At 62.8% G+C, this 56,328-nt stretch carries 58 protein-coding genes and 2 pseudogenes (2 of these 60 running past the window's edge); 29 read left to right on the top strand and 31 right to left on the bottom strand.

Features of this window, described 5'->3' with window-relative positions:
• A protein-coding gene (locus BB28_RS05105) for a helix-turn-helix domain-containing protein (RefSeq protein WP_046252724.1) crosses the window boundary here: on the bottom strand, positions 1–168 show its 5' end (the start). The gene continues 342 nt to the left of window position 1, outside the view; the window shows 168 of its 510 coding nt (coding positions 1–168); its start codon is at positions 166–168; its stop codon lies off the left edge, out of view.
• A gap of 129 nt (positions 169–297) precedes the next feature.
• On the opposite strand from BB28_RS05105, the gene BB28_RS05100 reads away from it, so the two are divergent.
• Genes BB28_RS05100 through BB28_RS05090 form a run of 3 tightly spaced genes read left to right on the top strand, consistent with a single transcriptional unit; the run spans position 298 to position 3,132 of the window.
• Positions 298–1,089: an aldolase gene (locus tag BB28_RS05100; protein WP_046252723.1), complete on the top strand. Its 792-nt coding sequence runs from the start codon at positions 298–300 to the stop codon at positions 1,087–1,089.
• Positions 1,086–1,973: a dihydrodipicolinate synthase family protein gene (locus tag BB28_RS05095; protein ID WP_046252722.1), complete on the top strand. Its 888-nt coding sequence runs from the start codon at positions 1,086–1,088 to the stop codon at positions 1,971–1,973. The genes BB28_RS05100 and BB28_RS05095 overlap by 4 nt, the downstream gene beginning before the upstream one ends.
• Before the next feature lie 22 nt (positions 1,974–1,995).
• Positions 1,996–3,132: a GTP-binding protein gene (locus BB28_RS05090; protein ID WP_046252721.1), complete on the top strand. Its 1,137-nt coding sequence runs from the start codon at positions 1,996–1,998 to the stop codon at positions 3,130–3,132.
• Here the strand turns inward: BB28_RS05090 and BB28_RS05085 are convergent.
• The gene (locus tag BB28_RS05085; protein ID WP_046252720.1) at positions 3,129–3,680 is read right to left on the bottom strand and encodes a CGNR zinc finger domain-containing protein; all 552 of its coding nucleotides are present in this window, start codon (positions 3,678–3,680) and stop codon (positions 3,129–3,131) included. The two genes, BB28_RS05090 and BB28_RS05085, sit on opposite strands and share 4 nt — an antisense overlap.
• 80 nt (positions 3,681–3,760) lie before the next feature.
• On the opposite strand from BB28_RS05085, the gene BB28_RS05080 reads away from it, so the two are divergent.
• The 3 genes from BB28_RS05080 (at position 3,761) to ctaD (ending at position 6,876) form a co-directional block, all read left to right on the top strand.
• Complete coding sequence (locus BB28_RS05080; protein ID WP_046252719.1) at positions 3,761–4,255, top strand: VOC family protein; 495 nt, start codon at positions 3,761–3,763, stop codon at positions 4,253–4,255.
• Positions 4,252–5,121 (top strand): NAD(P)-dependent oxidoreductase, encoded by an 870-nt coding sequence (locus tag BB28_RS05075; protein ID WP_075874231.1) that lies wholly within the window; start codon positions 4,252–4,254, stop codon positions 5,119–5,121. Before BB28_RS05080 ends, BB28_RS05075 begins: the two co-directional genes overlap by 4 nt.
• Before the next feature lie 75 nt (positions 5,122–5,196).
• Positions 5,197–6,876, top strand: a complete 1,680-nt coding sequence (ctaD, locus tag BB28_RS05070) for an aa3-type cytochrome oxidase subunit I (RefSeq protein ID WP_064393425.1) — start codon at positions 5,197–5,199, stop codon at positions 6,874–6,876.
• Here ctaD and BB28_RS05065 read toward each other — a convergent pair.
• Together BB28_RS05065 and BB28_RS05060 are read right to left on the bottom strand one after the other, a co-directional pair.
• Positions 6,873–7,307 (bottom strand): pyridoxamine 5'-phosphate oxidase family protein, encoded by a 435-nt coding sequence (locus BB28_RS05065; protein WP_046255545.1) that lies wholly within the window; start codon positions 7,305–7,307, stop codon positions 6,873–6,875. The two genes, ctaD and BB28_RS05065, sit on opposite strands and share 4 nt — an antisense overlap.
• A gap of 48 nt (positions 7,308–7,355) precedes the next feature.
• A complete protein-coding gene (locus BB28_RS05060) occupies positions 7,356–8,204 on the bottom strand; it encodes a TIGR03621 family F420-dependent LLM class oxidoreductase (protein WP_225421997.1) in 849 nt (282 codons plus the stop codon).
• Between the two features lie 86 nt (positions 8,205–8,290).
• Here BB28_RS05060 and BB28_RS05055 point away from each other — a divergent pair, with 86 nt between their 5' ends.
• Positions 8,291–9,343, top strand: a complete 1,053-nt coding sequence (locus BB28_RS05055) for an NAD(P)H-dependent amine dehydrogenase family protein (RefSeq protein WP_046252717.1) — start codon at positions 8,291–8,293, stop codon at positions 9,341–9,343.
• A gap of 23 nt (positions 9,344–9,366) precedes the next feature.
• Here BB28_RS05055 and BB28_RS05050 read toward each other — a convergent pair whose 3' ends face one another.
• The 6 genes from BB28_RS05050 to BB28_RS05025 form a co-directional block, all read right to left on the bottom strand.
• Positions 9,367–10,953, bottom strand: a complete 1,587-nt coding sequence (locus tag BB28_RS05050) for a histidine phosphatase family protein (protein ID WP_225421996.1) — start codon at positions 10,951–10,953, stop codon at positions 9,367–9,369.
• 177 nt (positions 10,954–11,130) lie between these two features.
• The gene (gene ppk2, locus BB28_RS05045) at positions 11,131–12,039 is read right to left on the bottom strand and encodes a polyphosphate kinase 2 (RefSeq protein WP_046252716.1); all 909 of its coding nucleotides are present in this window, start codon (positions 12,037–12,039) and stop codon (positions 11,131–11,133) included.
• 53 nt (positions 12,040–12,092) lie between these two features.
• Entirely contained in the window at positions 12,093–12,842 is a 750-nt protein-coding gene (locus BB28_RS05040) for an SDR family oxidoreductase (protein WP_046252715.1), read from the bottom strand.
• Positions 12,843–12,851: 9 nt separating this feature from the next.
• A complete protein-coding gene (locus tag BB28_RS05035; protein WP_046252714.1) occupies positions 12,852–13,715 on the bottom strand; it encodes an Fpg/Nei family DNA glycosylase in 864 nt (287 codons plus the stop codon).
• 15 nt (positions 13,716–13,730) lie between these two features.
• Positions 13,731–14,480 carry a precorrin-6A synthase (deacetylating) gene (gene cobF / locus BB28_RS05030; RefSeq protein WP_046252713.1) on the bottom strand — a complete coding sequence of 250 codons (750 nt, stop codon included), beginning with the start codon at positions 14,478–14,480 and terminating at the stop codon, positions 13,731–13,733.
• 6 nt (positions 14,481–14,486) lie between these two features.
• On the bottom strand, positions 14,487–15,137 hold the full coding sequence (locus BB28_RS05025; RefSeq protein WP_046252712.1) for a TetR/AcrR family transcriptional regulator: 651 nt from the start codon (positions 15,135–15,137) through the stop codon (positions 14,487–14,489).
• Between the two features lie 109 nt (positions 15,138–15,246).
• Between BB28_RS05025 and BB28_RS05020 the strand changes: the two genes are divergently transcribed.
• Both BB28_RS05020 and BB28_RS05015 read left to right on the top strand, forming a co-directional pair.
• Positions 15,247–16,161: an AurF N-oxygenase family protein gene (locus tag BB28_RS05020; RefSeq protein WP_046252711.1), complete on the top strand. Its 915-nt coding sequence runs from the start codon at positions 15,247–15,249 to the stop codon at positions 16,159–16,161.
• Complete coding sequence (locus BB28_RS05015; RefSeq protein WP_052740106.1) at positions 16,158–16,466, top strand: DUF4873 domain-containing protein; 309 nt, start codon at positions 16,158–16,160, stop codon at positions 16,464–16,466. Before BB28_RS05020 ends, BB28_RS05015 begins: the two co-directional genes overlap by 4 nt.
• On the opposite strand, the gene BB28_RS05010 is transcribed toward BB28_RS05015, so the two are convergent.
• Positions 16,434–18,785 (bottom strand): ATP-dependent DNA ligase, encoded by a 2,352-nt coding sequence (locus BB28_RS05010; protein WP_046252710.1) that lies wholly within the window; start codon positions 18,783–18,785, stop codon positions 16,434–16,436. The genes BB28_RS05015 and BB28_RS05010 overlap by 33 nt on opposite strands.
• Here BB28_RS05010 and ku point away from each other — a divergent pair.
• From ku to BB28_RS04995, 3 genes are all read left to right on the top strand, one after another.
• Entirely contained in the window at positions 18,775–19,584 is an 810-nt protein-coding gene (ku, locus tag BB28_RS05005) for a non-homologous end joining protein Ku (RefSeq protein ID WP_046252709.1), read from the top strand. The two genes, BB28_RS05010 and ku, sit on opposite strands and share 11 nt — an antisense overlap.
• A gap of 118 nt (positions 19,585–19,702) precedes the next feature.
• Positions 19,703–20,902: an Nramp family divalent metal transporter gene (locus BB28_RS05000; protein ID WP_046255541.1), complete on the top strand. Its 1,200-nt coding sequence runs from the start codon at positions 19,703–19,705 to the stop codon at positions 20,900–20,902.
• Positions 20,903–20,979: 77 nt separating this feature from the next.
• A complete protein-coding gene (locus BB28_RS04995; RefSeq protein WP_064393423.1) occupies positions 20,980–21,171 on the top strand; it encodes a hypothetical protein in 192 nt (63 codons plus the stop codon).
• Between the two features lie 67 nt (positions 21,172–21,238).
• Here the strand turns inward: BB28_RS04995 and BB28_RS04990 are convergent, their stop codons facing one another.
• Positions 21,239–21,649 (bottom strand): DUF5313 domain-containing protein, encoded by a 411-nt coding sequence (locus BB28_RS04990; RefSeq protein ID WP_046252708.1) that lies wholly within the window; start codon positions 21,647–21,649, stop codon positions 21,239–21,241.
• A gap of 54 nt (positions 21,650–21,703) precedes the next feature.
• Here BB28_RS04990 and BB28_RS04985 point away from each other — a divergent pair, with 54 nt between their 5' ends.
• The 3 genes from BB28_RS04985 (at position 21,704) to cynS (ending at position 22,905) form a co-directional block, all read left to right on the top strand.
• Positions 21,704–22,198, top strand: a complete 495-nt coding sequence (locus BB28_RS04985; RefSeq protein WP_046252707.1) for a MarR family winged helix-turn-helix transcriptional regulator — start codon at positions 21,704–21,706, stop codon at positions 22,196–22,198.
• A 101-nt stretch (positions 22,199–22,299) separates the two neighbouring features.
• A complete protein-coding gene (locus tag BB28_RS25615; protein ID WP_044104185.1) occupies positions 22,300–22,428 on the top strand; it encodes a hypothetical protein in 129 nt (42 codons plus the stop codon).
• Between the two features lie 36 nt (positions 22,429–22,464).
• Positions 22,465–22,905 carry a cyanase gene (cynS, locus tag BB28_RS04980; protein WP_046252706.1) on the top strand — a complete coding sequence of 147 codons (441 nt, stop codon included), beginning with the start codon at positions 22,465–22,467 and terminating at the stop codon, positions 22,903–22,905.
• A 4-nt stretch (positions 22,906–22,909) separates the two neighbouring features.
• Here the strand turns inward: cynS and BB28_RS04975 are convergent, their stop codons facing one another.
• Positions 22,910–23,899 carry an immunity 63 family protein gene (locus BB28_RS04975; protein WP_046252705.1) on the bottom strand — a complete coding sequence of 330 codons (990 nt, stop codon included), beginning with the start codon at positions 23,897–23,899 and terminating at the stop codon, positions 22,910–22,912.
• Positions 23,900–24,018: 119 nt separating this feature from the next.
• On the opposite strand from BB28_RS04975, the gene BB28_RS04970 reads away from it, so the two are divergent.
• Positions 24,019–24,939, top strand: coding sequence for an MPT63 family protein (locus BB28_RS04970; RefSeq protein WP_046255540.1), 921 nt, complete (start codon positions 24,019–24,021; stop codon positions 24,937–24,939).
• Between the two features lie 63 nt (positions 24,940–25,002).
• Here BB28_RS04970 and BB28_RS04965 read toward each other — a convergent pair whose 3' ends face one another.
• A complete protein-coding gene (locus tag BB28_RS04965; RefSeq protein ID WP_046252704.1) occupies positions 25,003–25,905 on the bottom strand; it encodes a hypothetical protein in 903 nt (300 codons plus the stop codon).
• Positions 25,906–26,038: 133 nt separating this feature from the next.
• Entirely contained in the window at positions 26,039–26,641 is a 603-nt protein-coding gene (locus BB28_RS04960; RefSeq protein ID WP_030094473.1) for a TetR/AcrR family transcriptional regulator, read from the bottom strand.
• A gap of 87 nt (positions 26,642–26,728) precedes the next feature.
• Here BB28_RS04960 and BB28_RS04955 point away from each other — a divergent pair, with 87 nt between their 5' ends.
• Positions 26,729–27,829 (top strand): oxygenase MpaB family protein, encoded by a 1,101-nt coding sequence (locus BB28_RS04955; RefSeq protein WP_046252703.1) that lies wholly within the window; start codon positions 26,729–26,731, stop codon positions 27,827–27,829.
• A gap of 281 nt (positions 27,830–28,110) precedes the next feature.
• Here BB28_RS04955 and BB28_RS04950 read toward each other — a convergent pair whose 3' ends face one another.
• Positions 28,111–30,336, bottom strand: coding sequence for a S9 family peptidase (locus BB28_RS04950; protein ID WP_064393574.1), 2,226 nt, complete (start codon positions 30,334–30,336; stop codon positions 28,111–28,113).
• 325 nt (positions 30,337–30,661) lie between these two features.
• Positions 30,662–31,357 carry a CPBP family intramembrane glutamic endopeptidase gene (locus BB28_RS04945; protein ID WP_064393422.1) on the bottom strand — a complete coding sequence of 232 codons (696 nt, stop codon included), beginning with the start codon at positions 31,355–31,357 and terminating at the stop codon, positions 30,662–30,664.
• Between BB28_RS04945 and BB28_RS25775 the strand changes: the two genes are divergently transcribed.
• Positions 31,358–31,714, top strand: a complete 357-nt coding sequence (locus tag BB28_RS25775; protein ID WP_064393421.1) for a hypothetical protein — start codon at positions 31,358–31,360, stop codon at positions 31,712–31,714. It begins immediately after the preceding gene.
• Between the two features lie 782 nt (positions 31,715–32,496).
• On the opposite strand, the gene BB28_RS04935 is transcribed toward BB28_RS25775, so the two are convergent.
• The 4 genes from BB28_RS04935 to BB28_RS04920 all read right to left on the bottom strand — a co-directional run bounded on the left by BB28_RS04935 (position 32,497) and on the right by BB28_RS04920 (position 37,985).
• Positions 32,497–33,393 carry an SPFH domain-containing protein gene (locus BB28_RS04935; protein WP_064393420.1) on the bottom strand — a complete coding sequence of 299 codons (897 nt, stop codon included), beginning with the start codon at positions 33,391–33,393 and terminating at the stop codon, positions 32,497–32,499.
• Between the two features lie 114 nt (positions 33,394–33,507).
• A complete protein-coding gene (locus tag BB28_RS04930) occupies positions 33,508–34,023 on the bottom strand; it encodes an LpqN/LpqT family lipoprotein (RefSeq protein ID WP_064393419.1) in 516 nt (171 codons plus the stop codon).
• Positions 34,024–34,826: 803 nt separating this feature from the next.
• On the bottom strand, positions 34,827–36,944 hold the full coding sequence (locus tag BB28_RS04925) for a hypothetical protein (RefSeq protein WP_064393418.1): 2,118 nt from the start codon (positions 36,942–36,944) through the stop codon (positions 34,827–34,829).
• A gap of 45 nt (positions 36,945–36,989) precedes the next feature.
• Positions 36,990–37,985, bottom strand: coding sequence for a hypothetical protein (locus tag BB28_RS04920; RefSeq protein WP_064393573.1), 996 nt, complete (start codon positions 37,983–37,985; stop codon positions 36,990–36,992).
• A gap of 665 nt (positions 37,986–38,650) precedes the next feature.
• Here BB28_RS04920 and BB28_RS04915 point away from each other — a divergent pair.
• Together BB28_RS04915 and BB28_RS04910 are read left to right on the top strand one after the other, a co-directional pair.
• Complete coding sequence (locus BB28_RS04915; protein ID WP_225422035.1) at positions 38,651–40,411, top strand: BCCT family transporter; 1,761 nt, start codon at positions 38,651–38,653, stop codon at positions 40,409–40,411.
• A 274-nt stretch (positions 40,412–40,685) separates the two neighbouring features.
• Positions 40,686–42,266, top strand: a complete 1,581-nt coding sequence (locus BB28_RS04910; RefSeq protein ID WP_064393572.1) for a sodium bicarbonate transporter family protein — start codon at positions 40,686–40,688, stop codon at positions 42,264–42,266.
• Between the two features lie 76 nt (positions 42,267–42,342).
• Here the strand turns inward: BB28_RS04910 and BB28_RS24955 are convergent.
• Positions 42,343–42,510 (bottom strand): annotated as a pseudogene (locus tag BB28_RS24955) (SPFH domain-containing protein); the annotation flags it as partial.
• Between the two features lie 212 nt (positions 42,511–42,722).
• On the opposite strand from BB28_RS24955, the gene BB28_RS04900 reads away from it, so the two are divergent.
• Entirely contained in the window at positions 42,723–43,028 is a 306-nt protein-coding gene (locus BB28_RS04900) for an Rv3488 family transcriptional regulator (protein WP_049232775.1), read from the top strand.
• Positions 43,029–43,044: 16 nt separating this feature from the next.
• Here BB28_RS04900 and BB28_RS04895 read toward each other — a convergent pair whose 3' ends face one another.
• Together BB28_RS04895 and chrA are read right to left on the bottom strand one after the other, a co-directional pair.
• Positions 43,045–43,533, bottom strand: coding sequence for a DoxX family protein (locus tag BB28_RS04895; protein ID WP_057966309.1), 489 nt, complete (start codon positions 43,531–43,533; stop codon positions 43,045–43,047).
• A gap of 110 nt (positions 43,534–43,643) precedes the next feature.
• The gene (gene chrA, locus BB28_RS04890) at positions 43,644–44,798 is read right to left on the bottom strand and encodes a chromate efflux transporter (RefSeq protein WP_057966308.1); all 1,155 of its coding nucleotides are present in this window, start codon (positions 44,796–44,798) and stop codon (positions 43,644–43,646) included.
• A 97-nt stretch (positions 44,799–44,895) separates the two neighbouring features.
• Between chrA and BB28_RS04885 the strand changes: the two genes are divergently transcribed.
• Together BB28_RS04885 and BB28_RS04880 are read left to right on the top strand one after the other, a co-directional pair.
• A complete protein-coding gene (locus BB28_RS04885) occupies positions 44,896–46,437 on the top strand; it encodes a multicopper oxidase family protein (protein WP_064393413.1) in 1,542 nt (513 codons plus the stop codon).
• Between the two features lie 38 nt (positions 46,438–46,475).
• Positions 46,476–48,068, top strand: a complete 1,593-nt coding sequence (locus BB28_RS04880) for a multicopper oxidase family protein (RefSeq protein ID WP_064393571.1) — start codon at positions 46,476–46,478, stop codon at positions 48,066–48,068.
• 56 nt (positions 48,069–48,124) lie between these two features.
• Here the strand turns inward: BB28_RS04880 and BB28_RS04875 are convergent.
• Positions 48,125–48,484: pseudogene (locus BB28_RS04875) on the bottom strand (Rv2640c family ArsR-like transcriptional regulator).
• Positions 48,485–48,585: 101 nt separating this feature from the next.
• On the opposite strand from BB28_RS04875, the gene BB28_RS04870 reads away from it, so the two are divergent.
• The 5 genes from BB28_RS04870 to BB28_RS24950 all read left to right on the top strand — a co-directional run bounded on the left by BB28_RS04870 (position 48,586) and on the right by BB28_RS24950 (position 52,312).
• On the top strand, positions 48,586–49,089 hold the full coding sequence (locus BB28_RS04870) for an ArsI/CadI family heavy metal resistance metalloenzyme (protein WP_064393411.1): 504 nt from the start codon (positions 48,586–48,588) through the stop codon (positions 49,087–49,089).
• Positions 49,086–50,189, top strand: coding sequence for an ACR3 family arsenite efflux transporter (gene arsB / locus BB28_RS04865; RefSeq protein WP_064393570.1), 1,104 nt, complete (start codon positions 49,086–49,088; stop codon positions 50,187–50,189). Before BB28_RS04870 ends, arsB begins: the two co-directional genes overlap by 4 nt.
• A gap of 3 nt (positions 50,190–50,192) precedes the next feature.
• A complete protein-coding gene (locus tag BB28_RS04860; protein WP_057966303.1) occupies positions 50,193–50,861 on the top strand; it encodes an arsenate reductase ArsC in 669 nt (222 codons plus the stop codon).
• A 70-nt stretch (positions 50,862–50,931) separates the two neighbouring features.
• A complete protein-coding gene (locus BB28_RS04855; RefSeq protein WP_075874095.1) occupies positions 50,932–51,345 on the top strand; it encodes an arsenate-mycothiol transferase ArsC in 414 nt (137 codons plus the stop codon).
• A gap of 739 nt (positions 51,346–52,084) precedes the next feature.
• Positions 52,085–52,312: a hypothetical protein gene (locus BB28_RS24950; protein ID WP_131825547.1), complete on the top strand. Its 228-nt coding sequence runs from the start codon at positions 52,085–52,087 to the stop codon at positions 52,310–52,312.
• Between the two features lie 264 nt (positions 52,313–52,576).
• Here BB28_RS24950 and BB28_RS04850 read toward each other — a convergent pair whose 3' ends face one another.
• The 3 genes from BB28_RS04850 to BB28_RS25480 form a co-directional block, all read right to left on the bottom strand.
• Entirely contained in the window at positions 52,577–53,284 is a 708-nt protein-coding gene (locus BB28_RS04850; RefSeq protein WP_064393410.1) for an MspA family porin, read from the bottom strand.
• Positions 53,285–53,345: 61 nt separating this feature from the next.
• Positions 53,346–54,053, bottom strand: a complete 708-nt coding sequence (locus tag BB28_RS04845; RefSeq protein WP_064393408.1) for an MspA family porin — start codon at positions 54,051–54,053, stop codon at positions 53,346–53,348.
• A 234-nt stretch (positions 54,054–54,287) separates the two neighbouring features.
• A complete protein-coding gene (locus tag BB28_RS25480; protein WP_225421995.1) occupies positions 54,288–54,551 on the bottom strand; it encodes a hypothetical protein in 264 nt (87 codons plus the stop codon).
• A 21-nt stretch (positions 54,552–54,572) separates the two neighbouring features.
• Here BB28_RS25480 and BB28_RS25610 point away from each other — a divergent pair, with 21 nt between their 5' ends.
• Positions 54,573–54,695: a hypothetical protein gene (locus BB28_RS25610; RefSeq protein ID WP_263854184.1), complete on the top strand. Its 123-nt coding sequence runs from the start codon at positions 54,573–54,575 to the stop codon at positions 54,693–54,695.
• Between the two features lie 115 nt (positions 54,696–54,810).
• Here the strand turns inward: BB28_RS25610 and BB28_RS04835 are convergent, their stop codons facing one another.
• The 3 genes in view from BB28_RS04835 to BB28_RS04825 are tightly spaced (at most 5 nt apart) and all read right to left on the bottom strand, a layout consistent with a single transcriptional unit that may run on beyond the window.
• Entirely contained in the window at positions 54,811–55,581 is a 771-nt protein-coding gene (locus tag BB28_RS04835) for a hypothetical protein (RefSeq protein ID WP_064393406.1), read from the bottom strand.
• Between the two features lie 5 nt (positions 55,582–55,586).
• Entirely contained in the window at positions 55,587–56,297 is a 711-nt protein-coding gene (locus BB28_RS04830) for a fluoroquinolone export ABC transporter permease subunit (RefSeq protein WP_064393405.1), read from the bottom strand.
• Positions 56,294–56,328, bottom strand: the end of a protein-coding gene (locus tag BB28_RS04825; RefSeq protein WP_064393569.1) for an ABC transporter ATP-binding protein. It continues 871 nt past the right edge of the window; only the last 35 of its 906 coding nucleotides appear in the window; the start codon falls outside the window, past its right edge; the stop codon is at positions 56,294–56,296. Before BB28_RS04825 ends, BB28_RS04830 begins: the two co-directional genes overlap by 4 nt.

Here is a 56,328-nt window from a genome sequence, read left to right as displayed (position 1 = left end):
GACATCGACCTCAAGTGCCTGAGCGATGCGTATCGCAACGGATACCGATGGCGTGCTGTGCTCTCGCTCAACCTTCGATAGGTAGCTCTTGGTCAGACCGGTGCGGTTGCCCAGCTCTTCCAAGGTCAGGCCACGTTCCCGGCGCAGCGCACGAACCAGCGATGTCATGGGGCCAGTGTGACACGAAGGTTCCTATTAGCCACCGATGACAAACCCGATACAACACTGTTGACCATATGACACTTTGTGTCATATGGTGGTGATCGAACAGCCCGAGATCAGAAAGGAGCACGGAAAATGGCCACCACACTTCAGGACACCAAGTCAGCTCTGATGAATCGCGCCGAGCGCAGCATGGAGACACACTTCTCCGACTCGGAATGGACCACACGACAGAAGGTCGCACTCACCTGCCGCGCACTGTTCGATCGCGGGCATGATTCCGGCCTCGCCGGACAGATCACCGCGCGCGCCGAAGAGCCCGGCACCTTCTACACCCAGCGGCTAGGACTTGGATTCGACGAAATCACCGAGGAGAACCTGCTGCTGGTTGACGAGGACCTCAACGTTCTCGAAGGATCCGGAATGGCCAACCCCGCCAACCGTTTCCATAGCTGGATCTACCGTGCCCGCCCCGACGTGCAGTGCATCGTGCACACTCACCCGTTTCATGTCGCGGCACTGTCCATGCTGGAGACGCCGCTCGTGGTGTCGCAAATGGATATCGCCCCGCTGTATGACGACTGCGCCTTCCTGCCCGACTGGCCCGGCGTGCCCGTCGGAAACGAAGAGGGCGAGATCATCTCGGCCGCACTGGGAGACAAGAAGGCGATACTGCTCGCCCACCACGGCCATGTCGTCGCCGGCGCCTCCGTCGAAGAATCCTGCTCGCTGGCGGTGCTGATCGAGAGGGGCGCCAAGCTGCAGCTCGCCGCAATGGCAGCGGGCACCATCGCCCCTCTGCCCGACCGGCTGGCCCGCGAGGCCCACGACTGGACGCTCACTCCCCGGCGCAGCATTGCCAACTTCGCCTACTACGCCCGCACCGCACTCGCCAATCACCCTGCGACCCTGAGGAAGACCGCATGACATCCACGCCACAGTTTCACGGAATCATCGCCTACCCCGTCACCCCCTTCTTTCCCGATGACGCCGTGGACACCGATCGGCTCGCCGAACTGGTGTCCCGGCTCGTCGAGGACGGGGTCCACGCCATCGCGCCATTGGGCAGCACCGGCGAATCCGCCTATCTCGAGGAGCGCGAATTCGACGCCGTGGTCGACACCACCGTCGCGGCCGTCAACAAGAGGGTGCCCGTCATTGTCGGAGCCTCGGACCTGACCACGGCCAACACCATTCGGCGAGCCCGGCATGCCCAGCAGGCCGGGGCCGATGCGGTGATGGTGCTACCGGTCTCGTACTGGAAACTGAGCGACCGCGAGATCGCGCAGCACTACGCCTCCGTGGCGGCGGCCATCGACATTCCGGTGATGGCCTACAACAACCCCGCCACCAGCGGCGTGGATATGAGGCCCGAGCTCTTGGTCTCGATGTTCCGCGACATCGACAACCTCACCATGGTCAAGGAGTCGACGGGCGATCTCAACCGAATGCTCGGCATTCAACGCCTCAGCGACGGACAGCTGCCCTTCTACAACGGCAGCAACCCGCTGGTGCTCGATGCCCTCAACGCGGGCGCGTCCGGATGGTGCACCGCCGCACCGTGTTTGGCACCGCAACCGTGCCTGGATCTCTACGAGGCGGTGCGCGCCGGGCGCCATGAGGACGCCACGTCGATCTATAAGGGACTTAAGCCGCTGCTGCAGTTCATCGTGGCGGGGGGCCTACCGACAACCGTCAAAGCCGGACTGGAACTGCAGGGACGCGCCGTCGGCAATCCACGACGCCCGCTACTACCGCTGGATTCTGAGGGGCGCGAGACGTTGAAGGGCATCCTGGCGTCCACCTCTTAATGATAATGGTTATCATTATCATGTGACTACAGCCCAGCTCTTACCCGTAACCGTGCTCTCCGGATTTCTCGGAGCCGGAAAAACCACCCTGCTCAACCACATCCTTGCCAATACCGAGGGACGCCGCGTCGCGGTGATCGTCAACGATATGAGCGAGGTGAACATCGACGCCGCCCTCGTTGCGGGCACCGGACACCTGGACCGCACCGAGGAGCGGCTCGTCGAACTCACCAACGGCTGCATCTGCTGCACCTTGCGTGAGGATCTGATCGAAGCCGTCGGAAACCTGGCCCGACAGAACCGATTCGACCAACTCGTCATCGAATCGACCGGCATCTCCGAACCCATGCCGGTGGCCGCCTCGTTCACCTGGGAATTCGAGGACGGAACGAGCCTCGGGCAGGTGGCCAAGCTCGACACCATGGTGACGGTCGTCGATGCTTCCACCTTCCTGCCCGAGCTGGCACGCGGCGAGGCCCTGGCCGACCGCGATATGGCCGCCGCCGACGGGGATGCCCGGTCCATCGCCGACCTACTCACCGATCAGGTGGAGTTCGCCGACGTTCTGATCCTCAACAAGGTGGACCTGGTGAACGAACGGACCCTCGGGATGGTGGAGACACTACTGCGCCGTCTCAATCCCACGGCGACGATCGTGCGCTCCACCGGCGGCTCCGTCGACCTCGATCTCGTACTACAGACGGGATTGTTCGACCCCGAGTTGGCCGCCCAGGCGCCGGGCTGGGACGAGGAGATCGCCGACGGGCACACACCCGAAACCGAGGAATACGGCATCAGCAGCATGACTTTCCGCTCGGACCGGCCGTTTCATCCCCAACGCCTCAACGCGGCGCTGGAAGCGCTGCAAGGACTGTTGCGCAGCAAGGGATTCTGCTGGATCGCCAGCCGCCCCGACATCGCGGCGATCTGGTCGCAGGCGGGACCGAACCTGACGATCGAACCCGCGCAGTTCTGGCGCAACACCGAGGTCACGCCGGGGCAGGAGATTGTCTTCATCGGCGTGCGGCTGGATCGACCGCGTGTGCAGCATCTCCTGGAATCCGCGCTACTCACCGACGATGAGCTCGCCGGTGGCCCCGAGACCTGGCACAGCTTCCCCGATCCCCTGCCGACCTGGGGCGTCATGCACGCCCACTAACCGCGGCGGCTCATGGCAGCCTTTTTGGCGCGGTTCCCGCAGGTGTTCATGTTGCACCAGCGCCGATTATTGGCGCGGCTGGTATCGACGTAGAGGCCATGGCACTGCTCATCCGAGCATGACTTCACCCGATCGCGATCGGGTCCACCCAGTGCCTCAATGGCATCGGCGGCAATGATCGACAGCGCGTCCGCGACACACTCGCCCTGCCAGATTGCCTCGCCGTTCTCGAACAGCCGGTGCGCCTTTCCGTTTCGGGAGAAGGAGTTCAACACCCGGGCCGCTGCCGGTGCGATCCTGCCGCCGCCCGCGACCTGCGCACCCGCACGGTGGATGGTCTCGCGAAGCTCCGCGGCTGCTGCCAGCTCCGCTTCGGTCAACGGCTCACCCGAGAAACTCAACCCGTTGGCCCGCAACCACAGCCCCAGCCGCCCCGGGTCGGTGAGCCGCTCGCGTGCCGCCCCGGCGCGGTCAAAAACCGTCGCGGTGAAACGGAAGGCCAGTACCGCGTTGTCCAGCCGGAACACCACTCGAGGATCCTCTGCCATGTGAACCACATTAACCGGTTCGACAAGGTATCGATGATGCCCTACGGTAGAACCGGTTAAACCAGTTCAATGGAGGAGAGATGTCCGTCAATCACGTCGGGATCACCGTTCCCGATATCGCTGCGGGAATCGACTGGTATCGCGAAGTGTTCGGATTCGAATGCATCATGGGTCCACGCACACTCGAACCCGGGCCGGCCGGTGAGCTCCCACCGGGGCTGGACAGTCGATTCGGCCAGGCGCGCATGGCTGGTCTACAGACAGGAAACGGGGTGGGCATCGAGCTGTTCGAATTCATCGATCCCGTCACGGATCCACGATCTGACGTACCCGTCGAATACACCCGGCGCGGCACCTGGCATCTATGCCTCACGGTTCCCGACGTAGAGAAACAGACGCACGCCGTTGCCGCGGCCGGTGGACAGGTCATCACCCCGCCGCGTCCCGTCGTGGCGGGCCGACCATGGTCCATGTCCTACCTCACCGATCCATGGGGGACCGTCATCGAACTGATGAGCCACGACTACACCGAGATCTTCACCAATTGGCCTACTGAAACAGGAGCGCACCCGTGAGCACAATAGCCGTCGTCGGACTGGGAGCCATGGGAAAGGCCATGGCACACAATCTTCTTCAGGCCGGACATGAAGTCTCCGTGTGGAACAGGTCTCCCGGCGCCGTCGACGAATTGGCGGCCGCGGGCGCTCGCCCACTCCACTCCCCCGCACGGGCCTTTGACTCCGCAGTGGTGTTCTCTGTGCTGGCCGATGACCACGCCGTAACCGAAACCTTTTTGACAGCAGAGATTCTCGGGGCAGCATCGGGAGCTTTGCATGTCAACCTTGCGACCGTCAGCACGCAGCTGGCCGACCGGGCCACGGCACTGCATGCCGAGTACAACGTGGGATACGTTGCCGCGCCCGTGTTCGGCCGGGTCCCCGTGGCACAGGCCGGCCAACTACAGGTGTTATCGGCGGGCGCCTCGGACCACATCGACAGAGCACAACCATTCCTGGACATCATCGGGGCGCGTACCTGGCGATTAGGCGATGTGCCTCGACAGGCCAATGTCGTCAAGATCATCGGAAACTTCCTGATCGCGTCTGCCATCCAGTCTCTGAGCGAGGCCGTCAGCATGGCCGAACGATCCGGCGTAGATTCCGAACTACTGGTCGACTTGCTGACCAGTACCCTGTTCCAGGGTCCGGCATACAGCAGCTACGGCAATCTCATCGCCACCTCCACCTACCAACCTGCTGGTTTCACAACCACTCTGGGACGCAAAGACGTAGGGCTGGCTCTCGACGTCGCGGCAGATACCGGCTTGCGACTGCCCTTCGGCGAAGTACTGCGAACGGTTCTCGATGAGGCGCTGGCCAACGGGCAGGCCGACTTGGACTGGTCCTCGATAGCCGATCTACAGCGGGCGCGCGACGTGTAGCGACTATGGCATGATGTCCACAGGAAATGCCTCACGTACACAGGCGAATCGGACTGTCTCGTATGGAGGTTTCCTGTGGCTACATCATCTCTCGAACTGACGGCAAGTCGCCCCTTTCCCCCTCGACTAGGGCCCAAAGGCTCTCTTATCTACAGACTTGTTACCACCACCGATCACAAGCTGATCGGAATCATGTACCTCGTCACGTGTTTCGCCTTCTTCATGGTGGGCGGTCTGATGGCGCTGCTGATCCGCGCCGAACTCACCACGCCGGGGCTCGCGTTCCTGTCCAACGAGCAGTACAACCAGCTCTTCACCATGCACGGCACCGCCATGCTGCTGTTCTACGCAACGCCCATCGTGTTCGGCTTCGCCAACGTGGTGCTGCCATTGCAGATTGGCGCCCCCGACGTGGCCTTTCCCCGACTGAACGCATTATCTTTCTGGCTCTTCTTGTTCGGCGCTCTCATCGCGATGGCCGGCTTCATCACCCCCGGCGGCGCCGCCGACTTCGGCTGGACCGCCTACACCCCGCTCTCCGATGCCATCCACTCGCCGGGTGCCGGTGCTGACCTGTGGATCCTGGGCGTTGCCGTCGGCGGTCTGGGCACCATCCTCGGTGCGGTCAACATGATCACCACCATCGTGTGCATGCGCGCCCCCGGCATGGTGATGTTCCGGATGCCGATCTTCACCTGGAACATCCTGGTCGTCAGTGTGCTTGTGCTACTGGTGTTCCCGCTGCTGGCCGCGGCTGCCATCGGGCTCGCCGCCGACCGTCACCTGGGCGCACACATCTTCGATCCCGCCAACGGCGGTGTCCTGCTGTGGCAGCACCTGTTCTGGTTCTTCGGACACCCCGAGGTGTACATCATCGCGCTGCCGTTCTTCGGCATCGTCTCGGAGATCTTCCCGGTGTTCAGCCGCAAGCCGATCTTCGGTTACACCACGCTGATCTACGCGACGCTCGGTATCGCGGCGCTGTCCATCGCGGTGTGGGCGCACCACATGTACGCCACCGGCGCCGTGCTGCTGCCGTTCTTCTCCTTCATGACGTTCCTGATCGCCGTCCCGACGGGCATCAAGTTCTTCAACTGGATCGGCACCATGTGGAAGGGCCAGCTGACCTTCGAAACCCCCATGCTGTTCTCGATCGGTTTCCTGGTCACCTTCCTCTTCGGTGGCCTCACAGGTGTGCTGCTGGCCGCTCCCCCCATCGATTTCCACGTCACCGACTCGTACTTCGTAGTGGCGCATTTCCACTACACGTTGTTCGGAACCATCGTGTTCGCCAGCTTCGCTGGCGTGTATTTCTGGTTCCCGAAGATGACGGGCCGCCTGCTCGACGAACGACTGGGCAAGTTCCATTTCTGGCTGACCTTCATCGGCTTTCATGCCACGTTCCTGGTGCAGCACTGGCTGGGCAATGAGGGTATGCCGCGCCGGTACGCCGACTACCTGCCCACCGATGGCTTTACGGGGTTGAACGTCGTGTCGACGGTCGGTGCGTTCATTCTCGGTTCGTCGATGCTTCCGTTCGTGTGGAACGTGTTCAAGAGCTACCGGTACGGCGAGGTTGTCACGGTCGACGATCCGTGGGGTTTCGGCAACTCCCTGGAGTGGGCCACCAGCTGCCCGCCGCCACGGCACAACTTCACCGAGCTGCCCCGAATCCGTTCGGAGCGCCCGGCATTCGAGCTGCACTACCCGCACATGTCCGAGCGCATGCGCGCCGAGGCGCACGTCGGGCACTAGCCCGGAACGTGGCCGCCGTCCGGCTCGTGTCCGAAAACGAAACGGCGGCCGGTGATCTGCGCCGGGATGACGCGCACATAATGCAGCTTCACAGTGGGTATCCACGGGTAGAGGCCACCCTGGTCGGCCTCGTCGATATCGGCCGACGAGTTCAGCACCTGTGCCGCACCACGCACCACGACACTCCAGCCACCAATGTCGTTGTGATCGTCCGCCTCGAACAGCACCTCGTCGCTCACGACGGCACCGAAAAGCTTGGTGCCCTCAGCCGTCCGGAACAGTACGGTGCCGCGCTGGGTCACGAAGTTGATCGGGAAGATCTCGGGTCTTCCATCGATCACCACGACCAATCTGCCCAGCTTGGCGCTGGACAGCAGCGTCCAGCTTTCGTACTTTTCCAGCAGGGTCACGGGTTGCGATTCGGGCGTCATGACTGCATGATCGCCGACCGCGGCGGCCATAACTAGATGCGAAAGTCACTATCTGAGGGCGGCAATCAGCGAGTGAAAATCCTTGAGCCCGCGTGGATCTACTCCCATGTACGTGAGATAGGAAATGCCCAGTTCTTCGCGTAGCCCGATGATCCGCTCGATGAGTGCCCCCTTGGACCCGTGCAACAGCGTAGGAGAGGCGAGTAACTGTTCATCGGAATCATGTGGCCGGTAGACACGCATCAGCCCCAGATCAGGTGCGCGGTCAATCGCAACATCGAATATCCCCAAGTTCAGTTCCGGCGTGTCAGTGCGTTGACCGGCCGCTGCCAGCACATATGCGGCACGTTCGGCGAGATCGGTGTTCGTCTTCGCATCAGAGATCGCAACGATATCGGCTTGCTGCGCCCCGAGTTTCAGGATCTTGTCCCCCTTGCCCGCGATCATGATCGGCACGGGAACCTGGACTGGCCGCGGCCAATGCTGCGGGCTTGAAAGCAGCCCCCGCAGCGCGCCGAGAGCATCGGCGAGCTGCTGCACGCGTCCGGCGGGACTCAGGAACGGCACTCCCGCTGCCTCGTACTCCTGCTCGACATAACCGGCCCCCAATCCGATCTCGACGCGGCCACCGGTGAGCCGGTCGATCGTGGCAATGTCGCGCGCAAGTAGACGCGGCGAATAGAAACCGGTAGTCAGTACGAAGCTTCCGACCCGGATGCTCGTCGAGGCGCTCGCGGCGGCAAGCATCACCGGGAAGGGCGCACCCACACCAAGGTGATCGGGAACCACAACAACGTCCACCCCGCAATCCTCGGCCTGCCGCACCTGCTCACGGATCTGGACAGGATCGCCATGGGAGATCAGATTCGTGCCAAACCGAAATCCGTGTCTAATCACCGAGATTCCCACCTCTCAAGATCTGGACCAAGCACTTGTTTGGTGTTATGCAGGTCTGAGGCTACCGGTTGCGAGGAGGCAATGACATGGTCTATCGAGTGGTCCAGTGGGCGACGGGCGAAGTGGGCAAGGCGGCAATCCGCGCGGTACTCGCCCATCCGGAATTACAGCTGGTGGGGTGCTGGGTGCACTCCCCGCAAAAGACCGGCGTCGATATCGGAGAGCTCATCGGGCACGCGCCCATCGGCGTCACAACGACCAACAGTCTGGAAGACATCCTCGCCCTGGACGCCGACTGCGTGATCTACAGCCCGCTGCTTCCCAATCCGTCCGAGGTCTCGGCATTACTCGCCTCAGGAAAGAATGTGGTTACCCCAGTCGGTTGGTTCTACCCAGACAGTTCGGGTGTCGATCTGGATGCCACCGCGCGCCAGTTCGACGTAACGCTGCACGGCACGGGAATTGACCCCGGCGGCATCACCGATCTTTATCCGCTGATCTTCTCGTCTATGACATCGGCCGTAACGTACGTGCGCGCCGAGGAGTACTCAGACATCCGCACCTATGGCGCTCCGGACGTCATCCGACACATCATGAAGTTCGGCGGCACTCCCGAAGAAGCAATCAGCGGCCCCATGCCCAAACTGTTGGGCGGCGGGTTCAAACAGTCCCTACGAATGATCCTCGATGGCATGGGTTTCGCAGAGGTGGAGATCCGGCCCAGCCTCAAGGTCGCGGTCGCCACCGCAGACATCGACTCTCCGATCGGCACCATCAAACCCGGATGCGTTGCCGGTCAGCAATTCTCGTGGGAGGCATTCGTCGGGGACGAGGCGGTCGCACGTATCGCCGTGAACTGGCTGATGGGCGAGGAACACTTAGAACCCGCCTGGTCGTTCGGCCCGACAGGCCCGCGCTACGAGGTCGAGGTGCATGGCACTCCCTCGTCATCGTGCACGATCACCGGCTTTCATCCCCACAGCGTCGAGGCCGGGCTCGTCGCCAACGAGGGCGTCGTCGCGACGGCCGCGCACTGCGTAAACTCCGTGCCCTATGTATGCAGGGCCGAGCCGGGACTCAAGTCCTACCTTGACCTTCCGCTCATCGCGGGCAGGGCGCATCCTCGGCTCCACCGGTGACCGGTGGAGCCGAGGACAGCTCGTTAAGCAGCGTCCTTGTGGGATGAGCCGCCAGCTCCCGACCCCTCGGTCCCGCCGCTCTTCGACGGGCTGGGGGTCGCGGGTTTGGCCGCCTTCGGCTCCGCGCCTGCCGGTCCGCTCTTGTTACCGATGGTCGCGGCGGGTTCAGATTTGGACGGCGCACCAGTGATCTTCTGAACCGCGTCAGAGGCCTTCTGGAGCGCGGCCGAGAGGTGTTCCTTGACGCTCGGCACGCCGCGCGGGGTTTTACCCGGCTCGGACTTGTTGCCGCCGCTCAAATCCGTTGCACCGTTGGCCTTGACCGGCTTGCTCGGCAGCGTGATGACCTTCGCCAGCGGCTTGTCCTCCGGAGCCTGAACGGCGGGATTCTTTACTTCGGGCGCATTCGCCTCTGGCGCCTTTACTTCGGGCGACTTTGCTTCCGGTGCAGCCGATTCATCGGCCTTGGCGGCCGACTTGGCCAATCCGGCCGTCTTCTCCGTTGCCACCTCGACCACCGCGGCAGTCTTCTTCGCCTCGATGACCTTCGCGCCGGAGAGCTTCGACTCGTGGGGCTCGGTGTTGGCGTTGGGTTCGCGCGCAGCAGTCGACTTGCTCTCCGTCACCTTGCTTTCGGCGACCGCGGCCTCCGGCTTGACGGATTGGTCCAGCGCCTTCGGCAATGCGCCACGCACCTCGTTGATGACGTCACGCGCCACCGCTACCGGGAAGTGCACCGTGGACTTGATGACGTCCACCACTCCCTTGGCGACCTCGTCGGCCACCTTGGAGATATCGCCGGTCGCGATCGCCTGCTGGATGCGGTACGCCGTGGTTTGCGGCTGTACGAAGAAGTTGCGGAAATCTACGAACAGCTTGGTCGGCAATGACGGGTTCTGGTTGACGGGCTTGCCATTCCACTCCTTGAGCGTCCAGCCTCCCTCGGGGGTGCCCTCCACCTTCACCACCGAGGTATTACTCAGCGGGTCGGAGAGCAGCAGGGTGGGATCCGGATTGTCCACGTTCATCATGACCCAGAACATGATGGTGGCCCCATGCGAGTAGACCACGGCATTGCGGTCGCCGTTCTCGTAGATCGTCTTCACCGAGTCATCGACACGGGCATCAAACGCGTTGCCGTCCTCACCTCCGGGCACGGGCACGAAACGTGCGCCCAACGTCCACAGCAAGGGCGCGGCGATGTATCCGATACGGCCGATGCCTTCCTTCTCCGATTGCCCTTCGAAGATGCCCGCGCCTATCTCACGCAGGCCGCCCAGCACGGTGGCCTTCTGCCCGAGTTTGTCCTCCATGGGCCTGGCAGTCTCCTGGGTACGGATCATGTCCGACGCATAGATGCCGTCGAAACCGCCGCCGAGCGCGTCGGCGACATCCTTCGCCTGCTGTTGGCCCGTAGCCGTGAGGTGGGGTCCGGGGACCGAGGTGTCGATCTTCCCCGACGCGTTGCCTTCGGACTCGCCATGTCGCACAAAGGTAATGGTCATCGGATCGGCTGCCCAGGCTGCGACCGCGGTGACGATCGAGAAGACAAGGGCAGCGATCACCGTCGTCAGGACACGCGACATTGCCCGCGTTTTCGATTCACGCATTAAGAATCCCCATCCATAGGTCATGTGAGTGCGCTCACATTAGCGATGCCTGATCCGAGTTAGGCAATGTTTCATCCCACTGAGCGGACCATATGGATGTGACCAAATCTGGAACGAGATGTTAAGCGAAAACCCTTGCAGGGCTGAATATTCAGTGCTATCGCTACATCAGCCCGGCTAGCGCGAGCCGGCCTTCTCCCCTTCTTCGAAGATGGCCGAAGCCGGCCCGACGATTAGGGGGTCCGGCGCTCCCACGATCTCGGTGTCCTTGTTGTCATAGTCAAACTGCGAGAGCACGTGGCGCATCGCCTCCAGCCGGGCACGCTTCTTATCGTTGCTCTTGACCACCGTCCAGGGCGCGCTGTCGGTGTCGGTGTAGAAGAACATCGCCTCCTTCGCCTCGGTGTAGGCGTCCCACTTGTCCAGAGACGCAAGGTCAGTCGGCGAGAGTTTCCAGTGGCGCACGGGATCGGTGCGTCGCGCTTCGAAGCGGGCCAGCTGTTCCTTACGGCTCACCGAGAACCACAACTTGATCAGGTGCGTCCCCGAATTCACCAGCATGCGTTCGTATTCTGGTGCCTCACGCAGGAATTCAGCGACCTGCGAGGGAGTGCAGTAGCCCATCACCCGCTCGACACCAGCCCGGTTGTACCAGGAACGGTCCATCAGCACGATCTCCCCACCGCTGGGCAGGTGCGCGGTGTAACGCTGGAAGTACCACTGTGTCTGCTCTACCGAGGTCGGCTTCTCGAGTGCTACGACGCGGGCGCCGCGGGGATTGAGGTGCTCGGTGAACCTCTTGATCGATCCACCCTTACCGGCGGCATCCCGGCCTTCGAAGATGATGCAGATCTTCTCGCCGCGTTCCTTGACCCACAGTTGCAGCTTGAGCAGTTCAATCTGCAACTTGCGTTTGGTCTTCTCGTACTCCTTGCGACTGAGCTTCTCGTCGTAGGGGTAGCCCTGTTTCCAGGCATCCTTGCCCTCTTTGGTGCGACTGATCCCGCCGCGCAGGCTCGCGAGTTCATCGAGCTCGGCGGCGTAGTCCACCGTGACGGAGGCGTTCGGTTTCTCTTGATCGGCCATAGGTTCAGCATCCCACGTGGGCACAAAGTCCCATGTGGGAAACCCATGGCCGATTAGGCCAGGCGCCCGGCCAAACGCGGCGGAATCAGGCGCATGATCAAGGTCACCGGGGCCCACGGCCAGCGAGGTACCGCGGCGCGGCCGGGCTCCCTCTCGATGGCATCCACCATGGCGGTCACGCCGGTCTTGGTGTCCACCATCATCGGCGTGGTGGGCGATTTGGCGCTCAGATCGGTCTGGATGTAGCCCGGCTCGATGGTGCTGACCTTGATTGGGCCACTGGCATATTCGGCGCGCAGCGACTCGCCCAGCGAGGAGAGCCCAGCCTTGCTGGCCGCATACGCGGCCTTCGTACCCGGTAGCCCCTTGGCGGCAGTCACCGACGAGATAAGCACCAGGTGCCCGCGTCCCTGCTCTTTGAACAGTGCGAGCGACGCTTCGATCTGCACCAGTGCACCAATGAGATTGGTTTCGATGGTTTGGATGTTGGCCCACGACTTGCCGCCGCCCAGGTGCCAGCCCTTGGCGATTCCGGCGTTCACAACCACGCGATCCAGACCGCCGAGCTCGTCGCGCAGCTCGGCGAAGACCACCGGCACCGAGTCATGGTCGGTGACGTCCAGGGAACGCACGGCGACCTTGATGCCCGGGCTGGCGGCCAACAGCTCCGCCTTGAGTTCTTCCAGCGCCTCGGTGCGCCGGGCGCACAGTGCCAGGTCGCGTCCCTTCGCGGCGAACTGACGGGCCATCTCGGCGCCCAGGCCGGAGCTTGCCCCGGTGATGAGGATCTTCTGTCGCGTCACGTTGCCACTTTATTTCAGGAGCCGCGAGAGCCGACGGTCGGCCAGCACCTTGCCGCCGGTCTGGCATGTCGGGCAGTACTGGAAGGATTTGTCGGCGAAGGACACCTCCCGCACCACGTCACCGCACACCGGGCAGGGCATCCCAGTGCGGGCATGAACCCGCAGTCCGGATCGCTTCTCCCCCTTGAGAGTCGCCGCCTGTTGTCCCACGCTGCGCTGCACAGCATCGGTGAGAACCGACTGCATGGCCTCGTACAGCGCCGTGCGTTGACCCTCGGTGAGCGTCTTTCCACTGGCGAAAGGGGACAGCTTGGCCACATGCAGGATCTCGTCGCTGTAGGCGTTGCCGATCCCGGCGATCACCCGCTGGTCGGTGATCACGTTCTTCAGACGTGCGGTAGTGCCGGACAGGATGTCGGCCAACCCGGTGTCGGTCAGCGAGAGGGCGTCGGGCCCCAGTGCGGCGATCTGCGGCACAGCAGCCGGGTCTGCCACGACCCAGACAGCCAATCGCTTTTGGGTGCCGGCTTCCGTGAGGTCGAATCCCGGTGCCTCGCCGGGTGTTCCAAGATGAACCCGCAGCGCGATAGGCCCCTTGCCCGGTTTGAGCGGCGCGGCGGCCAGCTTGTCCGACCAGCGCAGCCACCCCGCTCGCGACAAATGAGTGATCAGGTAGTGACTGCCAACCTGAAGGCCCAGGTACTTGCCCCAGCGCGTCGCACCCGTCACCGTGTGGCCATGCAGAGACGTGACCGGCGGATCGAAGGTCTTGAGCACCGAGAATGCCGAGACATCGATGCGGCCGATGGTCGCCCCGGTGGCGTGGCGCCGCAGGTGGTCAGCGAGCGCCTCGACTTCGGGTAGTTCGGGCATGGGCCCAGTCTGCCTCTACTCGCCGACACTCCGCAGTAGATAGGTATCCATGATCCAGCCGTGTTCGGCCCGGGCCGCGGCACGTATCTCGGCGATCCGGTCGCCCACCGCGCCGACGGACCCTGACACCAGCAGCTCGTGCTCTGTGCCCAGATAGGCACCCCACCAGATCTGCGTTGACGGGTCCAGCTGCCGGAATGCGCAATCACCGTCGAGCATCACCACAACGGTTCCGGTGCGAGGCCACTCGTCCAGCAACCGGCGCCCCGTCGTGATGAGCACCGGTTCCCCGATACCGTTCAGCACGATCCGGTGCCGCGCGGTGAGCGCGGCGACTGCGGTGATACCCGGCAGCACGTCGTAATCGAACGCATGAGGATCCTCGACCAGGATCGCGTCGAGGATGCGCAGCGTGCTGTCGTAGAGGGACGGATCACCCCAGGCCAGAAAGGCGCCGACGCCACCCTCCGGCAACTCGGAAGTAATTGCTTTGCCCCACAAAGCGGCCCGTTCTGCGTGCCACTGCTTCACCACACCCCGATACTCGCCGCTGCCACGCACCGGGTCGGGCAGTTCGACGAAGCGATAGTCGGGTTCGGTGATGTACCGCTCGCAGATATGGCGGCGCAACTCGACCAGGTCACCCTTGGTGTCGCCCTTGTCTGCGACGAAGAAGACGTCGACCTCGTTGAGCGCCGCGATGGCCTGCACGGTCAGGTACTCGGGATGGCCAGCACCGATCCCGATGACGCGGATCCGTCGCATCCCGACTTAGGAAGCAGCCGAATTGGGAGTCAACACCGCCGAGATCCCCTCAGTGATCGCCGACACGGTGAGCAGGTTGCCGATGAAATCACCCAGCTGCTCGTCGGTCTGAGTCGCCACAACGCCGGGAGTGACCAGTAGCGAGGCAGCGATCCGGAAGCTCCACTCGGCGGCGGCCTTGACGTCGATGACGGCCAGCTGCTCGTCGGTGAGCAACTTGCGGAAGTACGGGGCCAGCAGCACGGTCGTCTGATCGATGAACGGACGCGCCTTGACGGTCAGATAAGGCAGCACCTGCTCGGGGTTCTCCTTGAGACCCTTCTGCAGCAACGGGTGATGACGTCCGTGCTGAACGATGCGCACGATGGCGTCGATGAATCCGGTGCGGGGGGTCTTCGCAGTCGCGAAGACCGGCTCCAGTATTTCGCCGAATCGGAGAAACTCCCGATGGAACAGCGCCTCGATGATCGCGGCCTGATCACCGACGTGCTTGTAGACGGTGGGCCTCGACAGACCGGCCTTCTTGGCGATCAAGGCATGCAGGCGCGCCTCATATCCGTGCTCCAGCAAGCATTCTTCGGCGGCATCGAGGATGCGGCGGCGAATCTCGCCGTGATCGCGGGTACGGCCGCGATGGCTTGACCGGCTCACTTTCATCGGTGCCTACTTTCGTTCGCCACAAAAATTACGTGGCACTTCGCGTCTCACTTGACGCCCCAACCTGCAACGTTTACGTTTGACATCCTAACGGAAAGGACTGTCAACGGTGACGTCTACCCTCAATAACGGCCCCGCTCGTACCCCGAATCGGGAGGAATACTCCGACCGGCTACTCAAGGGCTCGGTGCGCCGTTCCTACCAGCCCATGGTGGATCTGGACTGGGATGCGCCGTTGGATCCGGACAAGTACTTCCTTCCCCCGAAGGCAATCTCTCTGTACGGCACCGACATCTGGAACAACATGTCGCGCGCTGAACAGATCGAGCTGTCCAAGCACGAGATGGCCAACGTCCTGTCGGTCGGCATCTGGTTCGAGAACATCCTCAACCAGAGCCTGCTGCGCGCTCTCATGCACGCCAGACCGAACAGCAGCGAGACCTTCTACTCGCTCACCGAGATCGGTGACGAGACCCGCCACATGACGATGTTCGGTAAGGCGATATCGCAAGCCGGGGTCGAGCCCTACCGGCTACCGCTCTACCAGCGGTGGCTGGCCAACGCCTTGCCCCTGGTCCTCAAGGGCCCAATGCTGTGGGTCGCCGCGCTGATTGGCGAGGAGATCTTCGACGCCATCCAGCGCGAGATGATGGACGATCCCGAGCTGCAGCCAATGGTTGCGCGGCTCATGCGAATTCACGTCACCGAGGAAGCCCGGCACATCCAGTTCGCCCGCGACGGCCTGCGCCAGCGTGTTGACAAACTGCCGCGTTACGCGCGTTTCATCGTCCGGCAGGTCAACGGCTTCGGTGGCCCCATCTTCATGTACCTGTTCACGAATCCGAAGATGTACCGCAATGTCGGATTGCCCGGATATCAAACCCAGCGGATTGCGTACCGCAACGAGAACTTCCGCGAGACCCAACAGCTCGGTTTCGCACCGCTGTACAACTTCCTCACCGGCATCGGCCTGATGGGCGGCACTTCACGCTGGATGTGGCGTAAAGCAAAGTTCGTCGCATGATGGATGACGACGATCTGTACGACGGCCTGGCTGTTATCACCGCAGGCGAGTTCACCGTCGAGTCCCGGGTGCGACTAATCGGGTTCTTCAACCCTCTGGACGGCAAGTTCCATTGGCAGGGAACGATTTACGCCAAACCCGAGGGTGGTGAGCTCAAGGGCGGAACTCATGTCACCATCGCCGTGGGCGAGACCAGTGCGCAAGGACGCATCACTGAGCAGACCCCGTGGGGCCACTTCTCGGTCGCGGGCGTCGGCGCACCGCCGTACCCGCTAGCCGAGATCGAGCTCGACGTCGCCAACTGACTTATCGGTGCGCAGACCACGCCAGCTGGAGTGCTTGAGAATCCCGCCGGGCGTGCGATCACCGTAGCGAACCTCGGCGACCAGGACCGGTTCGACGAACTGCACATCTTTGGCCTCGACCGCGGAAAGCGGTGCGCTGAAGGGTGATTTGTCACAGTGCAACGGCTCCAGCTGCTCCTTGAGCGAGGCCAGCTCTTTTTCGGTGAATCCGGTGCCCACCCGTCCGGCATAACGAAGTCCGTCGGGCGCCGGTATCCCCATCAGCAGCGCACCGATACCACTGCTGCGTCCGCCTTGCCCCTTACGCCAACCACCGATCACGATCTCTTGGCTGCGCCAGTTCTTCGCCTTGATCCAGGACTGGGTGCGGCCCGGAGCGTAAGCCGAATCCAGCCGTTTGGCGACGACGCCCTCCCAGCCCCGCTCATGCGAATGAGCCAGCGCCGCATCTCCGTCGCCGTTCAGTTGCTCGGGAACGGTCATCATCTCGGTGCCGGCCCCCAGCACGTCGAGCAGGCGGCGCCGGTCACGATACTTGGTGCGCAGCAGGGAATTTCCATCCAGATACAGCAGATCGAACGCCCAGAATCGGATATCGGCACTCGGCGTCCGATTCTGCAACAACGAGAAGCTCGGCAGCCCCTTGGAATCCAGCACCACCACCTCACCATCGAGAACCACACGGTGCTCACCCAATTCACGGGCAAGTTGCCGCAAGGCCGGGAACTCCTCGGTGACGTCGCGCCCACTGCGCGCCACGGCCCGCAGCCGACCGCGGTCGCATTCGAGGATGAGACGGTAACCATCCCATTTACCTTCGAATGCCCACTCATCGGCGGTCAGGCCCGCCACAGATCCGGTAGTCGGCAGCATCGGCGCGAGGCCAACTGGCATTGCGCCAGGTGAGCGCTGATCCTTCATGCGATGCGCCAGCCACTGCTTGCCATCGGTCTGAATCAGCGCATACCGCCCCGAGATTCGCTTGCCATGCAGGGTGACAATGACTTCTCCCTTCACCCCACCGTTGGCGCTGGAGCCGTCGCGTGGATCAATGAACTTCTCGGTGTCATAGGTTCCCGAGTCCCAGATGGTGACCTCACCGGCGCCGTACTCCCCCTTCGGAATGGTGCCCTCAAAGGTCCCGTATTCGAGCGGGTGATCCTCGGTATGCACCGCAAGGTGATTGACGGACGGCTCCATGGGCAGATTCTTAGGGACCGCCCACGAGACCAGCACACCGTCACGCTCCAACCGAAAGTCGTAATGCAGCGCGGTGGCGTGATGTTCCTGAATCACAAACGAACTATCGGGACCGGCTTGCGGTTCGACGGCGGGCACCGGTTCGGGAGTGCGCGCCGGATCGCGCATGCTGCGATACGTCGACAGCTTGTCTTCGATAATCGCCACATCATCGAGCCCTGCCAGCAGATCACCGTCACGCTCGGCGCGCGCCAGGACTTCGTCAAACCGCAACTGGCGCAGTCCTGGGTCGTCCAATTCGTCCCATGTACGGGGTGCGGCAACGGTCGGCGCCTCGCGGCCACGCAGCGAGTAAGGGGCAACCGTTGTCTTGGAACCGCTGTTCTGACTCCAATCCACGAAAACCTTGCCTGCACGTAGTTCCCGGGTCATCGTCGCGGTGACCAGGTCCGGCATCGACTGCTCCAGTTGCGTCGCGACCTTTCTCGCGACGGTCACCGCACCGGATGAACTGACCGGCTGCGCCAGCGGCACATACAGGTGCAGCCCCTTGCTCCCACTGGTCAGGGGAAAGGTGGTCAGCCCGATATCGCCGAGCACATCGCGCACCGCGCGGGCGACCTGCGCCAGCTGCGGTAGCTCCACGCCTTCGCCTGGATCCAGATCGAATACCAATCGTGTTGCTGGTCCTGGATTTTCGCCGACAAACCGCCACTGCGGCACATGCACTTCCAGTGCCGCCTGCTGGGCGATCCAGGCCAGTGCCACCGAGGTGTCGATCAACGGGTAGGTGACGTAGCGGGATTTGTGCTCGATACGCCGCCGGGGAAGCCAGTCGGGGGCCGACGACGCGAGGTCCTTCTCGAAGAAGGACGGCTGCTCAACGCCGTTAGGCCACCGTTTACGGGTGACCGGGCGCCCCGCGAGGTGGGGCAGCATAAACGGAGCGATGGCGGTGTAGTAGCCGAAAACGTCCGCCTTGGTGGTGGCCGGAGTGGTTCCGGTTGGCGGATACAGCACCTTGTCCGGATTGGTGAGCCGCACGAACGCAGTTGATACCGCACCGGATGTCGCGGACTGCGCGGCTCCGGTGGGCCATACTGGGGATATGCGTTCCATCTGGAAGGGCTCCCTCGCCTTCGGGCTGGTGAACGTCCCTGTCAAGGTATACAGCGCGACCGAGGACCACGACCTCAAGTTCCATCAGGTCCACAACAAGGACAATGGCCGGATCCGTTACAAACGCACCTGCGAAGAGTGCGGTGAGATCGTCGAGTTCCGGGATATCAACAAGGCCTACGAGGCCGAGGACGGCCGCACCGTCGTGATCACCGATGAGGATCTGGCGACCCTGCCCGCCGAGTCAAGCCGCGAGATCGAGGTGCTGGAGTTCGTTCCCGCCGCCGAACTCGACCCGCTGCTGTATGACAAGAGCTACTACCTGGAGCCCGATAGCAAGTCTTCGAAATCGTATGTGCTGCTGGCACAGACACTCGCGCAGACGGATCGGGTAGCGATCGTGCATTTCGCGCTGCGCAACAAGACACGCCTGGCGGCCTTGCGGGTCAAGGACTTCGGCACGCGTCAGGTGATGATCATCCACACGCTGCTCTGGCCTGACGAGATTCGTGAACCGGACTTCCCGGTGCTGGACCAGGAAGTGAAGATCAAACCGGCCGAACTGTCGATGGCGGGGCAGGTGGTGGAGTCGATGGCCGACGATTTCGATCCGAGCCGATACAACGACACGTACCAGTCGCAGCTGCTGGAGATGGTGGAAGCCAAGCTCGACGGTGGAGAGGCGTTCACTAAGGAAGAGGCGCCCACCGAGCTCGATGCCACCGATGTCTCTGATCTGCTGGCCAAGCTCGAGGCCAGCGTCAAAAAGCGTCAGGCCGAGAAGGCCAGTACCAACTAGGCGACGCCTCCCCGAGCTGGCCTCGCCGCGGCTCAAGGTTTCGGGTACTCTAACTTTTCTATTCGGGTACTTGAAATAGGAGGCGTGGGTGCTGGAGCGGCCGAAGCAGACGCGACAAATGCACGGGTTTTACCTACTCGGGCCCGCTTTCGTCGCAGCCATCGCTTATGTCGATCCCGGAAACGTCGCCTCGAACGTCAGCGCAGGTGCCAAGTACGGCTTCCTGCTGGTGTGGGTGATCGTCACCGCCAATGTGATGGCCGGGCTGGTGCAGTACCTCTCAGCGAAGCTGGGCCTCGTCACCGGGCAATCACTGCCCGAAGCCGTCGGCAATCGCATGTCACGGCCCACCCGGCTGGCGTTTTGGATGCAAGCCGAATTGGTCGCCATGGCAACCGATTTGGCAGAGGTCGTGGGCGGCGCCATCGCGCTGAACCTGTTGTTCGACCTGCCGCTACTGCTCGGTGGCGTTATCACCGGAATCGTTTCGATGGTGCTCCTTGCCGTGCAGGACCAACGCGGACAACGCTCGTTCGAATATGTGATCTCGGCGCTGCTGGCCATCATCGCGATCGGATTTCTCGCCAGCGTTGTGGTGGAACCGCCGCCGCTGGGCGAGGCCGCCGCCGGACTGATCCCCCGATTCCAGGGCGCCGAGAGCCTGATGCTGGCGACGGCCATGCTGGGTGCCACGGTCATGCCACACGCCGTGTATCTGCATTCCGGGCTGGCCCGGGACAGACACGGACATCCCGAAGCGGGCGCGCCGCGACGCAGACTACTGCGCGTCACCCGTTGGGACGTGTGCCTGGCGATGCTGTTCGCGGGCGCCGTAAACATGGCGATGCTGCTGGTAGCGGCCACCAACCTGAAGGGCCGCGACGGCGTCGACACCATCGAGGGCGCGCACGCCGCCGTCCGCGACAGCCTCGGGCCCACTGTTGCCCTGCTATTCGCAATCGGCCTGCTGGCATCCGGGCTCGCATCGTCCTCGGTCGGCGCCTACGCCGGCGCCATGATCATGCAGGGACTTCTCCGCCGGTCCGTCCCCATCGTGGCGCGACGGCTCGTCACGCTGCTCCCGGCGCTGGCGATCCTCGCCGCGGGTATCGACCCCACCCGGGCACTGGTGGTGTCACAGGTGGTGCTGTCCTTCGGTATCCCCTTCGCCCTCATACCGCTCGTCCGACTGACCAGCGATCGCGGGCTGATGGGCACCGACGTGAACCATCGCGTGACAACAATGTTGGGCTGGATCATCGCCGCGCTCATCACACTGCTGAACGCGGTACTGGTTTTCCTTACCCTTGCAAACTAGTTTCTCCTGGGAGTAGGCTGTGAATCGTGAAACGAATCCTGCCCTCAGCCTTGGCAATTGGAGTCGTTGCTAGTGGTTTGTTCGTTGGAGGTATCGCCTCTGCAACCTCGGCAAAGGCAGATCCAGATATTTGCGGCTCCGTGGATACCTATCCGCGCGTGACCGTTTGCGCGGACGGCAACTGGGACCGCGGCTGGGATCGCGGCTGGCGCGGCGGACATGGCAACGGTTGGGGCAAGGGCCACTGGAAGCACGGCGACTGGGACTGAGCCGCCCTCAAGCATCTGGCGCACGCGCAAAAATTCAGTGCACCAAGATGTTTGACATAACGCCGCGTTAGATGGGACCGCTACTGGAGTAGCCGTCTCCCGAACGCGGCCCGAATCGCCGCGCGTAGTCCTCGTGGATCCACGCGTCCTTCTGACGCTTGAGCACATCGACCAGGCCCGGATCCAGTTCATGCTGCACCAGCCGGTGACGGCGCCACACCTTGTTGAGGGCATGCGCCATGATCAGCACCCACACGTAGATGGGCACCGTCATCTCCATGTGGACGTACAGCGATGCCGGCAGCAGCCAGAACGGCGCGAGGATGAACAACGGTGGAATCGCACACCGCAGAATGTGCCGACGCACCGCGCCCTTGCCCGCCAAGTCATTGGCGACCCACTCCTTCATCGAGTCGGGCAGGCGCCGCCCGTAGCAGTAGGCGATGTACTGAAAGAAGTTCGGGCGATCGGCGGCCATAACTAGATTGTAGACTAATAATTAGTGCACTAACTAATGGTTAGGATAGTGAGAATGACCGCAGTCTCACCCGATGTCGACCCGCTGGCCCTGGAGCGGCAGGTGTGCTTTGCGCTGGCCGTCACCAATCGCGCGGTGCTGGCCGTCTACCGGCCACTACTCGCCCCCCTGGGGATCACACATCCGCAATATCTGGTGATGCTGGCGCTCTGGGACCACGCCAAGAGCAGCGCGGACGACGCCCCGGAAGCGTTGTCCGTCAAGCAGATAGCCGCACTGCTGCAAACGGATTCGGCGACCATCTCCCCCATGCTCAAGCGGCTCGAGACGCTAGGCCTGATCACTCGCCCACGCAGCGCCGCCGACGAGCGCACCACACATGTCACCCTGACCAAGCAGGGCGCCGCACTGCGCCGGAAGGCACTCAAGGTGCCGGCGGCGGTCGTGGAGCGCCTGGGCGTCGACCTCTCCGAACTGGAACACCTGCATGCGGTGCTGACCAGGATCAATGCGGCCGCGCTGGCCGCCGGAGCCCTGGATACCGACTAGCCGCAAAGTCGTTATGTGGCGTCCACCACACCTCCCTGTACACCGATCGGTGTACGTGCTGCAATGAGTGGTAGACCGATCGATATACCAAGGAGGTCATCATGTGGAACGACTCAATGGTGCTTATCGCCATCACGCTCGTCACCCTGGCCATGCTCTGGACCGCGAGCGGAGAGAACTCGATGAACTACTACGAGCGCGACACCCAGAAAGGCATGTGGCAGCGCTAGTTTGCGCGTGCGGCGGGTGTCTGTTTGTCTGAGGTCATGACCAAGGACGAAGCCGCCGAACTGATCACCGCTCGCCGCCTCGAGAAGAAGCTGACGTGGCAGCACATCGCGGAAGCGATTGACTCACCACTGATTTGGACCATTGCCGCGCTGCTTGGCCAGCATCCGGTGCCCGAAGCGAAGGCTGCGAAGGTGGCGGAACTTCTCGAACTGGGGCCGCAGGTCACCGCGGCGTTGCGGGCCCAGCCGTACCGCGGCACGCTGGACGGTGGTGCACCGTCTGACCCGACGATCTACCGGCTGTATGAGGCGCTGAGCGTCTACGGCCCGGCGATCAAGGAAGCCATCCACGAGGAGTTCGGCGACGGCATCATGAGCGCCATCAACTTCAAGGTCGACATCGCGCGCCGCTCCGATCCCGACGGCGATCGTGTGGTCCTGACCCTCGACGGGAAGTTCCTCGACTACCGGTGGTGACCGGTCAGAGCAGGTCGCGGATGTTACGACCCGTAATGGCGCCCCATTTGGTGTCAAGCGCATTCATCAGCAGCTGCCAGTACGGCGCCCACAGCGTGCGTTGCGCCATCGCCGGCGGCATCGTCTTGTAGGTGGCCGTTTGTTGCGTCCACCGCCATGCCAGCCCCCTGGCGACATCGTCGATGCACCAATAAATCAGTTCATTCGGGTTGTTCGTGGTCTTCCATACGAATCCCTTTTTCGGATCACGCGTGTGGTACCAGAACTGCGCTCCATCCAGCACATACTGCGGCGCGGTGTTGGACTGGCGCTCCCCCTTGGCCAGCTCCGTCGGCACGGGTACTTCGGAGATCGCGACTTCACCAGCGAGCCGGCTCAACACGGCAATACGGACATCGAGCTGCTCGCGGATCCACTCCGAACTTCCCGGGCTCCCGGGCTCGGGCGCACTTGCGGCCGGGACAGGCACGGGCGTCTGCTCGGAGACCGTCGGTAGATCAGCGGGGGTTGCCTGCTCGGCGGGAACACCACCCTCGACGTCGACGATCGCCCCTCCCGCCCAGTCGACCTTGGCAGGGTTGAGCACGCCGTCTTCTTCTAACGACAAATCCACGACGTAAGCGACGTCGACGAGGGCATCGCGGGCGCCGGGTGCGAGTGAAACTCCGGGGCGCCGGGGGCCGAGCAGCGCAACGTGCACCATGAAGAATTCGCCGTCATCGTCCCGGTCGCAATACTCACGTTCATACCGGGCGGCGTCGGCCGTTTCAAACCTGTGCTTGACCGGCGGTTCCAGCAGCACACTGCAGAATTGCACGGGATGATCGGCATCTCCGTCCAGCGTGCCGAGTTCTGTTGCGCTAATGGGCAGTTCGGCGGCCAAGCTCGGCACGGCATCATCCGCCACAGCACGGATGGTGAATATGCGTGCGTCGGGTGGCCAGTCGTCTGGCTCCGGCGCGGCCCCCTCGTGACCGGTGGAATCAACCGTCATGTTCTTAACCGTATGGCAATCGTGTACTTCGGGCGACGATGGAGCACCCAGACCTGTTAGTTTTACGACAGACCGTCCCCGCTGGGGGGAGCATTTCGGACGTCAAGGAGACCACCATCGTGAAGATCAATGTGCCCATCACTGCCGCCTTGGGGGCCGTCGCGGCGGCCGCCGGACTTGCCCTGATGCCGACCGCCGGCGCCGACACCACGCTCGGCCAGCAAGGTCGCCTGACCAACGGCGACGTCGTGCAGGCGTGGACCGTCAGCGACCTGAAGGTCAGCACCGACCAGCTGTCGTACCAGCCCAAGGGCACCCTGTGGGAGGCGACCGCCACCGACGAGGCCATCCAGGGCAGCGTCATCCCCATCGTCGCCAACTTCAACGCGAAGGCCAGCGACGGCGAGACCTATCGCGTGCTGTACGGCGTACCCAGCGAGCAGGGCGTGAACCCGGGAACCCTGTCGCAGGGCGAGAAGACCAGCGGCAAGATCTACTTCGACGTGACTGGCGCCGCTCCCGAGACGGTGACCTACACCTCCGGTGACGAGGATCTGCTCACCTGGAAGGCCGCGCCCGCCGCTGCCGCGCCGCGTTCGGGCGGCTCTTCGAGCCAGTCGCATGGCACCGCCCCCGCGCCCGCCACCAGCGCCGCGCCCACCACGTCCGCGGCACCTGCCGCTGTTCCCGCAGGCAGCCAGGGCACCCCGCTGCCCGCCGGTAGCCAGGGCACCCCGGTGGACGGACAGCAGCCCGCGGCGACCGCGACCCCGACGGTAGCTCCCGTGACCGCGACTCCCGGCCCGACTCCTGCCACCCCGGTCCCCGCCGAAGGCACGCCGCTGAACAGCACCGCGGTGCCCGCTACCCCGGCCCCCGCCTCGCCGGTACCCGCGACTCCGGTCCCCGGCGCCGAGGGTGCTCCGCAGACCGCGACCCCACCAGTGGCCGCGCTTCCCGCCGTTCCGGCCTCGGAGAGCACCCCGCACGGCCAGCGCGCAGCGGGCAGCCAGGGCACTCCGGTGTCCACCGAGGGCTAGTAGAAGCCTCAGGAACCGTTTCGGCATTGACCGCCGGCCGCCTCGTGCGGCCGGCGGTTTTTGTTATGAGTGCGAGGACCACCAAGCATACAGCTGGTCGAGGGTCGGACCGGTCACGCCCGAACGCGTCTCGCTGAGCAGCAACCGCTCCTCATCGGTCCAACCGACAACCGGGTGTCCCTGGTTGGTGCCACAGAAGACCGTGCCGCTCACCTGATCCGGCGTGGCGTTGCGACGCCACGGTCCCGGCGACTGAATCCGGCCGGGGCACACCACCACCGCGTTACGTTTCGTCAGACGGCTCAACCCTGCCGCGAGCGCGGACCTGTCCTTCACGAGGGAGTAGCTGGCCTCCAGCGGCCCATCCGGATCGTCACTACGCCCGCACTTTACTTGTGCCACCGCCTCATTCGCGGGTTCAACAACCTTGCAGGCCGACGTCGCGTATCCCGTCGGAAGCATGGAAAGCAAGCGAGCTTCGGCATCGGAGTCCCTGCTGGTCACCGTTGTCGATGGGGCCGCGCTCGGTTCCGCAGGCGGGGCGTCGTCGCCACCGCCTGCGAATGCGGCGACCACACCACCGACGACGACCACCACAGCGGCCAGCACCGCGCCGCCAATCACTAACGGCCGCTTGCTTCTTTGCGGCTTGTCCTCCCAGGACGAGAAATCAACCGGAGCCGTGGGCTTCGCGGGTCCCGGGGCGACGGGCGCCGCCGTGCTGAAGTGCTCGTGACTCGGCCACTGCGGGTACTGGCCGCTTGGTTCTACCGCGGGCGAGTGTGGTTGCACGAACGCCGGCTCATCGAGAAACGGCGGCTGGCTAAACTCCTGTTCCGGCGCGGCGAACGGACCGGGTTCAGACAACATCCCGGGAAACGCGTTGAGGACCGGTAGCGGCGCGGTATCCGCGGCATCAGACGAGTCGTCGGCTGGCGGTGAGCCCGCTCCGATGTCCGTATCCATCCGCTACCCCCAATGTCTAGTCGTTATGTCCCCGACCATGGTCAATGCACAAAGATTACTTGGCCCGGTCGCCCACCGGCCGAAAGCACACACAGTGGACGCCTGAGAACCGGGCCGACGTCGCACCGCCTGGCTACAGCAGCGCCTTGCTGGGCGCTGGCACCAAGGCCCGCGCGATCGGCAGGATGTACTCGCGGGCGTACTGTTCGGCGTCTTCCCTGGTGGCCAGCTCGCGGCGGGCGCTGGGCGCAAGGATTAACGAATGCGTCAGGCGCACAAATACTTCCGCAACACCGTAAGCGTCGTCGACAACATCGCCGGCGCTGCGGCTCACGTGACCCGCCAGGTATGTGGTCGCCATGTCCAGGGCTGGGCCTGCCCCATTGGTCAAGACCGGCAGCACCGACTCCGGATCGGTTTCCACCGCCCGCTGCATCAATGGGTGTGTGTGCACATGCCAATAGATTCCGGTAAATCCCGCCACGAGCTTGTCCTCGGGGCTCTTCAGCGCCGCGATTTCGCGGTCGATGGCGGAGAACATCGTCTGCGCCTCCCGCATGAGAACCGCGAGCACAAGCTCGGTCTTGTTGGACCAGCGGCGATAGACCGTCATATGCGATACGCCCGCACGCCGCGCGATCTCGTCGACCGTCGCCCGCCGAAGACCGAAGCTGAGCATGGTCTGCAGCGCGGCCTCGAGGATGCGCTCGCCGGTCGGATCCGGATCTGCAGACACAGCTCAGTCTCTCACGTAGAGGTACTTCCCAACTTCGTGTGGCAATGTTAGCTTCTAACTAAGTTACTAACACCGACGGAGGATGCAATGACGCATGTACTGCCGCGCGACACCACGCATGACGGCGAATCGAACCGCGATACCCACGAAGAGGGCTTGGCTTTCCTCCGCGCGACCGGCACACGCCCGCGCGTCATGGACGCATTTCGCAAGCACCTGGGCAGCCCCTTAACCGGCGTATTCGGCGGGGTGCTGTTCGACGAGGTAGCCCTGCTGCCGGTGGCGGCGTCTGTGGACCGCTCCGGACGGTTCCGCCAGAATTTCACCGACCGCGGCATTCGGAGTGCACTGAGCGCGATGTCCCTGCTCGCCGGCAATCAGCAGCAGCGAGCAGATACGGCGCAATGGCTCAAGGAGCGCCACCGCGATGTGCGAGGCACGGGAGTCGGCGAGTACGCGGGGATTCGTTACAGCGCATTGGATCCCGAGCTGTGGATATGGATCGCGGCCAGTGCCATGAACGCCACTTTGGAGGCCTTCCCTTACTGCACGGGTTACTCAATGAATCCCGCCGAAAAGGAGGCCGCATATCAATATCAGCGGTACCTGTTCAAGGATCTCGAACTACCCAGCACCAAGGGGAAATTCCCGGAAACATACGCCGCATTCGTCGAGTACTACGACGACATGGTGTCAAACAAACTGCAGTCCAACGGCTTTCTGCGCGAGCAGTTCGCCGGATTAATGCGGCTACCACTGCCCACACTGTTACTCCCCGCCGCGATGCGCCCGGCCCTGTTACCGCTCTGGCTCGCGATTCGCCCGATCGCGGGCCGGGTGATCCAGGTGTGCTCGGCCAAGGCGATGCACCCCGAGATACGCGAGATGATCGGGTTCCGGCTCAAGCCCCGCCACAACGTCGAGTTCGCCCTCTATACCCGGCTCCTGCAGCTGGTGTGGCGCGTGACACCGGAACGGCTGCTGATAGAACCCATGTTGTACAACACGATTCGTATAGACGATGCCCGCGCTCAGCTCGATGGATCGGGTACCGCGCAGCGCAAATACGAGAAGATCTCGCGAACCCTGACCCGCCGTAACGAGCGACTGGCAGACTTCTATCACGGCTATCGCCTGGATAGCTTTGCCGCCCCTGAACGCCCGACCGGTACCTGCCCGTTCGGATGAGAGCCCATGGGGACAGCCCGGTAGACGGTGCTTCGATGGAGCGCGAGACGTAGGTCGTGCCCTAGAACGCCCTGGACTGTTTGACTTGCCCGCCGTGATCTCGCCGAACGGTTTGCGCCCTACGTCAGGTCGGTCCGGACGCAGATCCCGACCTGACGTCCTCGCACCGGCGCACCACGTGGGAGAAGGTTCGCGAACAAGGTGATCGACCTGGCAATGGTGATTTGCACAACTCGGCGCAGCGGAATGCGCTGAAGCGGGGCGGTGAGATCGCGTGCCGGTCAGCCGAGCGAGGGCAGCAGCAGCGGCTGTAGTCGGTAACCGGGCGGCTCGGTGCCGTGTAGATGCCGCACAAAGTAGTCCCAGGTGCGACGTAGCGAGTAGTGCAGCCAACCGTACAGTGAGTGCTCGGCGCCAGGAATCATGATCAGGTCGAAGTCTTTGTCCGCCTTGATGAGTGCATCGGCCAGCCGCATCGTCATGTACGGGTGTGCGTTGTCGTCGAGTTCACCGTGGATGAGTAACAGCTTGCCTTTCAGGTTGGCGGCCAGCGTGGTGTTCGAGATCGCCGCTTGGCCTTCGGCGCTCAGATCGCCGTGGTAGTGCTCGGCCCACATCGCCAGGTTGAGGGCGTTGTCGTGATTGCCCGAGACCGCGACGGCCACCGAGTAGAAGTCCGGATAGCGCAGCACCGCACGCGCCGCGGCGAAAGCGCCCGCGGACTGTCCGGTGATCCCGACTCGGGCGGTGTCCAGCCACGGATACCGCTGTCCGAGTTCGCGGATTGCGGCGATATGGTCGTCTAGGGCGCCGGCGTTGCCGAGATCTCCATAGGAGTGGTCATGAAATGCCTTGCTGCGCCCCGCGCTTCCACGACCGTCGATGGCCACCACCGCGAACCCGAGCGCGGCGAAGGCCTCTGGTTCGCCATAGTGCGGCGGGTTGAACATCGGTGCGGCGCGGTAGAGCTGCGGACCTGGATAGATGTGTTCGATAATCGGGTACGTGCGGTCCGGGTCCAGATCGTGCGGTCGCCAGAGCAGACCGTAGATGGGGGTCTTTCCGTCCGCGGCGGTCGCGCGGAATCGCTCCGGGGGTTGCCAGCCCAAAATCTTGAGGTCTTCGGTGTCGGGTGTCTCCAACTCCACTACCACCTGACCGTCGCTGTCGAGTACCACTGAGCGTGGCGGCTGGCTCGGGCTTGAGGCCCGGTCCACCAGGTAGCCGCCCTGCGGCGGGCTCACCGCGTCATGATCTAGATCGTCATCTGTGAGTCGGGTGAACCCGTTGCCGTCCAGTCCGATTCGGCAGAGTTGCCGCAGGTACGGGTCGGCCTCGACCAGGCCGTTGGCCGTGAAGTACACCTGTCGAGCCTTCTCATCGACCCATAACAGGCTGCTCACCAGCCACGGCCCGGTGGTTATCTGGGTGACCCGGTCTCCGTCAGCCGAATAGAGGTACAAGTGGCCCCAGCCGTCGCGTTGCGACCACCATAGGATCTCGCCGGTGTCCAGCACGTGCACCATGTGCGGGTCGCCAAGCAGCACGGTCGGGTCGACCCGGGTCTGGCCCGTTTCGGTGATCAGCGTGCTGACCGCGCCGGTCGACGGGTCGAGGCGACGCAATGCCAGGGTGCGCGCATCGCGTGACTGGTGCAGGAAGTACACGTCGTCACCGCTCCACCAGGCGTAGACGAGTGCGACATTGTGCATGATCGGTATCGCTTCGGTCTGCTGCCGTACGATCGTGCGTTGCTCGACGTCGAGCACGTTCCAGGTCATCGTTGCCACGGTGTCCTCGCCGGGCATCGAGTAGCGGGTGCGGTGTTCCACGGGCCGGCCGCCGTCGGCAGGGCTGGATTCGACGAGCACTAGTTCGGGCACCTCACGTTGATCGATGCGCGCAACCAGGATTCGGGTGGAATCGGGCGACCAGTGCAGGATCATCGGCGCCGGAATACCCAGTGCACGGGTCAGTGCGCGTGCACCGGTGGTGTCTGGCAGGCCGCCGTAATCGAAGTAGGGTTCAGCGTCATCAGTGAGGGCCTGTTCGGTGCCATCAGCCCGGCTGCGGACCCAGATATTGCCCTCGCGGCGGAACGCATCCCACCGCTCATCGGGAGACGGGATCGCGCCCGGAATAGTTGCGGCGGTGTCAGATTCGGTGCAGGCGCCTTCCGCCCATTTCCAATTACGGTCGAACGCGCTGAACAGCACCGTGTCATCCGCGCGGACATCTACGGCCACAATCGGTAGATCGGCACCGGTCACCGCCTGCCCGGCCGCCGCCGACAGTGCGGCGGCCAGCGCGTCGTGGTCGAAGGCGACACGACGTGTCTTCACACCGGGATCGACCGCGACGTAGCGCGTTCCGACGCGGTACCAGAATCGGGCACCGTCGGCGAACCACTGCGGTGTCAGCACAGTGCCCGGCACCCGCCGAGCCCGGTGTGGGAAAAGCATCTGCTCGGCGCGCGCGTAATCAGAATCGCTCAACAATGTCGTCACGCCAGTCATACAACATCCGGCCGTAGCGGCATAGTCAAGAGCGACTTGACTGTGCCGCAGCGGCGCAGCGTCTGGTGGAGTAATGCCGTTGAGTGCCGTCGCCTACCTGGGTTCACACTTCCTGAGTTTCCTCGGCAACGGGATCCTGGCAGTGGCGCCGTCCCGGCCGGAGTCGGGCTTGCAGGTCCGGTGGCCGGGTGGGCTCGCTGGTCGTGGCCGGGCAGGCCTTAGTGGCTTTCTGGCTTTCGGTGCTAGTCCGAGCGGGTACGGTGTCGCGCCAGGCGACCGGTGCATAGCTAAAGCATCGTTGTGGCTGGCACCGTGGTCAGTATCCGAGCCCGTGATACAAGATGCCCGCACTGTTATAGGCGATGTGCACCATGACCGCAGGCCAGATCGAACCTGAGCGCCACAGCAGGACACCAGTGGCCAAACCGATCATGAGGGCCAAAGGCATCACGCTGTTGATCCCATGTGCCACAGCGAAAACTGCCGCACTGAAGGCCACGCTGATGCAGCTCCCCCAGCGGAACAGGAAAGTCGCAAGCACGCCACGAAACAAAGCTTCCTCACCGAGCGGCGTCAAGATGCCGCCCAGCCCCACTGCCACGATAAGAGGCACTGCTCCCGACCGTGCAGCATCACGGTAGGGCTGCTGCACCCCCTGCGTCCCCGGAAATAGCGGGTCAAAAATCGCCGAAACCGGCCAACTAAGCCCGAAGCACGCCAGGCCGATCATCACGCCGGCTAGCAGCCACAAGAGACTCGCATGCCGCAACCCGAACGGACGAACATCGCGAATCCGAACGAGGACTGCAACAGCAAACCCTCCCAGCGGCGCAAGCCCCGAAATCAGGAAGTTCACATGTCCGAGGGCAACAGGGAAATCTTCCGGCACGAAATATGCGGCGACACCGCCCACTAGATACAGAAGGACAGCGGTGGCCGCAGCTAACCCCAGTTCCAGCCAGCCGGGCCGCGCGGATCCGCTCGCCACGCCGAAGTTCTCTACAACACCCACGTGGAGAAGTATCAGCTATGCCCCCAGGGCACACTCAAGCCTCGTAGCGCGGCGACGGTGCCTCAACCACATCGCAGTCTTCCGTCGGTCACGATTGCCTTCCATCACCGAGATGCTCGGCGAGGAGACGCAGCTATCGCTGAGCTGTGGCCGCCGATCACCATCGCCACTATCGCCTGGAACAACCGCAAGCTGCTCGACGAACTCGTCGCCGAATCCGGTGACGAAGCCGCCGTGCAGTTCCAGGGCCACGACTTCTCCCACCGCGGCATGGCGGGCGGCGCAGCGGCAGCCGCGTCATGCGCCGGCCATCTGATCAGCTTCATGGGAACCGACAGACTGCCCGCGGTCCGATAGCGACACCGCCCGGCCCGCCGCCGGCCGACGTCCGAAGCACACCCGGCGACCCGCTAGAGTTTTAGACACCTATTCACATAGGTCCCCCGCCCTCGGGGACGTGTTGAAAATGCCGTTGTTGCTGATAGCTATAGGTCAAGTTCTTGCCGCCGGAACGCGTATTGGCCGATTTCGGAACGTGGCTCTGGCACCCTGTGAGTGCTACCGCCGGTGGGGGCCATAGGCGCTCCACCCGTTTATGTGAGGTTCGAGGTCGGCGTACCTGGCGGTTGTGATGCTAAGGAGCTGCAGTGGGCCGTTGATCGGGTCCGTGCGGTCGGCGTGCTGACGAATCCACGCAGTCCACTTTCTGGCTTCGTCCGCGTCAGAGGCATTGAGCTGCTGGGCGCGTTGGCGTACGTCCGCATAGCTGCGACCGCCTGTCGACGCCGCAGCTGCTCATCGAGCATCTCAGCATTGCGTTGATACGAGAGTTTCGTGAACGCCTCCTGTTTCACCTCTTCCCACCGGGTTTCGCGAATCTCCGCACGCGCCGAACCGACGAGCTACGCAAGCCAGCACAAACCGACACCCTGGATGTGAGCCTTCTCGTGCTGCTACTTAAGCGGACCGTGCATCTTCGGCGTCGAGTCTGTAGACGGCGCAGAACTGGCGGCACGCTCCTTGAGGGGCCCGGGCGTATGCGTTCACGTCAAGCACCCTGATCACCAAGAAGATCAACTCCAGCGGTCGCGCGTAAACGAAATCAGCACAAGGAGACTGATTCATCCACGCTTAGGTGGTCAGCCTTCGGGGACCGTGATCGGGTTGGGGATGCTCAGGGTCGGGACCACACCTTGTCCGATGGGGAAGCAGTTGAGGTTCTTGCCCGTTTCGGCCATCTTGTTCAGACAGTTAGCGATGGAGATTCGAAGGTCCGGTGGTGGCATCTTGGCAAGTTCCTCGGCGGCTTCACGCTTCTTCTTGTTGGTTTCCACTTCTTGGCCAGCCTTGGTGGTATTCGCGCGTTCCTCGTTGATCTGGTTTATGCGCTCTTCGGTCTTGTCGTCGTAGTCGATCGTCGGTACCGACACATCCAAGATTTCGACTTCTTTGCCGACCTTGGTGCGTAGCAGACCTAATGCCTGGGCGGCGATACTGGGCAGCGGCGACTCTTCCAAGTTCTTTTTGTCCAGCGGGTCGAACTTGGCGAACGCCTCGTTCAAGGCGACCTTGAGGTTGCGCTCAATCAGGTTCACGCGAACACCGTCGAAAGTCTTGTACTGCACGAATAGTTCGTCTGCCGAGTCCGGCTTGATCTGCCACCGAATCGAGGCGTCCGCCAATGCGGTGGAGTTGTTGCCCAGCCGAACCGGGATCCGGCGGTCGCTGCCCGCGACGGCCTGGTAGGTGTCGATCTGTACCGCACCATCCATTTCATGTACCTGCACCCATGGGAATTTGAAGTGCAGCCCGTTGTTGAAGGTCTGCCCGGTGGACCGGTTGAACGCCGTCGCGATACCGACCTGCCGGGTACCGACAATGGTTACCATCGACGACACCAGCACCACTACAGCAAGGAAAACCGCCGCCACGCCCGCACCAAGCAACACCGCGCGCCGGGCAGATACCCTGCGCCCCAGCATGATCAACACCACACCGATGAGGACCAGCACGACGGTAACAAAACTTGAGGTCATCGAATCTCCTTGCAATGGTGGTGCATTGCAGCCCTTGCGTGCATGCACCTGTTAGACCCGGCTGCGTCAGCCGCCCCAACCGGTAGGCCAAAGGCGGGCGAGCAGCGCAGGCTGTTAGCGGCTATTACCAGGCAGCCGGAACTGGAAGCCCTCCAGGATTGCTTGCTTACCTGCGGTGTAGGCGGGATTGCCGGGCTCGGCGGTTTGGATGGTCAGCACCGTGGCCCAGATCTTGGGCCCGGCCTCAACCCCAGCGATCAGGGCAGTCACCGGCCGGTTCTGCAGGGTGTAAGTGATCGTGCTACTCGGGTGCCCACACACCGTCCCCGCAGTGCGGGACTCAACGGCCATGCCACCTTGCTCCACACTGGCGATCTCTGCATCAATACCCTGCTGCGCTGAGGCGACCTTGCCAGTCAAATCTTCCAATGTCACCACCGCATTCGGTGTGAAATCGTTCGCCCGCAACCCCACATTGGCCACAGCCCCGCGAATCACCGGCGAATTCATCGCCGGCGAATACTGCCACCCCTGCGGTGTCGGCACTGCCAACATCGGCTCGTCCGGCGCCTTGGCATCCAACGTGACTCGAGGAATGTCACTGGTCGCGCACCCATCGGCGGTAGCCATAGACGGCGATGTCGATGACGACGTCACCGACGCGGCAGATGTGTTGGATGCGTCGCTTGGCGACTGCTGCGAAGAACACCCCGCTGCAACGGCGACGAATACACCCAATACGGCGACAGCAGTACGTTTGGGCTCCCTCACAGCTAGCATCCCTTTCTCAATCCTCATCTCTTATAGACCGTTCACGCTTCTCATATCTATTAACTCGCTTAACAGGCAACCGAAAGGGTCTAAGTATCTTCGCGAAAGTATTATCACCCAGAGGGGTGAGCCATAAGGCAAATATAAACCGGGCAATCATTACCCCCACGATACAGCCGAATGCGATAGCAAGATTGGGCGCGACAAAGATAAACAGCGAAGACGCTGCCAACTGAACATACCATCCGCTCTTGGAGGGCAGCTTTCTATTAAAATCATCACCAAACACAAGCGAGACGATGAGTACACAGTTCAGAACCAGGACCAGCGCATACAATCCGTTCATCACCCGGTGCCCATCATTCTTCGCCGCCCACCGATATAGTGACGTATCGACGGCGCCTGGCCAACTTGATGATGTTTAGAGCGATCACTAGACCGCCGCATAAAGTACCGATTCGTAGCGTCTGCGAGTCAGTTAGCCAATACAGTCCGCTAGCTGTGAGCGCCACGCAACATATTCCGCCCATCGCCAGTGTTAACAGCTGTACTGGCGACGAATATGGACGTACTTGCATCAGAGTGAGCAGGGTTACCGCTCCGATGAAACCGATGAATACTGCAGCTACCGTGAGCATGAGCTGATCCTCGTTCCCTGTCTGTCACAAACTACCGAAGAAGGATGCGACGGCACCGCCGGCCGTTGACAGTGCTGATCCGGCTGAGCGGGCAGCGCCGCCGAGTGCTTTTCCTACCTCCGAACCGATGCCGCTGCCGACGAACCCGCCGACCACGCCTCCTACGACGCCACCTACGGCCGTGCCCGGGCCCGGGAGGAATGATCCGATTGCCGCGCCGACCAAGGCGCCAGCTTCTGCCCCCGCCCATGCCCCAGCCAGAGATCCCGCAGTTGCGCCTACCGTTTCCGGTATAGGGGCACCGTTGGCTAGGTCAACCCCCATCTTGCCGACTTCCAGAACGCGGCCTACCGCTGTGAAGCGTTCGCCCGCCTTCACGAAGTTCTCGGCCTGGCTCTTGGTGATGGCGCCGATAGTCTTGCCTGTGTCACCCCAATGCGTGCCGGTGGGACTGTATGTGCCGCGGGCTTTTAGACCGTCAGCGACCTGCCCGAGGTGGAAATCAGCGGGGAACTGGTCGCCTGGTTGCGCAGCCTTCTGCGTGCCCTGTTCGGCAGCTTTCGCGGCCTGCTGCGTGCCTTGCTGGCCAGCCTGCTGCGTGCCTTGCTGGCCAGCTTGTTGTGAGCCGCGCCGGGTGGCCGCTGTTGCCAGATCAGTGGGGTCGATCGGGTTCTTTTTCGGCGTGTCAGGCTGCTTTTGAGGTGTCTGATCAGGCTGTTTCTGCGGCTGCTGTTGTGCCGGGTTCTGTTGGTTTGCCGGGTTTAGTGGCTGCTGCTGGCCCGGTTGAGATTGTCCGGGTTGGGGCTGCTGTGCTGGTTGCTGACCAACGGGGTTTTGCGGTGCTTGAGGCGCCTGCTGCACGGGTTGTTGGGCAGGTGCTTGCTGGACCGGCTGCGGAGCCTGAGGTGCCTGCTGGACCGGTGCTTGGGCGGGAGGTTGGGCGTCGGGTTGCCAGGGGCCGTAGTTGGGCAGTGGCTCGCCATGCGCGGCGTGTTGGCCGGACATTTGCGGGCCCATGTTTTGGGAGGCTTGCTGACCGCTGCCCTGAGCAGGGCTTTCGTTGTAGATCGAGATTCCCGAGTTTTGGTTCAGGGGCGCCTGGTTGATGCCGCCTTGGTAGTCGGGTTGTTGGGTGGGCATGTCGGGGGGTCTGAACTGGCTGCCGCCCCCAGGGGGACCGTCAAGACTGCCTCCGCCACCGCAATCTGGTGGGCAGGCAGCCCGCGCCAAGGGTGCGGCGCCGGGGCCGGTGTAATCGGCCGGGGATGCCAGTCCAAATCCCATGGCGGAGAACCAGATCAGTGCGATCACGGCGGCTCCGGCCTGCATCTGTCCCAGCGGGCTGGTGCCGCCGCCGCTGCTGCCGTGGGTGTGGGCCCAGGTCCACCATCCCGATAGTGCTTTCCACCACCATGTATTCGCGAAGAACGCGACGGCCAGGATCGCGGCAATGGCCGCCAAGGCGGCCATTGGGTCATCGCCGGAAAGCCACCCCGACACCCGCGGAACGACGTACCCGGCCAGGAACACCAGCGCCACCCCACCGGCGAGTAGCGTCAGGCCCAGGCCCGGGTGACTGGACCAAAACAGCGCCCACCGCTGCTCTGCGGTAGCACTGTTATCGCGGTGGCGTGTGCCCGAGTAGCCGAAGATCAAAGTGGCGAGGGTTTTGGCGCCGCCGAATAGCAGCGCGCCGAAAACGGCGATGAGTGCCACTTGCACCAGCTGCGAGGTCAACGTCCACCCGGTTGCGCTGTCGGTGCCGGTGAGGTGTGTCCACCAAGTGGCGGCGTGGCCGCGCATCACCCACCAAATACCGCTGGCGCCGATGACGATTCCGGCCGTGGCACGCACGGGGGCAGATATAGGCGCCAGCGGCGCCAAGGCTGCGTCCGTGACGGGTGCCAGGGCCCTGCGCAGCAGGGTGATGCCTTTACCCAGGGCGGTAAACGCCAAGCACAGCAGCACAACCCAGCCGACCGAACCCACCGCACCGCCACCGGGAGTCAGTACGTGCAGGCCCCACACCCCCGCAGTCACCAGGGCTGCTCCGGTGATTCCGGCGGCAAAACCCGTCAACGGCAGCGTCGGCTGCGGACTGGGCGCGGCGGGCAGGGTTTGCGTGGGCGCATCATCGTTCATCGACAGAATCCTTTTCCCCGAAATAGTGCTGTGTAGGTGGGCATGTCAGGTTCCAGTTCCTGCGGCAGCGGGGCCGGGGCTCATGTTCTCTTTGGCCCAGCGGGTATGTCCGTTGGCCGCTGCCTGGCAGCCCTCGTAGTCGTCGTCGTACCCAAACGCGGTAACACACGCATTCGTCAAATCGGCCATAAACGTGTTCTCACACGTAAGCGCGCTGGTGCGGGCTGGAGCCGCGCTCATGCAAGCAGCCAGCCGAGCACATGACGGCAGGAAATCAGCAAAACCATCGGGATTTTGACCATCTCCGGCACCCCGGAATTGCGACGGCCCGGACGCGCACCGGCCACCCTCGGCGACCGGCGGACGCTTAGGTCCCGGATCACCTGGAGCCACCGCCGGGCTAGTGGTGGTGGCGCGGTAGGCCACGGTGATCGTGACGGGAAAATTGAGTAGCCCGACATCGCCGACATTCAGATTCACATCCGATTGCTGATACAGATAGCTTCCCCCGACGGACGGGGACACTGAGATGGCGTTCCCAGCGCCGTCTTTCGCATCGGGAAAACTGAACGCCCCGATAATCGCTGCCGGCTTGCCCGGAGAGGCGTCGGTCTCCACGACCACCGCCTGACCTGTTTGTCGCAGATGGGTGCCGTCGGGATACCTGACGCCTAACAAGAAGTCACTCGGCGAGATAAAGGTCTTGCGGATCATGCGAATATCGGCACCGCCGCCGGCATCAGGAATCACCACATAATCCACCGGCCCCGAGCCGTAAGCGGCCACACCGCCTTCACCCCAGTTCGCAGCCGTCAGGGCGCGTTCATTGGGTAAGTGGATGACAATCTGTCTTCCCGGCCAGGCGGTCGCGGCGTGCACACCATCGGTGGCGACCGGAGGCACCGCGGCCACCGAGCGTTCTCGCGGCTCCGATAACGGCCGCCCGGTGCCGTCTCCCATTCCCTGCGGAACATTTGATTTCACTTGAGCGCCACCGATATTGACAGTGCGCGACAGATTATCCGGTTGCGGAACTGCCAACGGCGGCGGAGCCGGAGCAGGAGGCCCCGGCTGATTCGGGTCAGCCTCCGCCTGCCAACCGGCACCGGCGACCAGCTGGACCGTCACCGGCACGGCCATCATGGCCATCGCAATGACGACCACGACGACACGACGGGCATTCGGACGCCGACCAGGAGCGCGGTTAGGTTGCTGGAAGGCTGCACGTGCAGGCATCCGGCGGCAAGTGATCACCCGCACCCCCGCCTGGGCCATGATTACAATCCTCCGCGAGATAGTAGTTGCCGCTCGACTGGCAAGTGCAGCATCCAGCCACTCATTGCAGACTATCCTACCTCATAGTATGGCTGTGTAGTTACCAAGCCAACCCGATAGTTGAGTGTTTCCTCTTTGGTCACCATGCGACCCGTCGGATCGGGAGTGTCACCGCCAGCACGATACGCATGCCGATCGGTTCCTCACCTGCTTCTAGAGGTCTTTGGGTTAGCCATAGGTACGGCCGTCCCGACTGTGCTCTCCATAGTTATCCGAGGCGTGTGATGGGCACGGTTGATGCTTGCGGGGCGGCGCCGTCGCTTAGGGTTATCGGCACCGACGCTGATACGTGATGAGACTTTGACGAGGACGGTAGTACGTTGACACCGCAATCGACCCCACCTGACAACACCCAGGGCACCGCGAATCCGGTGCGGCGTGCCTGGCGCAGCATCAGGCCCCAAGTCTTCGTTCCGGCATCGTTGGTCATCATCGCGATGATTGCCCTCGCCGTCGTGTTGGCGAAAGGCAAACAGGATGCGTTTGCCCAGCTGAACAAGACAATCGGCGAGGGGGTCGGCTGGTGGTACATCCTCATTGCCACTGGATTTGTGGCGTTCGCGTTGTACTGCGGCCTTTCCCGAGTCGGCACCATCCGGCTGGGCCGAGACGATGAGCAGCCCGAATTCAGCTTCCCCGCGTGGCTGGCCATGCTGTTCAGCGCAGGAATGGGGATCGGCCTGGTCTTCTACGGTGTCGCCGAACCACTAAGCCACTACATGCATCCCCCCGCGTCGCGTGGTATCCCAGCACAGACCACCGCGGCAGCAAACCAGGCCATGTCATTGACATTGTTCCATTGGGGACTGCATGCCTGGAGCATCTACGTGGTCGTCGGCCTCGGCATGGCCTATATGACCTATCGCAAGGGACGCCCCTTGTCGGTGCGGTGGTTGTTAGAGCCGCTACTAGGACGTCAGCGCGTGGAGGGATTCATCGGCGATGTAGTCGATGTCGTGGCGATCGTCGGCACATTGTTCGGTGTCGCGACCTCACTAGGTTTCGGCATCACACAGATCGCGGCCGGTTTGCAATACCTGGGGTGGATTCAGGTCACCAACGGGTGGAAGGTCGCCTTGATAGCCGTGATCACCTCAGCGGCCACGCTCTCGGTTGTCAGCGGGGTCAGTAAAGGTCTTAAATGGCTGTCCAACATCAACATGATGTTGGCCGCGGCCTTGACCGCCTTCGTGCTGTTGCTGGGTCCCACACTGTTTCTCCTGCAATCTTGGGTGCAGAACCTCGGTGGTTACATCCAATCCCTACCGGCATTAATGCTGCGCACAGCGCCGTTCTCTCACGATGGCTGGGTCATCGACTGGACAGTGTTCTATTGGGGTTGGTGGATGAGCTGGGCACCGTTTGTCGGAATGTTCATCGCCCGTATCTCGCGCGGACGAACCATCCGCGAGTTCGTAGGCGGAGTACTGCTGGCGCCCACGGTGATCAGTTCACTATGGTTCACCGTTTTTGGCGGCGCCGCCTTATTTCAGCGCAGAGCAGTCCCGGAGACTGGCGAGGCCGTTGACCCCAACACCTCGTTGTTTCAGATGCTCGAAGGGTTACCACTCGGCGTGATCACGAGCGTGCTCGCCATCGCCGTCATCGTCTTTTTCTTCGTCACTTCCTCGGACTCCGGCTCTTTGGTGATCGACATACTGTCCTCCGGAGGCGAAATGGAGACGCCCAAGCTCAGTCGCGTCTACTGGGCGGTGTTGGAAGGGACCGCGGCCGCGGTCCTACTGCTTGTTGGCGGGCGCGGTTCCCTGCAGGCGCTACAGACGGCATCGATCGCCACCGCGGTACCGTTCTCTTTGATCATGGTCGCGGCATGTTTTGCCATGATCAAGGCATTTCATTTCGATGTGGCCACCACGCCCCGGTTGCTGCATATCTCAGTAGCCGATGCACTTCCGACACCGAAGGGTCGGCGTGGTGGCGTCTCCGCAACTCTGTCCGGGCTGTTCGCAGTGCGCGATGTCGACGCGCATTCGTGCGAGAGGCACCCCGATACCGGTGAGCTGACCGTCCTAGATCCACCAGATCCCCTCGGAGATAATGACTTTGAGCCCGATGAGCAAGAGTTATGGGCAGCCACAGCCAACGAGGATCCATCGACGCCACACGATTAGGCAAGCGGCTACTCGCCTGCAACGTAGCGCCAGGCTTGGCCGCTGGACGTACCCCTTAGTCGAGACGAACGTGATGCCAGGCAGCAGATGCGATGTTCGATCGAACACAACGCGGTTGGCCCTGGGATCATCTCGATGGTTGCATCCCTGTGGCACTGCAGATCCTGTCGCGGATCGGTGATCGTCTGGAGCATGCGTCCTGATCCGTCTGAGCCTCGACGACTTGCCTGAAAGTCGCTGAGAGCACCTCACTGTGTCGAATAAGGTGAAGTACGTGTCAAACAAACGGAGCGGCGCGTCGCAGGCCCCACATGTACACGACGTCGGCCTCCTGACCTACACGGGCCGGTTGGGCGGTGGTCTTCGGGCGGATGCACGGCGAAGGCTGCCTTCCTATGTCAGCGACTTCACCGACGGGCTGCATTCGAAAGTCGTAGCGTCTGTGGGTTTTCTGTTCTTCGCGTGCCTTGCCAATGCTATTGCCTTCGGTGGCCTTACCAGTGTCGTGACCGGCGGTGAGATCGGCATCGTGGAAATGATCGTGGTAACAGCGGTCGGCGGAATCCTGTTCGCGCTTTCTTCTGCCCAGCCTCTGACTCTGTTGGGCGGCACCGGTCCCATCGTCATCTTCACCGGCCTGTTGTACACGATATGCCAGCGTTTCGATGTGCCCTTTTTACCGGTCTACGCCTGGGTGGGCCTCTGGTCGGGCATTCTCATTCTCATCCTCGCGGTGACCGATGCCAGCGCGCTCATGAAGTTCTTCACCCGCTTCGTCGATGAGATCTTCGCAGTCCTGGTCGCTGTCATCTTTATCGTCGAAGCAGCGCGCTCGGTGGTATCGCCCTTCACTACGTCCCCCCGCAACGACGCGACCGCCCTGATGACCGTGGTGCTGGCACTGGGAACATTCCTGTTGGCCCGCACCTTCAAAACGTTCCTGCAGACCAGGTACCTGCAGCGCAGGTTCCGTGAATTCGTGGCCGATTTCGGGCCCACCATCGCCATCGCCCTGATGACACTATTCGCCTTGATGTTGCCAGAAGTCGCGGTGGCGGACGTGGCCATCCCCGACCATTTCGGCACCACCAGCGGCCGGTCCTGGCTCGTTGACATGTTCTCGCTGCCCGTCTGGCTGATAGTCGTCTGCCTCGGGCCAGCAGTCCTGGTCACCGTTTTGCTGTTTCTCGACCAAAATATTACGACGCGCCTAGTCAACAGCCCGTCGCATGCTCTGCGAAAAGGCGGCGGCTATCACCTGGACCTGGCGGTCGTCGGCGTCATCACCGCCGTGAGCTCGATATTTGGTTTACCCTGGATCGTGGCGGCCACCGTCCATTCCCTTAACCACGTCAAGAGTCTGGCGACCACCACACGACAGAACAACGATTCCGGCACCGAACGCATCGTAGCTGTCCGAGAAAATCGAGTCTCCCCACTGGCCATTCATATCCTGATCGCGGCCTCGGTTTTCATGTTGCCGCTGATCAAGCAAATTCCGATGGAAGTACTTTTCGGCCTGTTCCTATTCATGGGATTTGCCACCCTCAACGGGACGGAATTCTATGCGCGGTTGAAACTATGGTTGACCGACCCCAACCTGTACCCGGACACCCACTACGTTCGTCATGTTCCCTGGAAAGTCATCCGCCTTTTCACCTTGGTCCAGCTTCTGTGTCTGGTGGTGCTGTGGATCCTCAAGAGCAGCCCGGCGGGAATCTTATTCCCCTTATTCATCGCGATGCTGGTGCCCTTCCGCCTCCTGCTCAACCGCTGGTTCCAGCCAGAGCACCTGGCATGGCTCGACACCGACGAGGAAACCGACGACGACAGCATGGGCGACTTCCGCCCCTGAACTCGAGGCCGGGGTGAGCAAGGCGACGATCTGGCACCGTCTTCGCGACTAACCCGGAGTGACGGTGCTACGCACTAATCCAGGGCCCCGGAGGCTTCGGCTCGGACATTCTCACGAGCGTCTGTAAGTATTGGTATGCCAACAGCTCTGGCGTGAGCTTGCCAGACTTCATTGCGGCCAAGACATTCTTGATGGCCTTGGCGCGCCCCGGAGCATGCAGGTACTGGGCGGCACGTGCACCCTGGAACGATGTGCGTTCACCTTGTCCAACCGTCGCAACAGGTTTGAACTGGCGCAGATAAGCGCCGAAGACATCGCCGAAATCCGGGCGCACAGTGCGTGGCACCGAGGGCATCGCACACACCCTGCTTCACGAAACGGTTGTTCGGTACGTAATGAAAGAGGATAGAATCGGTTACCGATATCGGTTTGGTGACTGTTCTTGGAGGTGTTGGGGTGCGGGAGTTTCAGCGAGGTGCGGTGCGGCTGCACATCTTGCATCACGCTGCCGAGGAGGAGGTTCACGGTGCGTGGATGACCGAGGAGCTGGCCCGGCACGGCTACGACATCAGCCCGGGCACGCTGTATCCGACGTTGCACCGGTTGGAGGCCGATGGTTTGTTGACATCGCGGCAGTTGGTCGTTGAGGGGCGTGCCCGGCGGCTGTATCGGGCAACACGTGCGGGTAAGGCCGCACTCAAGGAGGACTTGCGGGCGCTAGACGAGCTGGCCCGGGAGATGCTGGATCAGCAAAAACCTTGATCTTGAGTGGCTTTCGCTATGGGTTCGTGGCCGCTGCCCGGCGGTTGATGGCTGCATCCAGCGAGTAGGCGCCTGCGCCGGCCAGGAGCAGGAAGGTGGCGCCGCAGAGTTGTGCCAGGTCGGTGCGGGATTCGTGGATGAAGTCCCACCATCCGGAGGCTTTGGGGAACAGGGCTGCATCAGCCCACAGGATGGGAGCTTTGGTGATCAGCAGCGCCCCGGCCATGTTGATGATCATCGGCACCGCGGCCACGCGGGTGGCTAAGCCGGCCAGTAGCAGGATGCCGCAGACAGTTTCGAGTGTTCCGTCCAGGTTCGCCAAGAAGGCAGGGGCTGGGATTCCGGCTTTGTCGAAGCGGCCGGTGCCGAGGGTTTCGGGGCGTAGGAATTTCAGGATTCCCTCGCACAAGAAGATGAGCCCGACATAGAAGCGGATCAGGATCGTTGCTGCCGGTGCGCTGGTTTGCCCCAGGCGCAACCAAGTGGCCGATGACGGTGCGGACATGGGTGACCTCGAATCTTTCCCAGTGCTGATATCGGGTTCCGTTATCAGTGAGGCTAACCGCCGATGTAGGGCGCTGTCGACCGCGAATGTGGCTGCGGCCGGGGTCTTTGTCAGGTCAGTGCCGCGTGGGCCAGGCCGATGGCGGCTCCGGCAGCGATGTACCAGGCGGTATTGAGTTTGGTTTTCCAGACCGCGACTGCGGTGGCCACCGCCAGTGCGGCGGTGAGTGGGTCGATGATGGCTGCGCGGCCCAGTTGCCAGGTGACTCCGGCCATGAGGGCCAGTGCGGTGGTGTTGAGGCCGTCGAGCAGCGCCGAAGTCCAGGGCAGCGACCGTAGTTTGTCGGTGAGGCGGGTGAGCAGGCCGACGAACACGAAGGAGGGTAGGAAGATCGCGATGGTGGCCACCAGGGCGCCGAGCGGTCCGGCGATGAGATAGCCGATGAAGGTGGCGGTGGTGAACACCGGGCCGGGGGTTACTTGTCCGATGGAGACCGCGTCGAGGAGTTGTTGGCCTGTGATCCAGCCGAGTCGTTCGACGAAATCGCCGCGCAGGAAGGCCAGCAGCACGTAACCGCTGCCGTAGAGGACGGCCCCGATTTTGAGCATCGTGGTGAACAACTGGGTCAGCTGACCGCCGGTGGGGTCGACAAACAGTGGATGGCCCACGGCGACAAGGGGTGCGGCCACGAAGCTGTGTATCTGCCCGCGCGCCCGTTTGGCCAGATGTGCCGCAACGGCCAGGCTCGCCCCGGCGGCCAGAATGACGAGCTCGTTGACTCCCGCCAGGTAGGCGGCCAGGGCGGCGGCGGCCAGCAGCGCCAGGCCGATACCTTTGATGACGGTGCGCAGCAGCGCGAACAAGGCGTGGGCGATGATGCCGATGACCACCGGCACCACCCCGTACAGCAGCCCTTCGACAGCCGGCGTTTGGCCGTAGCGCACATACGCCCAGGCCAGCGCAGTCACCATCAGCGCCGCCGGCACGATAAAACACACCCCGGCGGTGACCAGGCCCCGCCAGCGCGCCCGCTCAAAACCCAAGTGGATGGCCAGCTCAGTCGAGTTCGGGCCGGGGATCAAGTTGGTGGCGCCCATCAGGTCCACGAACCGTTCATCGCTAACCCAACCTCGCCGGCGCACCAGCTCCTGGCGCATCAGCGCGATATGCGCCGCCGGACCACCGAACCCGATGATGCCCAGGCGCAAGAAAACCCCCGCCACCTCCCACACCGTGCCGCAAGGCATCTTGCCGTGCTCGTCCATTAACGCCTCCCTCATCGCGATTCGTTCATCACCACTGCTTCGGTGTATCGGGTAGCGATATCGTAAACCGATATCTTTGGGTAGCATCGCTGCGGTGATGGTGTTCGTCCCCGATTCCTCTGCGATTAACCGGCGCCGATTCCTGGCAGCCCTTGCCGCGGTACCCCTGGCGGCGAGTGCATGCGGCAACGGATCACCTGATTCTCCGGCACCATCAGGGGGTCCGATGGGCTTCGATCGGCCGTTGCCGATCCCGCAGCTGGCGCCCTCCCAGGTCATCGACGGAGTGCGCCGATTCACGCTACAGGCCGCACCCGGCACCACTGAGATCGTGGCCGGAACCCGCACCCCGACATGGGGATACAACGGATCGGTACTGGGGCCGACGCTGCGCGCGGCCCGCGGCGAAACCGTGGCCATCACGGTGGACAATCAACTGCCCGAAAGCACCACCACGCACTGGCACGGCATGCACCTGCCCGCCCGGTATGACGGTGGCCCGCACCAGCCGATCGCCACCGGCACCCGTTGGGAGCCCAGCTGGCGCATCAACCAACCTGCAGCCTCACTGTGGTATCACCCGCACCCGCACGGGGCCACCCTCAAACACGTCTATCGCGGCCTGGCAGGCATGTTCCTCATCGACGACGACACCTCCCCGGAGGGGTTGCCGAAAACCTATGGCGTGGATGATATCCCGCTGATTTTGCAGGACTTGAAATTCCATCCGGACGGAAGGTTGGATGAATCCGATCCCGAAGACCGGGGCCTGCTAGGTAACACCACCGCCACCAACGGCATCACCGGCGCCTACCTGCAGGTGAGCACCGGCCGGGTTCGGCTGCGAATCCTGAACGCCTCGGTCGGACGGATCTACACCCTCGGTTTCAGCGACAACCGCACCTTCACCCTGATCGCCAGCGACGGGGGTCTACTCGAAAAACCCGTGCCCCTGCAACGGATCCAGCTCAGCCCCGCTGAACGCGCCGAGATCATCGTCGAGATGTCCCCGGGCAAGCCGGTGATGTTGCGCGGCTACCCGATGACCCGGTGGCCCGATGAAACCTGGCGCGGGCGGTTCGGCCTGGCCGAGTCCTTCGACATCCTGGCGCTGCGCCCCGCACAGAACCTGCGCCACAGCCCTGCGGTGCCGGACACCCTGGCTCCTCTACCGCCTGCCGCACCGCCCGCTGGGGCGCTGGTACGGCGCTTTCATCTGCAGCGCGGCACCAATGCCGCCGGCAAAAACATCTTCAAGATCAACGACCAGCTCATGGACATGGCCCGCATTGACTTCGACATCACTGACGGCGCCCACGAAATCTGGGAAGTCGCCGGAGGAGACCGGGTCTGGCCGCACAACTTTCACATCCATGACACCCAGTTCCGCATCCTTCAGATCGCCGGGGCACCGCCGCCACCAGAGTTGGCAGGGTGGAAGGACACCGTGTTCATCTACCCGCAGACCACGGTGCGGCTAGCGGCACGATTCTCCGGCTACACCGACCCGGTCAACCCGTACATGTACCACTGCCACATGCTGTTTCACGAAGACCAAGGCATGATGGGCCAATTCCGCACTCTAGCCCCCGGACAACAACCCGGATCCAGCGCCACCGGCCCCGGCATGCACTCGTGATGGCACCACGCTCGCCGTCCCGCGATGATCGCCGCGGCATGAAGCAACGATCACGGGCCAAGCGCTGGCGTATCGCCGCGATCGTCCTGGGAGCGCCGCTGGTTGTGGCCATGCTGGCTCTGGCCGCCTCATTCCTCTACCCGTATGTGCGCGGCGTCGAGCATGTCAACGCCGGCACTACCGCCCAACGCCCTCTGGTGATCCCGCCGCTGGCCGAACCCGTGATCATCAACGGGGAGAAAGTTTTCACACTCACCGCAGCCAGCGGCCGCACCGAACTGCTGCCCGACGCCCACTCGGATACCGCCGGCTATAACGGCAGCTACCTGGGCCCGACTATCCGTGCCGGCACCGGAGACCGGGTCCGTGTACAGGTCACCAATCAGCTCGATGCGACCACAACCGTGCACTGGCACGGCATGCATGTACCCGCCGTCATGGACGGCGGCCCCCACCAGCCCATCGCACCCGGGGCTACCTGGTCACCGCACTGGACGATCCAGAACTCCGCAGCCACCCTGTGGTATCACCCCCACACCCTGGGTGCCACCGCGCAGCAGGTCTACTCAGGCTTGGCTGGCATGTTCCTCATCGATGACGACAACAGCGACGCCCTCGGGTTGCCCACCCAGTACGGGGTCGACGACGTTCCGTTGATCGTGCAGGACCGCAACTTCGACCCCGACAACCACATGACTTATCTACGTGATCGCACCCAAAACAATTTCGGGGAACTGGGCGACACCATCTTGGTCAACGGCACCTACGCCCCCTACCTTGATGTGCCCCGCAAACTTGTCCGACTACGGATCCTGAACGCCTCCAACGCCCGCCGCTACAACTTCGGATTCTCCGACGAACGCCCGTTCACCCAAATCGCCACCGACGGCGCCCTTCTGCCCGCCGCCATCGAACGGACCCGGATGCTCCTAAGCCCCGGGGAACGCACCGAAATCATCGTCGACATGACCGACACCGACAAACCGGTCACCCTCATGAGCTATGAAGTGCCCGGCGCCGCATCGATGTATCACCTCATGCGCACCCTGACCGTCGGCGACAACGACGAATACCAGCGTTTCACCATCCTGGAACTGCGCCCCACCGGCACCCCCGCACCACACCAAACCCTGCCCGGCAAGCTCAACACCATCGAAGCCCTACACCCCGAAAACGCCGCCCAGACAAGAATATTCCGTATCACCGACCGCATGAGCATCAACGGTAAACCCATGGACCACGCCCGCATCGACGAAATCGTCACCAAAGGCGACACCGAAATCTGGGAAATCGACAACCAAGAAGCCCTGTTCTACCACCCCTTCCATATCCACCACGTCCAGTTCCAGATCCTTGACCGCGACGGTCGCCCACCCCAAGCCTACGAACAAGGATGGAAAGACACCGTCCACGTCGCACCATTCGAAAAAGTAAGACTCATCGCCAAATTCGACACCTACGCCGACACCGGTTGGCCGTACATGTACCACTGCCACATCCTCGAACACGAAGACATGGGCATGATGGGCCAGTACATGATCGTCGAGCACCCCTCCGACAAACCCACACTGCAATCACCACTGAACGGCCAACACAACAGCGGCACCGACAACCACCGGCATACCGCATAGCCCGCTACCGGTCTCGCAAATAACGGATGGGCGAGCGACCCTAAGTCGCCCAAGTTTTAACGGCAGCAGTCGGGGTCCAGGACGGCACATAGGGCCGTCAAAGCGTCGGGTACAGGTCGGTGAAAGACGTTCATGCCCCGTCGATCCGATTCCACCAGTCCTGCTTTGCGCAGTTGGTTCATGTGGTGGCTGACGGTCGATTCACTGAGCCCGAGCACTTCGGCCAGCTACCCGCCGATGATTTCGCCCGCTGCGGCACTGAACAGCTGGGACATGATCTTGACCCGCACCGGATCGGCCAGGGCCTTGAGCCGCAGCGCCACCTCCAACGCCTGCGCGTCACTCATTGGCCCGGCCGCCACGGGCGCGCAGCAGACCGGTGCGGAGATATCCACCGTGGGAAGTGCCTTGGGCATGTTCCCAGCATCCCCAATGGGTTGACATATGTCAAAGAGGTGACACACTGGGCATCGTCCAACTAGTTCGATGAATATCTCATTTCTTCGGAGGTGGCGGGATGTCCCGTATACAGCTTGCGCTTAATGTCGATGAACTCGATGAATCAATCAAGTTCTATTCCAAGCTCTTTGGCGTCGAACCGGCCAAGCGTAAACCGGGCTATGCGAACTTTGCGATCGATGAGCCGCCGTTGAAGCTGGTGCTTTTAGAGAACCCCGGCCGCTGCGGCACCGTCAACCATCTGGGGGTGCAGGTCGAGTCCAGTGAGCAGGTGCATGCGGAGATCGCCCGCCTTACCGATGCGGGGATGTTCACCGAGGAAGAGATCGGCACCACGTGCTGTTTCGCCACTCAGGACAAGGTGTGGGTCACCGCACCCGATGCCGAGAGATGGGAAATTTACACCGTGTTGGCCGATTCGGAGACCTTCGGTACCACCCCGGAACTGCTCGGCCAGGGTGAGGCGTGCGCCTCTGATCATGTCGAGGCCACTGACACTGATGATTCCACTCAAAACACCGAAGCTGACGAGGCGCCTTCCTCGTGCTGCGCGACCCGATGACCCAGGCAACGCCCCCTGCTGCGTCACCTGCGGCGGCAGGCAAGCTCTCGACTCTGGACCGGTTCTTGCCGGTGTGGATCGGTGTGGCGATGGCCGCGGGGTTGCTGCTGGGCCGAGGCGTCCCCGGCCTGAACACGGCACTGGAAAAGGTTCAGGTCGAAGGCATTTCGCTGCCGATCGCGATCGGGCTGCTGATCATGATGTACCCGGTGCTGGCTAAAGTCCGTTACGACCGCCTCGACACCGTCACTGGTGATCGCAAGCTGCTGATCGGCTCCCTGGTCTTGAACTGGGTGCTGGGCCCCGCGCTGATGTTCGCGCTCGCGTGGCTGCTGCTGCCGGATCTGCCCGAGTACCGTACCGGCCTGATCATCGTCGGACTGGCCAGATGCATTGCCATGGTGATCATCTGGAACGACCTGGCGTGCGGGGACCGCGAGGCGGCCGCCGTGCTGGTGGCACTTAATTCGGTGTTTCAGGTGTTGATGTTCGCCGTGTTGGGCTGGTTCTACCTGTCGGTGCTGCCCGGTTGGCTGCACCTGCCTCAAACCGAGATCAGCACCTCGCCGTGGCAGATCGCCAAATCCGTGCTGATCTTCCTAGGCTTTCCGCTGCTCGCCGGGTACCTGTCGCGGCGCCTCGGCGAGAAGACCAAGGGCCAGGCCTGGTACGAGTCGAAGTTCCTGCCCGTGATCGGGCCGTGGGCGCTGTATGGGTTGTTGTTCACGATCGTGATTCTCTTTGCCCTGCAAGGCGATCAGATCATCGCCAAGCCCTGGGATGTGGCCCGCATCGCACTGCCACTGCTCGCCTACTTCGCCATCATGTGGGGCGGCGGATACCTCCTCGGTGCCACCATGAAACTCGGCTATGCCCACACCACAACACTGGCGTTCACCGCGGCCGGGAACAACTTCGAACTCGCCATCGCCGTGGCGATCGCCACCTACGGCGCCACGTCCGGACAAGCCCTCGCCGGCGTCGTCGGCCCCCTCATCGAAGTGCCCGTACTCGTCGCACTCGTCTACGTATCGCTGGCACTGCGGCGCCGATTCACCACTGCCCCTGCCCCTGCCCCGATGACGAATGTGACGGAATAACCCATGACCGACAGCACCGCGACCCACCGCACACATCCCGACCTGTCAATCGATCAGCGCCACGCCCTGCACACCGCCTCGACCCGCTTAGAGACCGAGTTTTCCGGAACCTTCGGCGCTGAAACCATTGAACAGTTCCTGCACTCGTCCTACGAACAATTCGCAGGCAGGGCAACAGTTCCCAATTTTCTGCCGCTGCTGGCCGAACGGTTCGCCCGCCAACGCCTGCACGCGCTGGCCCGGGTCGAAGGCAAGGTCAACGACGGCAAACCCACCGTGCTGTTCCTATGCACCCACAACGCCGGCCGCTCCCAGATGGCGCTGGGGTTCTTCAACCACCTGGCCGGCGATCAGGCCGTGGCCTGGTCCGGCGGAAGCGAGCCGGGCTGTGAAATCAACCCCGCCGCGATCGAAGTGATGCGTGAGGCAGGAATCGATATCACCGGCGAATACCCCAAGCCGTGGACCGACGAAATCGTGCAAGGCGCCGACGTCGTGATCACCATGGGCTGCGGGGACGCCTGCCCAGTCTTTCCCGGGAAACGCTACGAGAACTGGAACCTGCCCGACCCCGCCGGACAATCCGCCGATGCCACCCGCCCCATCCGCGACGGCATCGAACAGCATGTCCGCACCCTGCTGGCCGAACTGGGCGTGACCGCAACCCAGTAACAATCGGGCGAGACTCTATTTCTGTTACTGCACAACGTATTTCACACATCCCTCAAGGAGTGAATCCGCAGTGTCCAGCGAAAAACCCTCGGTACTGTTCATATGCCGCCGTAACGGCGGCAAGTCTCAAATGGCGGCCGGGCTCATGCACAAAGAAGCCGGAGAGCGCATCAACACCTACTCGGCGGGCACTGAACCCGGCGAAGCCATCAACCAACTATCCGCCGAATCACTGCTGGAAGTGGGAGTGGATATCCGCAGCGAACACCCCAAGCCCATCGATTCTGAGCTGCTGCGTAATGTCGATCGCGTCATCATTCTGGGTCAGGAAGCCAAACTCACAGCAGCCGAAGGAGTTAACGTCGAATACTGGGACACCGACGAACCCTCCGAACGCGGCATCGACGGTATCGAACGCATGCGACTAATCCGCGACGACATCACCGATCGCATACAACAACTCGCCGCCGACCTCGCCCGGTAGAGCAGGCCCAGCCGACCAGGTTCTGGTGCAGTTCGCGCACTGCGGATCTGCAATATCCACGGCCACCTAGGTGCGTTGAATCAGAACCGGGGGTTGAGTTTTTGTCGCATACGGCGCACGGCTTTTGTTGTACGGCCCGTGAGATGGGCGACTTGTTCGTGGTTTAGTGATTGGTTCAGGGCGACACTGATTTCTGACACTGTCCATCGCTGATGGGTGTGGGTGCCGTAGTGATCTGAAAGGCCGGTTCTGCGTCTCGCAGCGGCTGCGTCGGGTGTCTGCTCAAGGGCGCGCCAACGTAGGCGCTCAGCTTCTGCGATCCGGCGGACGCGACTGGCTTCAGCTGTCTGGCAATCCTCGCATCGACATCCGCTCTGATAGCCGATGACTCCGTGTCTTATCAATCGGTTGTCCTGTCCTGTATCAGATGCCTTTCAGCCCAATCGAACACAGGTTTCGGTTGGGCTGATGCCAGTGAGGTAGGGACGTTCCGCGAAGAAGCGGAGTCTGCTCAGGGATGTCCCGTATCAGGTGTAGCGGTCGGAGCTGCCGAAGGAACGCCTGCAGGTTGTTCGGGCGGGGTCCAGTGCCATTGTTCTGGGGCGGGCCCGTGTGCGTCGTCGCCCAAGCCCGGAATCCGGGTTCCGGGCGGCGGTGCGGTTCCGGGTAGAGGTTGGTTTAGCTCCTCTTTGGGTCGGCGGCCCAGCAGACCGCCCCCGAGCTGGCCATCTTGGTGTTGATGCCACAGCCTTCGCAGGTAGTCGCCTCCGGAAATATCGGCGGTCTCCTCGCCGGGCGCGACCCCGTAGATTTCCCCCTTGCCAGGTTCCGCTGGCGTAAGGTTCTGTGGCAGCAAATACTGGTTGTTGAGGGCGTTGGCGCCCGGGACCGTGACCGGGCCGGTGCCGCCGGGGGCAGCTGGCGCCACGTTCTGACCCAGCAGACTCGGATCCCCTGCGATGCTTAGGTTGGTTGGTACGCCCCCGGGACCCTGTTCGGTACCCGCCATGGCCAGTGGATTTCCGATCTGGGACGGTGGCGGAGGCTCCGGCAAGCTTGGCGGTCTGGTTGGCGCCGTCGGCCGCTCCGGTGTATCCGGCCCGGGGTCAGCCTCACAGGTCGCCGCAGAGGCGACCAGAGCAGCAGCTGCGATCGCTGCGGCAACCCCGAACCTTACGGTTGAAAGAGCGGGAAGCATCATGGGTATGCGTGCACCTTCCTGCGGTCCGGGTTAGACGGTCTTGGTGACTCCGTAGTAGGCGACGATGTCTTCGGTGCCGCTGCCCTTGCTGGTCAGTACCGCATAGGAGCGCAGGAACGACTGTCCCACGCAGCCGTCGATCTTGATATGCACGTCTTTGAGCGTGACTCGGGTCTGCTTGCCTTTGAACTTTTTCTTCGTTACAGAGACGTTGATGACTTCGCCGGGCTTAGGCCTGACCTCGACGTTGCCGACCAGTGGCATGCTGATGTTGCCGAGCCCGGACTGTCCTATCGAGGACCCTAGGCCGATGCTGCCGGTGAGGCGGACAGCGCTTAGCGCGATACCACAGCCGATCTGGTAGCCCGCCTCTATTGTTCCGCCTTTAGGTTTGGTGCTTCCACTGCCTTTGACGGTGCCGATGAAGGTGCCTCCGGCCAGGTATTCGCGTGAGGATAGGGCGGTTGTCAGCGGCGGGATCGGCAGCTGGGTCTCCTCTTCGGCGGCCAGCGTCAACATCCAGCCATCTGGTGTGGTGACGACGCTCGGCGGCTCCGAGCCGACGATGCCGTTGTCCGGTGGTGGGCCGGACTCACCGTCGGCAGGAGGCAGTGGAGGCACCGGGCCTTCTGCCGCCGCAGGTGCGGGCGCCGGAACCGGTTCAGGATCGGCTAATGCCAGCGGCGCGGTGGCTGCGAATGTGCACGCGGCAGTGAGTGCAGCAAGAGTCTTGAGCATGATGTTCTGGGCCTCTCGGGCTAATCAAGGGAGGTTGAGGAAGATTGCGGTGCTTAAGATTTCAGACGGCCTTGGTGACACCCATGTAGGTCACCACGTCCTGCGTGTCCTCGGTCGAGCTGGTGAGTATCGCGTAGGACCGGATGAAGGATTGGCCCACGCAGCTGTCGATCTTGATGCGGAACGCGTTGATCGTGACGCGGGCGGTGGTCTCCTCTTCGAAGGCCATCTTGGTGACCGGGATGATGGTCGCCGTTCCAGGCTTGAGGGTGGGTCGGATCTGGGCGAAGACACCGGCACCGATGCTGGGCGCGCCCGCGGGACTGATCTGCGGTGTGATGTTGCCACCGAATCGCAAGTCGACGGTGTCGGCGCTTATGCCACAACCGATTTGGTATCCGGCTTCCAGGACACCATCGGTCAGTTTCGTCGTGCCCGAGCCTTTGATAGCTCCGATGAATGTGCCGCCCACCAGATACTCGCGCGAGGACAGGGCGGTGGTCAGCGGCGCGACGGGCAGCTGGGTTTCATCCTTGGCGGCAACCGCCAGAATCCATCCATCCCGCGTGCGCAGCGTGCCCGGCTCGCCCGACGCAACAGCACCGTTATCAACAGGAGGGGCCGCGGGCGGAGCAGGGGCGGGGACAGCCGCCGCGGCGGCTGGGACGCTATCGGGCATCGGTTCACCCCCGGGCGGATCGGCCACAGCCAACGGTGCGGTCGCGCCGAGCGTACAGGCAGCAGTTAGGGTGACAAGGCTTTTCAGCATGTGGCGGCATTGCCTCTCAGTTGATCTATTCGGAGGTCTATCCCAGGAACCCGCAGTGGCAATTCACCACAGCTACCCGCTACCCCCTCGGGGTACAGGTGGAATGTCTAAGAGGCCCACATAACAGAACGGTAAACAAAGGAGAAACAGGGCCCGGACACTACCCATCCAACTGTGCGTTGACTTCCTAAGTAAGAGGACCCCTTACCCAATGCGGAATAGTTCGCCACAGCATCAGCACCACGGCGGCCTGCGGTCCGGACACCAGGCTCGGCCTTCCCAGGAATAACCGCTACTAGCCCCGTGGCCGTCCTGGGCGCGTGTGGTGAGGACGCGGTCGAGTTCTTCGGCGTAGGCCAGGTGTTTGCGTAGCCGGGTGACGCTGTCGCGCGTCTCGGCTTCTGCGAAATCATCACCGCCCGCGACGAAACGGGGCCCGTGCATGTCGAGTTCGGTTGGCCGGGCGGTGGGCGCCTGCCACTCGGCTCCACCACCCATACCGACAGCGTGCGCGGGTCCATGCGGCCCACCGCAGGCAACCTCTCGACCTTCGGCACCCCACCAGGGCACATCGCACATACCGCGATGGGCCCGCTGGTCAAGCAGGTCGAGTTCGGCCGGGACCGATTGCCTCCAGGTTGACTTGGCGTCACCCCGCTCGATGGGCGGTCTCGCGCGAATAGCATTGTGCGTCAACCCGCCGATCTGCAACGAGCCGCCGAGTGCGTGAAGGCTTGTCGCTACGCCAATTGGGTTACTAGTTGTGTTTGGCTAGGAATCGTCGCAGGAGTAGCCACCCGATGGCGCTGTTGTAGAGGGCACCGGCCAGCAAGTAGGGCCACCAGGTGTCGTGCTCGCCGGCCGCCCAGTAGGCCTTGGCCGCCCAGTACGGAGGCAATATCCCGAAGGCGAGGTTCCAGCCGGAGCTGATGAACCAGGGCAGGCACGGTAAGCCCGCGATGAGCATGCCCAGTGCCCGTAGCATGGCCAGCCCCTGAATCTTGTTGTTGGCCACGGTGATAATAAGCAGCAAGGTGACGACGGCCGACATGCCCGCAAGCATGCCGATGGGTATGAGTGAGAACGTCAGGCCCGGGGCCAGTATGCCGCTCAGGGACATGGTGGCGACCACGTAGATCGTGGTGATTGCTGCAACTGTCGCGGCCCGGTACCCGAAGAATGTCGCCAGCGGCACCGGCGTCACCCGCAGTGCGGTCAGGGTTCCGGCGTCGATCTCGTCCAGGACTAGGAATGCCGCCAGCCCGCCGGGCACGATGATGCTGGTCAGCAGTAAGAACCCGGTGAGCACCAGCGGGTAGTAGGGAACCAGATCGAAGCCGTACTTGTCGTTGAGCATCCGGGTGAACAGCGGGGTCAGCAGCGCTACTCCGCTGGTCCATAGGACCGGAGCGATGACCAACATTACCAGCAGCGGGTCACGGTAGGTGCCGCGTAGGTCGTTGCGAGCGAAGGCGGCTAGCGCTTTTGTGTTGATTCGCGGAAATGTATATACCACAGCGATTTTCATGATGACTATTCACCGGGCCGTTCGATGATGTACCGGATAAATGAGCGCCGGGCGAGTATCCACAGGGCTGCGATGCAGACAAGTGGGTAGCTTAGCGCGTATGCCAATTGCCATGGTGTCACTTCTATTTGATGGAAGGCAGCCCCCAGCAACATCAGTGGCCCCTGGGTGGGTATCAGGTAAAGCACAGGGTTGGGCCACAGACCGCTGTAGTGCACCACGGGCGGTATCAGCATGAAAGCCAGCGGTATGACGGTGATCATGAACCAGTCGGTCACCGATGTGAACGGCAGTGAGGTGATGAACCCGGTGAGCAGCATCAGCAGCGTACCCAAGACCACACCGACGCCCATCAGAGCGAGCCGGCAATGCGCGCCGTGCACGAGGGTGGTCACCGCGATCGCCACAGCAAGTGAAATCGAGACCAGTACAACGAGTTTAGCCGCCAGGTATTCGGCGAAGCGAAGCGGTGTGCAGACCAGGGCGCTCAGGGTGCGTTCTTGCTTCTCAAAAAAGACGGTGCCTCCAATGAAGAAGAACCCGATAATCGCGATATCCCCAATCAGGACGTAGGGTTCGGCAACGGGGCGCAGTGAGGCGGGCATCGGAAGTAGCACCGCCAGCCAGATCAAACCGGAGAAGATCCCGGCGTGCAGAAATTTCTGGCGCACCTGCAAGGTGAGCTCTAGCCGCACAGCGCGGGCCAGCCGGCTCATGCGAGCTGCTTTCCGGTGACTTCGGCGAATA

This window comes from Mycobacteroides chelonae CCUG 47445, from assembly GCF_001632805.1.
Taxonomy (GTDB): domain Bacteria; phylum Actinomycetota; class Actinomycetes; order Mycobacteriales; family Mycobacteriaceae; genus Mycobacterium; species Mycobacterium chelonae.
Note: the sequence above shows the minus strand (reverse complement) of the source record. Positions and strands in the feature narration are given on the sequence as shown.

What these genes read in the sequence shown, in the direction of transcription:
- BB28_RS04925 (WP_064393418.1), bottom strand. Translation starts at nt 36,944, where the DNA reads ATGAACGATGATGCGCCCACGCAAACCCTGCCCGCCGCGCCCAGTCCG.
- BB28_RS05100 (WP_046252723.1), top strand. Translation starts at nt 298, where the DNA reads ATGGCCACCACACTTCAGGACACCAAGTCAGCTCTGATGAATCGCGCC.
- BB28_RS04935 (WP_064393420.1), bottom strand. Translation starts at nt 33,393, where the DNA reads ATGACCTCAAGTTTTGTTACCGTCGTGCTGGTCCTCATCGGTGTGGTG.
- BB28_RS04965 (WP_046252704.1), bottom strand. Translation starts at nt 25,905, where the DNA reads ATGGATACGGACATCGGAGCGGGCTCACCGCCAGCCGACGACTCGTCT.
- BB28_RS04880 (WP_064393571.1), top strand. Translation starts at nt 46,476, where the DNA reads ATGAAGCAACGATCACGGGCCAAGCGCTGGCGTATCGCCGCGATCGTC.
- ku (WP_046252709.1), top strand. Translation starts at nt 18,775, where the DNA reads ATGCGTTCCATCTGGAAGGGCTCCCTCGCCTTCGGGCTGGTGAACGTC.
- BB28_RS25610 (WP_263854184.1), top strand. Translation starts at nt 54,573, where the DNA reads ATGCGGCCCACCGCAGGCAACCTCTCGACCTTCGGCACCCCACCAGGG.
- cynS (WP_046252706.1), top strand. Translation starts at nt 22,465, where the DNA reads ATGACCAAGGACGAAGCCGCCGAACTGATCACCGCTCGCCGCCTCGAG.
- BB28_RS04860 (WP_057966303.1), top strand. Translation starts at nt 50,193, where the DNA reads ATGACCGACAGCACCGCGACCCACCGCACACATCCCGACCTGTCAATC.
- BB28_RS04885 (WP_064393413.1), top strand. Translation starts at nt 44,896, where the DNA reads ATGGTGTTCGTCCCCGATTCCTCTGCGATTAACCGGCGCCGATTCCTG.
- cobF (WP_046252713.1), bottom strand. Translation starts at nt 14,480, where the DNA reads ATGCGACGGATCCGCGTCATCGGGATCGGTGCTGGCCATCCCGAGTAC.
- BB28_RS25480 (WP_225421995.1), bottom strand. Translation starts at nt 54,551, where the DNA reads ATGGGTGGTGGAGCCGAGTGGCAGGCGCCCACCGCCCGGCCAACCGAA.
- BB28_RS05025 (WP_046252712.1), bottom strand. Translation starts at nt 15,137, where the DNA reads ATGAAAGTGAGCCGGTCAAGCCATCGCGGCCGTACCCGCGATCACGGC.
- BB28_RS04850 (WP_064393410.1), bottom strand. Translation starts at nt 53,284, where the DNA reads ATGCTCAAGACTCTTGCTGCACTCACTGCCGCGTGCACATTCGCAGCC.
- BB28_RS04895 (WP_057966309.1), bottom strand. Translation starts at nt 43,533, where the DNA reads ATGTCCGCACCGTCATCGGCCACTTGGTTGCGCCTGGGGCAAACCAGC.
- BB28_RS05010 (WP_046252710.1), bottom strand. Translation starts at nt 18,785, where the DNA reads ATGGAACGCATATCCCCAGTATGGCCCACCGGAGCCGCGCAGTCCGCG.
- BB28_RS04975 (WP_046252705.1), bottom strand. Translation starts at nt 23,899, where the DNA reads ATGACGGTTGATTCCACCGGTCACGAGGGGGCCGCGCCGGAGCCAGAC.
- BB28_RS05055 (WP_046252717.1), top strand. Translation starts at nt 8,291, where the DNA reads ATGGTCTATCGAGTGGTCCAGTGGGCGACGGGCGAAGTGGGCAAGGCG.
- BB28_RS04985 (WP_046252707.1), top strand. Translation starts at nt 21,704, where the DNA reads ATGACCGCAGTCTCACCCGATGTCGACCCGCTGGCCCTGGAGCGGCAG.
- BB28_RS05015 (WP_052740106.1), top strand. Translation starts at nt 16,158, where the DNA reads ATGATGGATGACGACGATCTGTACGACGGCCTGGCTGTTATCACCGCA.
- BB28_RS04990 (WP_046252708.1), bottom strand. Translation starts at nt 21,649, where the DNA reads ATGGCCGCCGATCGCCCGAACTTCTTTCAGTACATCGCCTACTGCTAC.
- BB28_RS04830 (WP_064393405.1), bottom strand. Translation starts at nt 56,297, where the DNA reads ATGAGCCGGCTGGCCCGCGCTGTGCGGCTAGAGCTCACCTTGCAGGTG.
- ppk2 (WP_046252716.1), bottom strand. Translation starts at nt 12,039, where the DNA reads ATGGCCGATCAAGAGAAACCGAACGCCTCCGTCACGGTGGACTACGCC.
- BB28_RS04845 (WP_064393408.1), bottom strand. Translation starts at nt 54,053, where the DNA reads ATGCTGAAAAGCCTTGTCACCCTAACTGCTGCCTGTACGCTCGGCGCG.
- BB28_RS04835 (WP_064393406.1), bottom strand. Translation starts at nt 55,581, where the DNA reads ATGAAAATCGCTGTGGTATATACATTTCCGCGAATCAACACAAAAGCG.
- BB28_RS05080 (WP_046252719.1), top strand. Translation starts at nt 3,761, where the DNA reads ATGTCCGTCAATCACGTCGGGATCACCGTTCCCGATATCGCTGCGGGA.
- BB28_RS05085 (WP_046252720.1), bottom strand. Translation starts at nt 3,680, where the DNA reads ATGGCAGAGGATCCTCGAGTGGTGTTCCGGCTGGACAACGCGGTACTG.
- BB28_RS04870 (WP_064393411.1), top strand. Translation starts at nt 48,586, where the DNA reads ATGTCCCGTATACAGCTTGCGCTTAATGTCGATGAACTCGATGAATCA.
- BB28_RS05065 (WP_046255545.1), bottom strand. Translation starts at nt 7,307, where the DNA reads ATGACGCCCGAATCGCAACCCGTGACCCTGCTGGAAAAGTACGAAAGC.
- BB28_RS24950 (WP_131825547.1), top strand. Translation starts at nt 52,085, where the DNA reads ATGCCACAGCCTTCGCAGGTAGTCGCCTCCGGAAATATCGGCGGTCTC.
- BB28_RS05050 (WP_225421996.1), bottom strand. Translation starts at nt 10,953, where the DNA reads ATGCGTGAATCGAAAACGCGGGCAATGTCGCGTGTCCTGACGACGGTG.
- BB28_RS05095 (WP_046252722.1), top strand. Translation starts at nt 1,086, where the DNA reads ATGACATCCACGCCACAGTTTCACGGAATCATCGCCTACCCCGTCACC.
- BB28_RS05000 (WP_046255541.1), top strand. Translation starts at nt 19,703, where the DNA reads ATGCACGGGTTTTACCTACTCGGGCCCGCTTTCGTCGCAGCCATCGCT.
- chrA (WP_057966308.1), bottom strand. Translation starts at nt 44,798, where the DNA reads ATGGACGAGCACGGCAAGATGCCTTGCGGCACGGTGTGGGAGGTGGCG.
- BB28_RS05035 (WP_046252714.1), bottom strand. Translation starts at nt 13,715, where the DNA reads ATGCCCGAACTACCCGAAGTCGAGGCGCTCGCTGACCACCTGCGGCGC.
- BB28_RS04930 (WP_064393419.1), bottom strand. Translation starts at nt 34,023, where the DNA reads ATGGCTACCGCCGATGGGTGCGCGACCAGTGACATTCCTCGAGTCACG.
- BB28_RS25615 (WP_044104185.1), top strand. Translation starts at nt 22,300, where the DNA reads ATGTGGAACGACTCAATGGTGCTTATCGCCATCACGCTCGTCACCCTG.
- arsB (WP_064393570.1), top strand. Translation starts at nt 49,086, where the DNA reads ATGACCCAGGCAACGCCCCCTGCTGCGTCACCTGCGGCGGCAGGCAAG.
- BB28_RS04955 (WP_046252703.1), top strand. Translation starts at nt 26,729, where the DNA reads ATGACGCATGTACTGCCGCGCGACACCACGCATGACGGCGAATCGAAC.